We start from the raw sequence: 57,671 nt of genomic DNA, 5'->3' as shown, positions 1-57,671 counted from the left end.
GGCCGCGCGGTTGTCGATACCGGCGTACGCGACCCGGGAACTCGTCGGCAGATCGGTCACGAACGTCACCACCGGGATCCCCCGCCCGGCGAGCTGCCCCACGGCGGCGACCAGCTCCGGCAGGTCCGGCGCTTTCAGGATCACGCCGTGCGAGCCGGTGCGGCGTACCTTGTCGAGCACCGCGAGCAGGTCGGCGGGCGACGCGGTGTCGAGGAAGTGGAAACGGCAGCGCAGCACCGCCGGTCGCAGCGCGGGCAGCTCCGCCTCCAGCGCCGCCCGGACCGCCTCGGTGAACCGCGGTGGCGACTGCACGACCACGTCGACCATGAAGGTACGACCGGAGATCCGCAGCTGGGAGCGTTGCCGGTCGAGGTCCGCGATGGCCTGCTCGACCTCGCGGACGGTGCCGGCCCGCACCCCGCCACGGCGGTGCAGCACGCGGTCGACGGTCGCCTCACTCAGACCCGACTGGGCGGCTATCTCCCTGATGCGATAGGAGTGCTTCACTCGTACACCATGAGGGGTTTTTGAGGGGTTTTCAAGGTTCTTCACCGGTTATGCCCTGAGGTTTTTCGCCGCCTCTCGGGGTGATCTTGAAACCGCGGCGTTATGCTGGGACTCGCGTCGGCATTCCGGCGCAGCCCCGAGCCGAGGGGCGCTGCGACGGATCAGGTCAGCAAAATTCTGGTCCGCCACGCTCGGCACGGCGGTCGACACGGTCAAGGGCGCCTCCTGGAAATGGGGGGTGCCCTCTTTCATGTCTGATCGCCTGCAGAACCTCAACGGCCTCGACTTCGCGGTGGCCGACCTGAACCTCGCCGCGTTCGGCCGCCACCAGATGCGGCTGGCCGAGGTCGAGATGCCCGGCCTGATGTCGGTGCGCGAGGAATTCCGCGCCGCACAGCCACTGCGCGGTGCCCGGATCGCCGGCTCGCTGCACATGACCATCCAGACCGCCGTGCTGATCGAGACGCTGACCGCGCTCGGCGCCGACGTCCGCTGGGTCTCCTGCAACATCTTCTCGACCCAGGACGAGGCCGCCGCGGCGATCGTCGTCGGCCCCGAGGGCACGGTCGAGGCCCCCACCGGTGTCCCGGTCTTCGCCTGGAAGGGCGAGACGCTGGAGGAGTACTGGTGGTGCACCGAGCAGCTGTTCAAGTTCGCTGACGGCCAGGGCCCGAACATGATCCTGGACGACGGCGGCGACGCCACGCTGCTCGTGCACAAGGGTGTGGAGTTCGAGAAGGCCGGCGCGGTCCCCGCGACCACCGCCGAGGACAACCACGAGTACTCCATCATCCTCGACACGCTGCGCCGCAGCCTGGCGACGGACAAGGGCCTGTTCACCAAGGTCGCCGCCGAGATCCGCGGCGTCACCGAGGAGACCACCACCGGCGTGGCCCGCCTGTACAAGTTCGCCAAGACCGGCGACCTGCTCTTCCCGGCGATCAACGTCAACGACTCGGTCACCAAGAGCAAGTTCGACAACAAGTACGGCATCCGCCACTCGCTGGTCGACGGCCTCAACCGCGCCACCGACGTCATGATCGGTGGCAAGCTCGCCATCGTCTGTGGCTACGGCGACGTCGGCAAGGGCTCGGCCGAGACGCTTCGCGGCCAGGGTGCCCGGGTCATCGTCACCGAGGTCGACCCGATCTGCGCACTGCAGGCCGCCATGGACGGCATGCAGGTCGCCCCGATCGAGGACTTCGTGTCCCAGGCGGACCTCTTCATCACCACCACCGGTGGCACCGACATCATCACGCCCGAGCACATGGCCGCGATGAAGCACAACGCCATCGTCGCCAACGTCGGTCACTTCGACGACGAGATCGACATGGCCGGCCTGGCCAAGGTCCCCGGCATCGAAAAGATCGAGGTCAAGCCGCAGGTGCACGAGTGGCGCTTCCCGGACGGCCACGCGGTCATCGTGCTGTCCGAGGGTCGCCTGATGAACCTGGGCAACGCCACCGGCCACCCCAGCTTCGTCATGTCGAACTCGTTCACCAACCAGGTGATCGCCCAGATCGAGCTCTGGACCAAGCCCGACGAGTACGACAACCAGGTCTACGTGCTCCCGAAGCACCTGGACGAGAAGGTCGCCCGCCTGCACCTCGACGCGCTCGGCGTCAAGCTCACCGAGCTCACCAAGAAGCAGGCCGAGTACCTCGGCGTGGCGGTCGAGGGTCCGTACAAGCCGGACCACTACCGCTACTGATCGTCAGCTGAGATGGGCCGCGCCACATGTGGTGCGGCCCATTTTGCTACCCGCCGCAGCACATGCCGCCCGAGCGGATTCCGGTGCGCGGACCCGCCGGTTGCCGGCGCCGCCTCGACGGGGACATCGAGGCGGAGGCCGGCAAGATCGGGAACAGCCGCCGCACCCTCGGGCACGGGGACCACGGTGACGTCCATACCGGAAGGTATCGCTCAGTCCTTCCCAGTGGATTCCTGATACCGCCGGTTGAGACGCTGAGCCTCCTCGAGCTGATCCTCCAGGATGATGATCCGGCAGGCCGCCTCGAGCGCGGTGCCCTCGTCCACCATCTCGCGGGCCCGGGCCGCCAGCCGCAGCTGATACCGCGAGTAGCGCCGGTGCCCTCCACCCGACCGCAACGGGGTGATGAGCTTCGCGTCCCCGAGCCGCCGCAGGAAATCCTGCGAGGTCCCGACGATCTCCGCCGCCCGCCCCATCGTGTAGGCCGGAAAATCCTCATCGCCGAACATGTCCTCGGCTTGAGTCACTGCCACCTCCATCGCGAACCACTGTCATAGGGCCGTCGCCACGAGCACGACGAGGACCCCGGCGCTCACGCGCCGGGGTCCAAGGGTTATGGGTAGAACACCATCAACTGCCGACATTTTCGTCGGCGATTCGTATTCGCACGACCGCCATGGGCGGGTGCGAGGATCGCGTAAGCGTGACCGGAGACCACCTTTCGTTCGATGGAAACTGCGGTGTCCACCTCAGGCCTGACGTTGCGGCCGGCGGCGGGCGATCCAACGGTGTCGGTCCCTCCCTTTCCTCTGCCTACTTTTCCGTGTCGTGCCGAACTGCTACTCCTCGGCGCCGGAGCCCCACGCAAACCTCATGGCCCCGCCGCGTGCGATGAGCACTTCGCAACCGTCTGTGCAGGTGGCTGCGGATCCTGCTGGCACCCGGTGTCTCGGGTGGCTCGTCTACGTCTTTGACGAACTCGTTCTCTGTACTCCAGGAACACTAGCCGGTCTTGTCGAGGAAATCTAGTCCCGATCGGGGAGATTTTCTGATCCCCCAGGTCGGGTGGGCAGAAATCGGGTGTGCGGAATGCCGGTCGGGCCCGATCGTGATCGCGGGACGCGGGCCGGTCCGGGAGAATGTCGGGGTGAGTGTCGAGACGACGTTGCTTTTCATCCTTGCGTGCGTGGCGGTGGTGGTGGCGGTCCGGTGGATCGCCGACCGCTCCGGCCTGCCCGCCGCCGCCCTTCTGACCCTCATCGGCATTTTCTACGCCGTGCTGCCCGGACCGAACATAGAACTCAAACCGGAGGTGGTGCTGACCCTGGTGCTGCCGCCGTTGCTGTACAAAGCGGCCCTGGACTCCTCGCTGCTGGACATCCGCCGCAACCTGCGGACCGTGATCAGCCTCTCCGTGGTGCTGGTGCTGCTGACCGCCCTGCTGATCGGGGTGGGTTTCCACTGGTTCGTCGCCGGCGCCACGATGGCCGTCGGCGTGGCCCTGGGTGCCGCTGTCGCCCCGCCCGACCCGGTCGCCGCGCTGGCGGTCGGCAAGAAGGTGGGCCTGCCCCGCAACATCGTCACGCTGATCCAGGGCGAGGGCCTGCTCAACGACGCCACGGCGCTGACCCTGCTCGGGGTCGCGGTCGCCGCCGCCGCCGGTGGGGAGTTCTCGTTCGGTCACACGGTGCTGGAGTTCTTCGTCTCCGCGGCCGGTGGCGTCATAGCGGGTGTCGTCGTCGCGTACGCGAACCGGGCGTCGCGGCCCATCCAGCGTGACCCGCTGATCGCGAACGCCATCTCGCTGTCGACGCCGTTCCTGGCGTATGTGCTGGCCGAGGAGGTGCACGTCTCCGGTGTGCTGGCGGTGGTCGTCGCGGGCCTGATCGTGGGGCACGACACGCCGCGGCTGAGCTCCGGGGCGAGCCGGCTGCAGGTCACCGCCGTGTGGCGGCTGGTCGACTTCCTGCTCGAGGGCCTGGTCTTCCTGCTGATCGGTCAGCAGCTGCCGTGGGTCATCGACGGGCTGGCCGAGTACAAGACCTCGACGATCATCATCGCGGTGAGCATCTCGGTCGGCGTGGTGCTGCTGCTGCGCCCGTTGTTCCTGCTCGTGACGCAGATGCTGCCCAGTTCGATGCATGCCCGGCTGGGTGGTGACCCCGACTCGGAGAAGAACACCGCCCGCCGGGAGCTCGCCCTGAACGGCAAGGAGATCACGGCGCTGAGCTGGGCCGGCACCCGTGGTGTCATCACGCTGGCGGCCATCTTCACCATCCCGGAGCTGACCGACGCCAAGGAGCCGTTCCCGGACCGGGACCTGCTGCTGTTCTGCGCGTTCGTCGTCGTGCTGGTCACGCTGGTCGGGCAGGGCATCACGTTCGCCCCGCTGGTGCGCGCGCTGGGCCTCCGGGCCGACAAGGCGGACCAGGCGAAGCTGCGCAACGAGGCGCGCAAGGCCTCGGTGCAGGCCGCGCTGGACCGGATCGAGGAGATCGACCAGGATCCGCACGACGACGTCGAGGACCACGCCATCGAGGCGATGCGCAAGCAGATGGGTCACCGGCTGGAGCGGTATCAGCGCCGGCTCGATCTGCTGGACGCGTCGGACTCGGACGAGGTGCCGGTCTCCCCGGCGTACGAGGCCGCGCTGCGCGTACGCCGCTCGGTGATCGACGCCCAGCGCGAGGAACTGATCCGCTGGCGCGATGCCGGCCGGCTGTCGGACGAGGGTCTGCGGGTGCTCGAACGGGAGCTGGACCACGAGGAGAGGCTGCTTCCCGACCGGAAGTAGCGCTCGCCGTTAAGAAGTCATATAGAAGGAACCCGCCGGTGTATGGGGTGCGTTAACGCCCCTGTGCACCGGCGGTTCCGCGAGATGTGCTCGTTGACGTAAGGCATTTCCCCTCGTCAAGGAGTCCTCGTGGCCGACGTCGTGTTCGTCCTTCTCACGGTGGTGCTGTTCGCGGCGCTCACCGTGCTGATCCGGGCGGTCGAACGCTGGTGAGCGCCGTCAACATCGCCGGACTGGTGGTGGCCGTCCTGCTCACCGCCCTCATGGTGGCCGCCCTGCTGTTCCCGGAGAAGTTCTGATGACCGGGCTGCTGTTCGTCGCCACGCTGGCCGTCGCGCTCGCCGCGGTCCACCGCCCGTTCGGCGACTACATGTACCGCGTGGTGACCGGTACCAAGGACGCCCGTGTCGAACGGGTCGTCTACCGACTCATCGGGGTCGACCCGAAGGCCACCCAGACGTGGGGCGTCTACGCCCGCGGCGTGCTCGCCTTCTCCGCGGTCTCGATCCTCTTCCTGTACCTGTTCCTGCGCGTGCAGGACAAGCTGTGGCTGTCGCTCGGGATGCCCGCGGTGACCGACCACATCGCCTGGAACACCGCGGTCAGCTTCGTGACGAACACGAACTGGCAGGCGTACGCGGGTGAGTCGACGCTGGGTCATCTGGTGCAGATGGCCGGGCTCGCCGTGCAGAACTTCGTGTCCGCGAGCGTCGGCATCGCGGTGGCGGTGGCCCTGATCCGCGGGTTCGCCGCCCGCAAGAGCACCACGCTGGGCAACTTCTGGGTCGACCTGACCCGGATCACGCTGCGGATCCTGCTGCCGCTCAGCGTGCTGGCCGCGGTCGTGTTCATCGTCGGCGGCGTGGTGCAGAACCTCTCCGGCGGCAGCGACATCACCACGCTGACCGGCGCCACCCAGCACCTCACCGGGGGCCCGGTCGCGTCCCAGGAGTCGATCAAACTGCTCGGCACGAACGGCGGCGGCTTCTACAACACGAACTCGGCGCACCCGTACGAGAATCCGTCGGCCTGGACCAACTGGCTGCAGATCTTCCTGATCATGCTGATCCCGTTCAGCCTGCCCCGGGTGTTCGGGCGGATGGCCGGGCAGAAGCGCCAGGGGTACGCGATCGTCGCGGTCATGGCCATCCTCGCCGTCGCGAGCATCGCGCTCACGATCGGCTTCGAGACGCACGGCGGCGGCACGGTTCCCCAGGCGGTGGGCGCGGCGATGGAGGGCAAGGACGTCCGGTTCGGCGTCAGCGATTCAGCCACCTTCGCCGCGGCCACCACCCTGACCTCGACCGGCGCGGTGAACTCGTTCCACGACTCGTTCACGCCGTTCGGCGGCATGATGCCGATCGTCAACATGATGCTCGGCGAGGTCGCCCCCGGCGGTGTCGGTTCCGGACTGTACGGCCTGCTCATCCTCGCCGTGATCACCGTTTTCGTGGCCGGGCTGATGGTCGGTCGCACCCCGGAGTACCTGGGCAAGAAGATCGGCGCCCGGGAGATGAAGCTGGCGTCGCTCTACTTCCTGGTCACCCCGGCGATCGTGCTGATCGGCACGGCCACCGCGTTCGCGACCGGCAACAACGGCACGGCGCTCAACACCGGACCACACGGCCTCTCCGAGGTCCTGTACGCGTTCACGAGCGCCGGCAACAACAACGGCTCGGCCTTCGGCGGCATCACGGTGAACACGCCGTGGTGGGACACCGCCCTGGGACTGGCCATGCTCCTCGGCCGTTTCCTGCCGATGATCCTCGTCCTGGCACTGGCCGGTTCCCTGGCCCGCCAGCAGCCCACCCCCGAGTCAGAAGGCACCATGCCCACCCATCAGCCCCTGTTCGTCGGCATGGTCGTCGGCGTCACCGTCGTCCTGGTCGCGCTCACGTTCCTGCCCGCTCTCGCACTCGGTCCGATCGCGGAGGGCCTGTCATGACCGGCATCGCCGCTCAGCTCCCCGCCGCTCTGGCCAAACTCGATCCCCGCGTCATGTGGCGCAACCCGGTCATGCTCATCGTCGAGGCCGGCGCGGTGTTCACCACCGTGCTGTCGATCGCCGACCCGAGCGTGCTGGCCTGGACCATCACGGTCTGGCTCTGGCTCACCGTGATCTTCGCGAACCTGGCCGAGGCGGTGGCCGAGGGCCGCGGCAAGGCGCAGGCGGCGACGCTGCGCCGATCCAAGCAGGACATGATGGCCCGGCGCCTGGTCGACGGCGTCGAACGGCTGACCCCCGGCGCCGACCTGAAGCTCGGCGACGTGGTGGTGGTCGAGGCCGGGGAGACGATCCCCGGGGACGGCGACGTCGTCGAGGGCATCGCCAGCGTGGACGAGTCGGCCATCACCGGCGAGTCCGCCCCGGTGATCCGGGAGTCCGGCGGCGACCGCTCGGCGGTCACCGGCGGCACGAAGGTGCTCTCCGACCGGATCGTCGTACAGATCACCCAGAAGCCCGGCGAGAGCTTCGTGGACCGGATGATCGCGCTGGTCGAGGGCGCCAACCGGCAGAAGACACCGAACGAGATCGCGCTGAACATCCTGCTCTCCGCGCTCACCATCATCTTCCTGCTGTCCGTGGTCACGCTGCAGCCGCTGGCGATCTTCTCCAAGGCGTGGCAGACCGCGGCCCCGGACACCGCGGCCATCGACGGCCACGGGGTCACCGGCATCGTGCTGGTGTCGCTGCTGGTCTGCCTGATCCCCACCACGATCGGCGCGCTGCTGTCGGCCATCGGCATCGCCGGCATGGACCGGCTGGTGCAGCGCAACGTGCTCGCCATGAGCGGCCGGGCGGTCGAGGCGGCCGGTGACGTCAACACGCTGCTGCTCGACAAGACCGGCACGATCACGCTGGGCGACCGGCAGGCCGCGGAGTTCATCGCGGTCAACGGCGTCACCACGGCCACACTCGCGGAAGCGGCCCAGCTGTCCAGCCTGGCCGACGAGACCCCGGAGGGCCGGTCCGTGGTGGCGCTGGCCCGGGCCGAGTTCGGGCTGACGGAACGCGAGCCCGGGCTGATCGCCGACGCGACGTTCGTACCGTTCACCGCGCAGACCCGGATGAGCGGGGTGGACCTGCCGGGCCGCACGATCCGCAAGGGTGCGGCGGCCGCGATGCTGAAGGACCGCGACGACGAGGTCGACGACATCGTCGACAAGATCAGCTCGAGTGGCGGCACCCCGCTGGTGGTGACCGAGAACGACCGGGTCCTGGGCGTCATCCACCTCAAGGACGTGGTGAAGCCGGGGATGCGGGAACGCTTCGCCGAGATGCGCGCGATGGGCATCCGGACCGTCATGATCACCGGCGACAACCCGCGGACCGCCAAGGCGATCGCGGACGAGGCCGGGGTGGACGACTTCCTCGCCGAGGCCACCCCGGAGGACAAACTCGCCTACATCCGCAAGGAGCAGGAGGGCGGCCGGCTGGTCGCGATGACCGGGGACGGCACCAACGACGCCCCGGCTCTCGCCCAGGCGGACGTCGGCGTGGCCATGAACACCGGCACGTCGGCCGCGAAGGAGGCCGGCAACATGGTCGACCTCGACTCCGACCCGACCAAGCTCATCGAGATCGTCGAGATCGGCAAGCAGCTGCTCATCACCCGCGGGGCGCTGACCACGTTCTCCATCACCAACGACATCGCCAAGTACTTCGCGATCATCCCGGCCATGTTCGCGGCGGTGTACCCCGGCCTGGACACCCTCAACGTCATGCGGTTGCACTCGACCGGTTCGGCGATCCTGTCCGCGGTCATCTTCAACGCCCTGGTCATCGTGGCGCTGATCCCGCTCGCCCTGCGCGGCGTGCGGTACCGGCCGTCGAGCGCCGCCGCGCTGCTGCGCCGCAACCTGCTCGTGTACGGACTGGGCGGCGTCGTCGCCCCGTTCCTCGGCATCAAGCTCATCGACCTCCTCCTCCAGTTCATCCCGGGGATCTGACATGCGCCTACCCAGCTGGATCTCACAACACCTCGCCGCGCTCCGGGCGCTGCTCGTCCTGACGGTCATCACCGGGATCGCGTACCCGCTGGCTCTGACCGCCGTTCCCGCATTCGGCGACAACAGCCGGAACATCGGCCAGTCCTTCACCGACGCGGACGGCAACCCCGTCCCGCGCTACTTCCAGAGCCGGCCGGCCGCGGCGGGTGACGGTTACGACCCCACGTCCACCTCGGCCAGCAACCTCGGCCCGGAGGACGTGGTGGACACCGCGGACCGGCAGAGCCTGCTCACCCAGGTCTGCGCGCGCAGCCTGGCGATCGGCACGCTCGAGGGCGTCGACGGCAGCCGGCCCTACTGCACCGCCGACGGCGTCGGTGCGGTCCTGGCCGTGTGGCGCCGCGACGGCCTGACCGGCCCGGTCACCCGGGCCGACTCGGTCAACGGCGCGCCGTTCGTGACCAGCTACGAGGGTGTCACCGTCCAGCAGAGCGACGGCGACCTCACCGGCGCGGTCATCACCCCGATCCGCGGCGACGCGCCGGAAGAGCCGGTCGTCCCGGCCGACGCGGTCACCGCGAGCGCCAGCGGGCTCGATCCGCACATCAGTCCCGCGTACGCCGCCCTGCAGGTCCCGCGGATCGCCCGGGAACGTGGCCTCGACCCGGAAAGGGTGCGAGCCTTGATCCGGGAGCACACCACCGGGCGCGCCCTCGGCTTCATGGGTGACCCGGGCGTGAACGTGCTGGAGCTCAACCTGGCGCTGGACAGAAAGTAACGAATGGCTCGCGGAGAATTGCGGATCTTTCTCGGTGCCGCCCCGGGCGTCGGCAAGACGTACACGATGCTGGAGGAGGCGCACCGGCGCGCCGAGCGCGGCACCGACGTGGTCGTGGCGCTGGTGGAGACGCACGGCCGCCGGCACACCGGAGCGATGGTCGGCGATCTGGAGGTGGTGCCCCGCCGCACAGTGCGGTACAGGGGCGCCGCCTTCACCGAGATGGACCTCGACGCGGTGCTGGCCCGCCGGCCACAGCTGGCCGTGCTGGACGAGCTGGCGCACTCGAACGTGCCGGGCGAGCGGCACGCCAAGCGCTGGCAGGACGTCACCGAACTGCTCGACGCCGGGATCGACGTGCTGACCACGGTCAACGTGCAGCACCTCGAGTCGCTCAACGACGTGGTCGCCCGGATCACCGGCGTCGAGCAGCGCGAGACCGTGCCGGACGCCGTGGTCCGCGCCGCCGAGCAGGTCGAACTCGTCGACATGACCCCGGAGGCGCTGCGCCGGCGGATGGCGCACGGCAACATCTACCAGCCCGAGAAGATCGACGCGGCGCTCGGCAACTACTTCCGCACCGGGAACCTCACCGCGCTGCGCGAGCTGGCCCTGCTCTGGCTCGCCGACAAGGTCGAGGAACAGCTCGACAAATACCGCGCCGACCACCGGATCGACACCACCTGGGAGACCCGGCCCCGGGTCGTGGTCGCGCTGACCGGCGGGCCCGAGGGCGAGACGCTGATCCGCCGGGCCGCGCGCACCAAGGGCGCCAACCTGATGGCCGTACACGTGTCCCGCAACGACGGGCTGGCCGGAGCCGACCCGGCCCGGCTGGCCCGCCAGCGCGTACTGGTCGAGAGCCTCGGCGGCTCGTACCACCAGGTGGTCGGCGCCGACGTGCCCCGCGCGCTGCTCGACTTCGCGCGGGCGGTCAACGCCACCCTCATCGTGCTCGGCGCGTCCAGCCGGGGCCGGCTCGCCCAGATCTTCTCCGCCGGCGTCGGCGCCACCACGACCGCGCTGGCCGGGACCATCGACGTGCATCTGGTGCCGCACGAGCTGGCCGCGGCCGGACGGCGTACCCGGATGCCCGCCGCGCTGTCCCGGGCCCGCCGCCTCGCCGGTTTCGGGGCCGTCGTCGCGGGCCTGCCTGTGCTGACCCTGCTGGTCAAGGTCGGCAACCTGTCGCTCACCAACGACCTGCTGGTCTTCCTCGCCGCGGTCGTCGGCGTGGCGCTGATCGGCGGGCTCTGGCCCGCGCTGCTCGCCGCGGTCTCCGGCTCGCTGCTGCTCAACTGGTTCTTCACACCGCCGTTCGGGCGCTTCACCATCGCCGCGTCGGAGAACCTGCTCGCGCTGGCCATCTTCGTGGTGGTGGCGATCGCGGTGAGCTGGGTCGTCGACACCGCCGCCCGCAAGACCCGGCAGGCCGCGCAGGCCGGTGCGGACGCGCAGACGCTGGCCACCGTCGCCGGCAGCGTCCTGCGCGGCACCCGACCGCTGATCGCGCTGCTGGAACGGCTGCGCGAGACGTTCACGCTGGACTCGGTGACGCTGCGCGAACGCGACACCGTGGTGGCCAGCGTCGGCGAGCCCGCGGGGCCGGCCGACGCCGAGGTCCGGGTGGACGACAACCTGGTCATGGTGCTGCGCGGGCATCCCCTGGAGGCGTCCGACCGGCGCATCGTCGAGGCGTTCGCGGCCCAGGCCGCCGTCGCGCTGCGCCAGGAGCGGCTGACGGCCGAGGCCGCCACCGCGAAACCCCTGGCCGAGGCGGACCGCATGCGCACGGCGTTGCTCGCGGCGGTGAGCCACGATCTGCGTACGCCGTTGGCGTCGGCCAAAGCGTCGGTCGCCAGCCTGCTCAGCGCGGACGTGCACTTCGACGACGACGACCGCGCGGAACTGCTGGCGACCGCCGACGAGTCCCTGGAACGCCTCGACCGGCTGGTGACGAACCTGCTGGACATGAGCCGGCTGCAGGCGGGCGCGCTGGGCGTGACGCTGATCGCGGTGGGGGCCGAGGAGGTGGTCCCCCGGGCGCTGGACGACCTGGGGCCGGACGGGCGTACCGTGCTCGCCCACATCGCGGACGACCTGCCCACGCTGATCGCCGACCCCGGCCTGCTGGAACGCGTGCTGGTGAATCTGATCGCCAACGCGCTGCGATACAGCCCGGCGGAACGGCCCCCCGCGGTCACCGCCAGCGCGCTGGGCGGCACCATCGAGCTGCGAATCATCGACCACGGCCGGGGCATCCCCAAGGACCGGTGGGACGACGTCTTCCTGCCGTTCCAGCGGCTCGGTGACCGCGACAACCACACCGGTGTCGGACTGGGGCTGGCGCTGGCCCGCGGATTGACGGAGGCTATGGGCGGGACACTGGTCCCCGAGGAGACCCCGGGCGGTGGGCTGACGATGGTGCTCTCGCTGCCATCCGGCACGCTTTGACCATGATCGGGTTCCTGCACACCGCCGAAGTCCACGTCGCGACGTTCCGCGACCTCGTCCGCGAACTGGCCCCGGACGTCGAGGACCGGCACCTCGTCGATCCCACCCTGCTCGCCGACGCCGATGCCCCCGACCTGGAGCAACGCCTCCGGGCCCACCTCCAGGAACTCGCGGACGGCGGCGCGCGGGTGATCGTGTGCACGTGCTCGACACTCGGCGAGCTCGCGGAGCGGCTGGACGTCGGCGTGCCCGTGCTGCGGGTCGACCGCCCGATGGCCGAGGCGGCGGTCGCGGCCGGCCGGCGCATCGGCGTCCTGTACGCGGTCAAGTCGACGCTGGCACCCACCCTGTCGCTGCTCACCTCGGTCCGCAGGGACCACACCGAGTTCGTCGAGGCCCCGTGCTTCGACGCCTGGGCCCTGTTCGAGGCCGGCGACCTCGACGGATACGCCCGCCGGATCGCCGCCCACGCCCGCACCCTCGAGGTCGACGTGATCCTGCTGGCCCAGGCCAGCATGGCACCGGCCGAGGAACTGCTCGCCGACCTCAGAAAGCCCGTCTTCAGCTCGCCCCGCACCGCGATCCAGCGCGCCCTCACCCTCTGAACGCGCTCACCCTCATGGATGACTTGGTTCCGGCTCCTACGGACGTACGGTGATCTGCCGCACACAAATAGCGACAGACTCACCACCCGAGAGCAGGCCCCGGCGTGAGCACCATCCAGACCATCGTCTCGACCGCCCTGCTCACCCTCGGCCTCATCGGATCTCTCGCCTATCTCCGGCGACGGTGGCGCGACGTGTCCGGGGAGGTGCTGCGCCGTGTCGTGGAACCCCTGATCTGGTTCTTCCTGCGATTCTTCAAACGATCGATGGCCGAGCGCACGAGCCTGCGAGCATATTGCCGGGTGCAGATCAAAAATCCCGAGACCCGGGTGCTGCACGTCCCCGGGCGCTGGGGAACGAACCTGAACATCAAGACCGTCTACGTTCCGCTGTCGCTGGAAAGCTCGACCAACCGGAGCGTGCATCACCCCGATGACATCTGGTCCGGCGACGCGAGCCGGGTCCGCATCGTCGGAGAGCCCGGATCCGGGAAGTCGACCTTCGTCAAACACCTCTTCCTGCATGCCTGCGAGCAGGCCCGTGAGGCCAAGCACGGCCTGCTGCCCATCATCCTCGAACTGCGGCAGCTCACTCCGCCCCGGCGCATGACGAACCCCGACAAGCTGACGACCTGGCTCCTCGGCGAGCTCCGCGCCAAGGTCGAGATGGTGCACGGCTATCAGATGCGCGAGCTCTTCGAGGCCGCCGTACGAGGTCAGGGCGTGCTGGTTCTGCTCGACGGCCTGGACGAGGTGCCGAGCGACCGGTACCGCGCCGTGTCAGCCGCGATCGTCGGCCTCAGCCGGAAACTCACGAACGACAGCGTCAACAGTCGCCTGCTCCTGACCATGCGCACCCAGTTCCACGACCAGATCCGCGCCGACTTCGATCCGTATTTCGAGTCCACCTACCGGATCAAAAAGTTCAGTTCCGCCGATGCTTACACGTTCCTGACCAAGTGGCCGTTCCCCGGCGACTCCCTGGCCTCGGCGAACCGCATCTACGGCGACCTCACCGACCGCCCGACGCTCCGCGAGATGTGCAGCAATCCGCTCATCCTCGCCATGTACGTGGCCAACGACCAAGGCGGATCGGCCGGCGCGCCCGACACCCGGACCGCGTTCTACAACCACGTCGTCGAAGAACTGCTCGTGGCGAGACGGAGCCGGCAACTCGGCGTCTCCGCCAAGTCGGCCCTCCAGGAACAGCGCGAACAGATACTCGGACCCTTGGCGTACGAGAACCTCACCGACCCCACCCAGCCGGCGAACTCCATCCCGTGGTCGAGAGCGATGGAGCTGGCCACCCGGATGCACGGCTGCACCTCCGACGAGGACGCCGAGCAGGTGCTGCTCAACCTGTGCAAGGAGACCGGAATCATCGCGGTCGAGAAGCCCGGCGAGTCACTGCGCTTCCTCCACCTGACCTTCTGCGAGTTTCTCGCCGCCCGCGAGTGCATCAGAATCCGCCCCGACGGCTGGCGGCTCCTCATGGATCTGCACGTGGGATTCGCCGCTCTCGCGACCACGCGCACGCGGCTGATCGAGCTCATTCCCTTCGCACTCGGCCTGCTTCCGCCGGTGCAGCAGATGGATGCGATGGACGACGTCTGGAAGTCCCGTGACCGGGCACTCGCCGGATATTGCTTTTTGGAGACGCGCCGATACGACCACAGCGCGTGGGAGAGCTACGCGGTCGAGGAGTCGACAAGCCTGATCGAGACCGAGTCCTCGGACTGGGACGAGAGCTTCCTCCGCAGACTGCACCTGTTCAACATCATCCTCGCGGACGAGAACGAGTGGCGAAGGATGTACGGCCAGCCCTGCCCGATCCAGCTGGAAGAAGTATTCCGCAAGCTGGTGCGCGGCGATCAGTCACGGCTGGTGGCGATCTTCAGCTCCTACGCGGCGTTCGATGCCCCGGCGGCCTTCCGGCTGGCTCGCACCTGCTCGGTCGACCTCCTCGAGGAGCATCCGGATCTACTGATCGAGAACGCTGCCCTGCCACCCTTCCTGGCCCTGATCATCCAGGGGATGAACGCCGATCCGGAGCGGTCCGACGTCTGGTCGGCCGTGCTCTGCGAAGCAGCTCTGCGCCAGAGTGCCGTGGCGAGACTCCTCGTCGAGATCGGCACCGAGGACCTGGAGCTCACCGCCAGGGTCAACGCCCTCAAGCGACGCGAACAGTGGTTCTTCCGGCCGGGTAGGCGCATGGCCCCGCAAACCTCGGACTATCGGACCCTGATGCCGAACGCCCTGACATACGTGACCACGATGGCCACCGCGCATGGTCCGCGCGGGGGAGAGAAAACCATTTACGGTTACCTCGAAGAATTTCGACGCATCAAGCCGCTGGGAGCACGAAGAATACCTTCTAAACCTCAGGCAGCAACGGTGCTTCCGTTCACCGGGCTCGTCCTGACCATTTTCGCGGCAAGCATACTAAACTTTCTGGATAACTTTCGCACCACTCGCGAAATAGTGTTTGCAGTGTCGTTGATAATTGCAGTCTCACTGTGTTTGATTCTCATAGCAATTTCCTTGCTGATGCAAATGTATTACACGGCAGCAGTGGAAGAGATTGCTCATGCCATATGCAGTTCAGGCACGACCGGCACGAGAAGGACACTACGGACCGGAATTTTGCACATGACATGCCGGGATGTCATCGACTACCAACGCCGCAGGGCACAGATGGCCGCCGAGGGCCGACCTGAGGGATGACCCGCTACCCAACTGTGTAGTAATCTACACGGGTGAGTAGCCCCGCCGACCTGACCGCTCGCGCCCGGATTCGGGACGCTGCCATCACGTTGTTCGCCGAGCGGGGGATCGCCGGGGCCAGCATTCGGGAGATCGCCCAGGCGGCCGGGGTCTCGTCGGGGCTGTTGCGGCACCACTTCGGGTCCAAGGAGGGGCTGCGCGACGCCTGCGACGACTTCGTGCTGGCCGAGCTGGCGCGGGTCCGGGCGCCGGCCATCGAGAACGGCCAGGCGTTCGCCCACGCGCTGGACGCCGTGCCCCTGCGGCTGCAGGACTACGTGGTCCGCTCGACCATGGACGCCTCGCCGACCGGCACGGCGGTGTTCGAGCGCATGGTCGAGGAGGGTGAGCACTGGCTCGCCAACTCTGCCACGGTCAAGGCGACCGATCCGCGCGCCTTCGCGGCCGTCCTGGTCGCCATGAAGCTCGGCATGCACCTGATGCGGGACCGGATCTCCGGCGTGATCGGCGACGACACCCGTGCGGTCGCCGGCCAGGCCCGGATGTTCAAAGCGGCGATCGAGATCTTCTCCCAGCCGCTGCTCTCCCCCGAGCTCGCCGAGGACGGTCTCGCCGCCCTCGATCGGATGGTCACCACCGAGGAGTGACGATGAGCGATGCCATCAGTGTCACGGGGCTCGAGAAGAGCTTCGGTCGTACCCGCGTCCTGAAGGGTCTCGATCTGCGGGTCGCGACCGGTGAGGTGCACGGTTTCCTGGGCCCGAACGGCGCCGGGAAGTCGACCACGATCCGGATCCTGCTCGGTCTGATGCGCGCCGACGGCGGCGAGGCTCGGCTGCTCGGTGGCGACCCGTGGGCCGACGCGACCGAATTGCACCGGCGCATCGCGTACGTGCCGGGTGACGTGACGCTCTGGCCGGCGCTGTCCGGTGGCGAGGTCATCGACCTGCTCGGCCGGCTGCGCGGCGGGATCGACCGGGACCGCCGCGACGAGCTGCTGGAACGCTTCGATCTCGATCCGCGCAAGAAGGGCCGCGCCTACTCCAAGGGCAACCGGCAGAAGGTCGCGCTGGTCGCCGCGCTGGCCTCGGACGCCGAGCTGCTGATCCTGGACGAGCCGACCTCCGGGCTGGATCCGCTGATGGAGGCGGTGTTCCGCGAGGTCGTCCGCGAGCAGCGGCGGACCGTGCTGCTCTCCAGCCACATCCTCACCGAGGTCGAACAGCTCTGCGACCGGCTCACCATCATCCGTGACGGCCGGGCGGTCGAGACCGGCACGCTGACCGACCTGCGGCACCTCACCCGGACCCGGATCGAGGCCGAGCTGAGCAATCCGGCGCCCGGACTCGCGGACCTGCCCGGCGTGCACGACCTGCGCACCGACGGGTCGCACGTGGTGTTCGATGTGGACACCACCGAGCTGCAACCCGTGCTGCGCGAGCTCGTCGGCGCCGGTGTTCGCGGCCTCACCAGCACGCCGCCGACCCTGGAGGAACTCTTCCTCAAGCAGTACGCGCGATGACCGGCACCGGGGTGCTCGTCCGGCTGATCCTGCGCCGGGACCGCGTACTCATGCCGCTCTGGGTGGTGATCCTCGGGGTTCTCCCGGCCGGTTACGCCGTCTCGTTCGCGGGGCTGTTCCCCACTGCCGCCGACCGGGTCGAATATGCGCGGGTCAGCATGGACAACGCCGGTTTCCTCGCGCTCCTCGGACCGTTGCGGGGCAGCAGCCTCGGCGAGCTGGTCGCGTGGCGGGCCGGCTTCCTGCCCGTGATCATCGGCCTGATCAGCCTGCTCACGGTCATCCGGCACACCCGGGCCGACGAGGAGGCCGGGCGCACCGAACTGATCGGCGCCGGCGTCGTGGACCGGCGGGCCCCGCTCGCGGCCGCGCTGCTCACCACGATCGGCGCCAACCTCGTGCTCGCGCTGGTCACAGCTCTCACGCTGATCGCGCGGGGCCTGCCGGCCCCGGGTTCGACATTGCTGGCCGCGGGATTCGCGCTCTCCGGTTGCGTGCTCGCCGCCGTCGGCGCGGTCGCCGCGCAGCTCACCGGTTCGGCCCGCACCGCGCGGGCGATTGCCCTGCTCACCCTCGGCGCCGGCTACGTGCTGCGCCTCACCGATCTCGCCTGGCTGTCACCCTTCGACTGGGTCCAGCACGTTTTCCCGTACGGGCAGAGCGAACCGTTCTTCCCGCTGCTCACGTTCCTGGCCGCTGTCCTGGTGACCGCGGTCGCCGCCCTGCTCGTGAGCCGGCGCGATCTCGGGGCGGGCCTGCTGCCCGAACGATCCGGCCGGGCCTCGGCGGGTCCGGCGCTGAACGGCCCGTTCGGCCTGGCCTGGCGGCTGCACCGCGGTGTCCTGGCCGGCTGGGTCGCCGGCCTCACCGTGCTCGGGCTGGTCCTCGGTGCGGTCACCGGCAGCGTCGCCGGCCTCGGCGACGTCTTCGAGCGGCTCCACTTCCAGCAGTTCGGTGGCGTCGACCCGGTCGACGGTTTCCTATCCGGCATGGTCGGGATGCTCGGCCTGATCGCGGCGGCCTACGCGGTGCAGGCCACGCTGCGGCTGCGCGACGAGGAGGCCGCCGGCCACGCGGAGCTGGTGCTGGCCACCGGCCGGTTGCGCTGGGCCGCGAGCCACCTGGTGTTCTCGCTGCTCGGCCCGGCCGTCGCACTGCTCGCCGGGGGCGCGGCGTGCGGGCTGGCGGCGGGGCTGGCCACCGGCGACGTGGGCCACGAGGTGCCGGCCGTGCTCGGCGGAGCGGCCGCCCAGCTGCCCGCGGTGTGGGTGCTGGCCGCGCTGACGGTGCTGCTCCTCGGCGTGCTCCCCCGGCAGTCACCCGCGGTCTGGGGCATCCTGGCGGCCTGCTTGCTGATCCTGCTCGCCGGCCCGGTGCTCCGGCTCGACCAGTGGGTCCTGGACCTCTCGCCGTTCACCCACCTGCCACACCTGCCGGGCGGCCCGGTGTCCGCGACCCCGCTCGTCACGCTCACCGCGCTGGCCGTGGTCCTGACGGCGACCGGCCTGGCCGGCCTGCGCCGCCGCGACATCCCGTCAGCGTAGATAGTCCGACGCCCACCACCCGGATCCCCCGGCGTCAGGGCCGGAGGATGACTTTGCCCAGGTTCTCCCGGGCCTCGATGATCCGGTGCGCCTCCGCGGCGTCGGCGAGCGGCAGCTCCGCATGGACGGCGGGCCGCAGCCGCCCGTCACCGACGAGGTCCCACAACTGGCGGTGATGATCGTCGTAACGGTCCCGGTGCGCGGCGGCATAGTGCCGGATCGCCATGCCGGTCACGGTTTTCGCGCCACCCAGCAGGTCAGACGCGGCGAGCGTGCCGCCACCCGAGTTGAAGAAGATCAGCCGCCCGCCGGGCCGGGCCGCGGCCAGCGCCCACGGGAGCAGGTCCCCGCCCGCACCGTCGAGCACGACGTCGACCGGGTCCCCCCACTTCTCCTCGCGGTAGGTGACGACCTCGTCGGCGCCCAGCTCGCGGAGGAAACCGGCCTTGCCGGGATCGCTGACGGCGGCGACCACCCGGGACACCCCGTGCAGCTTGGCCACCTGCACGGCGAGATGCCCGACGCCGCCCGCGGCCGCGGTCACCAGCACGGACTCCCCCGGGGCGATCCGGGCGACGTCGAGCGCGGCCAGAGCGACGTGGCCGCTCCGGACCAGGGCGACGGCCGTCGCATCGTCGCTGCCCGGCGGGATGGGGGTGGTCATGACCGCGGGTGTGACCACGAGTTCGGCGTACGACCCGGTGAACGGCAACGTGACGACCCGGTCCCCGACGGCGAACCCGGTGACCCCGGGTCCCAGCGCGACGACCTCGCCCGCGACCTCCCCGCCGAGCACACCGGGCAGCGGCCCGTTGCCCCGGACCATCCGCACCGAGGGCAACGTGACCCCGATGGCGGTCGCCCGGACCAGCAACTCCCCGTCCCCCGGAACCGGCTCGGGCGCATCCTCCACCCGCAACACGTCCGGACCGCCGTACTCGTAGAAACGCACCCGCCGCATTGCCGCAACCTTAGACAGGACCGCTGCCGCAAACCATCGATTTCCGGGCACGACGGCTATGCGACGGGAGGCGGGAGGCCGTCAGGAGACGAAAGCTTTTAGCGTGTCGTAGACAGTGTTGCCCATCACACCGACGACGATGGCGCCGCTCACTTCGAGCAGCTGGCGTACGGCTCTCCTCAACCCCGACTCGTCGATGTCACCACTGCTGACCGCCTGCTCGAGCACCGGCCTGACGTGCTCGAGCCGATCGGCCCAGGGCAACTCCTCATGCTTGAGGACCAGGGCCAAGGCATCAAGAACCTCCACACCGGTGGGCCGCGAGTAGAAGTTGTTCGTCTGCCCGCTGATATCACCCTCGGCGTAGTTGATGTTTGCCTGGGAGCCCGCCTGATTGACAATCTTGAACGATCTTGGCACCTTGGCCGCCTTTTCACGTTTCGCTCTAGCTTCATCGCTGCACTGGTACCAGATTTCACCAGCATCGGTGATGCGTGCGGAGAACTGGCCGATCCCGAGATCGGGGTGAATCGATCCCACCTCATCACCCATCTCATCTCGAATGATGATCAGACCCCACACATGCGCTGCCCGGATCGCGAATGTCACATGCCGCCGGAGATCCGACCGAACGGCTTCTTCGATTTCTCTGACGGTCAAGACATCTCTGATTTCATGGAGAATCGTGACCGCCACGACAAGCGCTTCGCACGCAGGCTCGCTCACCGACCGATAGACGATCGAATCACTGGACATCGTGAGGGCAGAAGTACCCTTGAGCATGTTCAGGTTCGGTGCAGAGCTGAAGACCTCTCCGTCGGCGAAGGCCATCTTGTGCGCCTGCCCGTTCACTCTGAAGGTTGCCACCACCCTGCGATAGGAAGCAGGAGGGTCAGGCGCGCTGCGGCCGTTCTTCAAGCGGTGATCACGGCGCTGCTGCTCGAAAACAGACTTGTCTGCCACCCAGTCATTCACCGAGATACCACTTGCCTGACACGGCTGGCCAGCAGGTCCGACGAATTCCACATGCTGCTTGTAGAAGTTCTCGAAAGCCTTGATCTGATAGTCCCGGATCAGTCTTGCCCGAGCACGTCGCCAATCACGCGCAACACCAACCGCCGCCACGGGAACGACAACCCACCGCAACGGCGACCACAGCACCCAGCCCGCAGCAAAGAAAATCATGAAACCTGTCAGATACCAGGCACCAAGGGCGGCGAATACCCGTGGTTCGCTCGGCGTGATGCTCACGGGCGTCGAACCAATCATCACCTGAGGACGAAGGCGATCACAATCCTTTGACAACAACACCATCGCCTGCGGTCACCCAATTCGCTTCAAAATGAGCCTTATGGCCGCTCTCCCCGCAGGAGGATAGTGCCCCTCAAGGTTCCATCCGAAGAGCAATTCCGACAGTTAAAAGGATTTGCCAGAAGGGACGAAACGGAAATGGGTCTCAGAATGATCCACAATTGAAATAGATCTTTTCACAGGCAGGCACCGTACATATGTTCAGCACCAGTAGCCGCGACCGCGACCGGATCAGGCTCGGTCAGCCAAGACGCGGCTCAGGAGATCTGTGGCCAGGCGGGTCATGTAGAGGCCGTAGGTAGCGGTCGCGAGCGCTGCGCCGATCGCCACCGCGGCGCTGATCTGAGCGGCTTCAAGGTCTGTCGTGGCCAGCAGGACGATGCCGGTGAGCGCTACCAGGCAGGTCCAGGTCGCCAGATACAGGTCGACCCTGCGGTCGAAGATCCGGGCCATCGGGTAGAAGTGCAGCCCGACGATCAGGGCGATGGCCGGGACGATGTAGTCCTCGTTGCCGGTCGCTCCGAGGATCAGTGCGGCCAGCCAGATGGCCAGACCCTCGGCGCCGAAGACGAGACCGAAGGTACGGCCGGTCGACTTACGGACCTGCTTGTCGTCCGCGGACAGGTCCGTGCGGAAGTGCCGCCTCGCCCGGAACAGGCGTACCCCGGTGGTGATGAACAGGGCGGCCAGCGCGAGGCCGACCCCGAAGGCCGTCCAGGCGGCCGGGAGCGGCCAGGCGGCGAACGTGTTGCCGGTCCAGGCCACCGTGAAGAGGCTCATGAGCAGCAGGCCGAACGCGACGCTCAGGACGGCGATCCGTGGGGGTGTGGTGGTCACGGTGCGGACGGTAACAAAATCACGTGCAGGTTGCGGGGCCCGTGCACGCCCTCGACGCGGTTGAGCTCGATGTCACTGGTCGCGGACGGGCCACTGATCCAGGTCAGCGGGCGGGTGGGGTCGAGACGGGCGAGGGCGTCCGGGACCGAGGCGACGACCTGGTCCTCGCGGACCACGCAGATGTGCAGGTCGGGCAGGAGTGAGAGGCGGCGGCGGCCCTGGTCCGGGGAGCCGTCGAGCACGATCGTGCCGGTCTCGGCCACCGCCACCGTCGCGGCCGTCAGCACCGCTTCCGCGTCGTGTTCGTCGTCGACGAGGATGACGCCGGATGGCAGCCAGGAGCGGTCGATCCCTGGTGGCACGACGAGGCGGCCGGGTTCGAGGGCGGCGACGACCGTGGCGACCGGGGTGTCGCGGTGCACGACCGCTTTGTAGTCGACGAGCCGGTCGACAAGGAGGTCGAGGTCGGGCTGCGCGCCGGTCGCCTGCCGGTAGTCGCGGACGACCGCCGGGACGGGCGTGCCGGCCAGCGCCGCCCGGATCCGGCCGAGGACAAGGTCGCGGCTCATCGCTTGGCCCACCAGTCGCGGAAGGTCTCCTCCGGCGGGTCCGGGAGATCTCGGGAGGCTGTCCAGCCGTTGAGCGGCGGGGGCAGGCGCTTCGCGTGCTTGCTGAGCTTCGCGGCGTGCTGCGCGCGGGTGTACAGCGCCGGATGGTCCATCGTGTACGCCGCCGCGGCCATCGCCGCTTTCTCCGCGCGCGCGTGCGGCACCTCGTTGCGCAGGTGCACCAGCATCGACGGGATGTCGATCTTCACCGGGCAGGCATCGAAACAGGCGCCACAGAGCGATGACGCGTACGGCAATGAGGCGTTGTCCTGCACTCCGGTGAGCTGGGGTGACAGCACCGCCCCGATCGGCCCGGGATAGACCGACCCATAGGCGTGGCCGCCGGTGCGCTCGTAGACCGGGCACACGTTCAGGCACGCCGAGCAGCGGATGCAGTGCAGCGCCGAGCGGCCCGCCTCGTCGGCCAGCACGGCGGTGCGGCCGTTGTCGAGCAGCACCAGGTGGAAATTCTGCGGTCCGTCGCCGGGTGTCACCCCGGTCCACATCGACGTGTACGGGTTCATCCGCTCCCCGGTCGACGCCCGCGGCAGCAGCTGCAGGAAGACCTCCAGGTCCCGCCAGGTCGGCACCAGCTTCTCGATGCCCATGACGGTGATCAGCGTTTCCGGCAGCGTCAGGCACATCCGGCCGTTGCCCTCGGATTCCAGCACCGCCAGCGTGCCGGTCTCGGCGACCGCGAAGTTGGCGCCGGAGACCGCGACCTTGGTGCTGAGGAACGTCTCGCGCAGGTAGCGGCGGGCCGCCCCGGCCAGCTCGATCGGTTCGTCGGTCAGCGCCGGGTCGACGCCGGGCATCTCGCGCAGGAAGATCTCGCGGATCTCGGCGCGGTTGCGGTGGATGGCCGGCACCAGGATGTGGCTGGGCTTGTCGTGGCCGAGCTGCACGATGAGCTCGGCGAGGTCGGTCTCCACCGCCGCGATGCCGGCCGCCTCGAGGGCCTCGTTGAGCCCGATCTCCTGGGTCGCCATCGACTTGACCTTGATGACCCGGTCGTGGCCGGTGGCCCGGACCAGCTCGGTGACGATCGTGTTGGCCTCGTTGGCGTCGGCGGCCCAGTGCACCACGCCGCCGGCCGCGGTGACCTTCTCCTCCAGCTGGAGGAGCAGCTCGGGCAGCCGGGCCATGGTGTTGGCCTTCAGCGCCGAACCGGCCGACCGCAGTTCCTGCCAGTCGGGCAGCTCGCTGATCACCGAGCCGGACTTGCGCCGGATCGTGGTGGTGGCGTGGCCGAGGTTGCGCCGCAGCTGGGTATCCTGCAGCGCCTTGTGGGCGGCGGCCGGGAACGGTTCGTCACCGCGCAGGTTGCCCACTCCGCGCGGCGCGGTGGCCGGCATTCCGAGAAAAGTCATGAATCCTCCGTAGCGGCGAGGATCTCCGCGAGATGGACCGTCCGGACCCCGGCACCGGCCCGGGACAGGCCGCCGCCGATGTGCATGAGACACGACGAGTCGCCGGCCGTGCAGACCTCCGCGCCGGTCTCGAGCACATGACTCGTCTTGTCGGTGAGCATCGCCGTCGAGGTGTCGGCGTTCTTGATCGCGAAGGTGCCGCCGAAACCACAGCACTGATCGGCGCCGGGGAGGTCCACGAGGTCGATGCCGCGTACGTTGCGCAGCAGCCGCAGTGGTTTGTCGCCGACCCGCAGCATCCGCAGCGAGTGGCAGGTCGGGTGGTAGGTCACCCGGTGCGGATAGTAGGCGCCGACGTCCTCGATCCCGAGCACGTCGACGAGCAGCTCGGACAGCTCGTAGGTCTTCGAGCCGACATCCTGCGCCCGGGCCGCGAGCGACGCGTCCCCGGCGCCCCGGGCCACCATCGCGTGCTGGTGGCGCACCGATCCGACACAGGACCCGGACGGCGCGACGATCACGTCGTACGGGGCGAACGTGCGCACGTGGCGGCGTACCAGAGGCAGGGCTTGATCTTGATATCCGGTGTTGACGTGCATCTGCCCGCAGCACGTCTGCCCGGGCGGGAAGACCACCTCGTGGCCCAGGCGTTCGAGCAGCTGGACGGTGGCCTTGGCGGCGGCCGGGAACATGGTGTCGGCCAGGCACGTGACGAACAGGGCGATCCGCACTTCAGGCTCCCCACCGGCGTTCGGCGGCCAGCCAGGCGGCCTCGTCGCCGCGCGGCTCGTAACGCACGATGTGCTGAGTCTGCCGCACCAGCGCCCGCATCGCCCGCAGGCCGCCCTCGATCGCGCCGGCCGCGCGGGCCTGGACGAGCAGGTTGCCGAGCGCGGTGGCCTCGACCGGACCGGCCAGCACGGGCAGCCCGCAGGCGTCCGCGGTGAGCTGGCAGAGCAGTTCGTTGCGGGCACCGCCGCCGACGATGTGCACCGCTGCGACCGTCTTGCCGGACAGCGCCGACGCCTGCCGGACCGCCTTGCGATGGGCGAGCGCGAGGCTGTCCATGATGCACCGCACGATCTCCGGCCTGGTCATGCCGCTGCCGATCCGGCGCTCCATGTCCCCCGGCGGCAGGAAGACCGGATCATCAAGATCGACGTAGTTCTTCGCCGGCAGTGCGGCCGCCTTGGTGAGCAGATCCGAGATGTCGCCGTCTCCCCATTCGCGAAGGCACTCCTGCAGCGGCCACAGGCCCATCACGTTGCGGAGATAGCGGACGGTGCCGTCGACGCCGCCCTCGTTGGTGAAGTTCGCGAGCCGCGACTCCTCGGTCAGCACCGGGGCGTCCAGCTCGACACCGACCAGGGACCAGGTGCCACACGAGATGTACGCGAAACCGTCCGTCGCCGCCGGCACCCCGACCACCGCCGACGCCGTGTCGTGCGACCCGACCGCGATCACGTCCGGCGTCCCGATCCCGAGGCCCGCCAGCACCGGCCCGATCGTCGAACCGGGCTCCCGCAACGGCGGGAACAGCGCCGGATCGATCCCCACCCGGGTCATCAGATCGGTGGCCCACCCGCCGGTGCGCAGATCGACCAGCTGCGTCGTCGACGCGTTGGTGACCTCGGCCCCGACGACCCCGGTGAGCCAGTACGCGAGCAGGTCCGGGATCAGCAACAGCTGCCGTGCGGCGTCGAGCTGTGGGGTGCCGGCCGCCGCCACCAGCTGGTAGATCGTATTGAACGGCAGCTTCTGCAGGCCGGTGCGCGCGTACAGATCGGTCTCGGGGATCAGGCCGGCGACCTTCGCCGCGATCCCGTCGGTCCGGGCGTCCCGGTAGTGCACCGGGTTGCCGAGCAGCGCCCCGCTCGCGTCGAGCAGGCCGTAGTCGACCGCCCACGAGTCGATGCCGATCGCGTCGACCGGCCCGGCCCGGCGCAGCCCCTCGAGCACCCCCCGGAACAGCGCGAGAATGTCCCAGTGCAGCGTGCCGCCGACCGGCACCGGCTCGTTCACGAACCGGTGCGCCTCGGTCAGCGTCAACTCGCCCGGACCCACCCGGCCGACCATGACCCGCCCGCTGGACGCACCGAGGTCGACCGCCGCGAAGGTCGCTGTCACCGCAGGAACGCAGCCGCGACGCCCGCGTCGACCGGGACGTGCAGGCCGGTCGTGTGGGACAGCTCGCCCCCGGTCAGCACGAAGACCGCGTTCGCCACGTGCTCCGGCAGCACCTCGCGCTTGAGCAGCGTGCGCTGGGCGTAGTACTCACCGAGCTTCTCCTCCGGCACGCCGTAGACGGCCGCCCGCTTGGCACCCCAGCCACCGGCGAAGATGCCCGAGCCCCGGACCACGCCGTCGGGGTTGACGCCGTTGACCCGGATGCCGTGGCCACCCAGCTCGGCCGCGAGCAGCCGGACCTGGTGCGCCTGGTCGGCCTTCGCGGCGCCGTACGCGACGTTGTTGGGGCCGGCGAACAGGGAATTCTTGCTGGAGATGTAGACGATGTCGCCGCCCATGCCCTGCGCGATGAGCACCCGGGCGGCGGCCTTCGCGACCAGGAACGAGCCCTTGGCCATCACGTCGTGCTGCAGGTCCCAGTCGGCCTCGGTGGTCTCCAGCAGCGGCTTCGAGACGGACAGCCCGGCGTTGTTGACCACCAGATCCACCCCGCCGAACGCCAGCGACGCGGCTTTGACCGCGGCGACGACCTCGTCCTCGGAGGTCACATCGGCCTGCACAGCCACCGCGGCGTCCGGGCCGCCGATCTCCTCGGCGACGGCGGTGGCGGTCGCCAGATCACGGTCGGCGACGACCACGCAGGCCCCCTCGGCGGCGAGGCGCAACGCGATCGCCTTGCCGATGCCCGAGCCGCCACCGGTCACGAACGCGACCCGGGTGGCGAGCGGCTTCGGTTTCGGCATCCGCTGCAGCTTGGCCTCTTCGAGCGCCCAGTACTCGATGCGGAACTTCTCCGACTCGTCGATCGGCGCGTAGGTGGAGACCGACTCGGCGCCGTGCATCACGTTGATGGCGTTGACATAGAACTCGCCGGCCACCCGCGCGGTCTGCTTGTTGGCGCCGAAACTGAACATGCCCACCCCGGGGACCAGCACGATCGCCGGATCCGCACCGCGCAGCGCCGGGCTCTCCGGCGTCGCGTTGCGCTCGTAGTAGCCGCTGTAGTCCGCGCGGTAGGCCGCGTGCAGCTCCCGGAGCCGGGCCTCGACGTCCTCGAGCGGTGCGCCGGGCGCGGTGTCCACCACCAAAGGCTTGACCTTGGTACGCAGGAAGTGGTCCGGACACGACGTGCCGAGCGCCGCCAGCTCGGGCATCCGCGCCCGGCCCACGAAGTCGAGGACCACGTCACTGTCGGTGTAGTGGCCGACCTGCGCCCGGTCCGTCGACGCCAGCCCCCGCACGATCGGGAAGAGCGCGGCCGCCCGCTCCTTGCGCTCCGCCTCCGGCAGCGCCCCGGTCACCAGCGCGCCGAACGGCTCCGGGCGGCCGTGCTCGGCCAGGTATTCCGTCGCGGTCTTGATGATCTCCAGCGACCGCGCCTCGCACTCCTCGCTGGTGGCGCCCCACGCGGTGATCCCGTGCCCGCCCAGGATCACGCCGATGGCCTGCGGGTTGGCGCGCTGCACCGCGGCGATGTCGAGGCCGAGCTGGAACCCGGGCCGCCGCCACGGCACCCACAGCACCCGGTCCCCGAAGATCTCCTTGGTCAGCGCCGGCCCGTCGGCGGCGGTGGCCAGTGCGATCCCGGCATCCGGGTGCAGGTGGTCGACGTGCGGCGCGTCGACCAGCCCGTGCATCGCCGTGTCGATCGAGGGCGCGGCGCCCCCGCGGCCGTGCAGGCAGTAATCGAACGCGGCGACCATCTCGTCCTCGCGTTCCACCCCGGGATACACCCCGGCCAGCGCCCGCAGCCGATCGAGGCGCAGCACCGCGAGGCCGGACTCCGTCAGGGTGCCCAGGTCGCCGCCGGAGCCCTTCACCCAGAGCAGCTCGGTGGGCTCAGCCGTGACCGGATCCGTCTCCGTCGCCTTGGCCGAGGTGTTGCCACCCGCATAGTTCGTGGTCCGGGGGTCAGCACCGAGCCGATTGCTGCGGCCGAGGAGATCGCTGACTGCGGGGTTCGCCATGAGCATCCTTCGGGGAGCGTGAAACGTTTCAGAGATTGCGAGCAGGTTACGGCGACGGCCGGGGTGGGGTCAATAGCCCGGAACAGAAACGCCCCGAGGCTGAAACGTTCCTAAATTCCCCGCCCCAGCCAGAACGACCGTTCTTTCCGGCGGCGGGTCAGTAGACGCGGGAGCGGGCGACCGTCGAAGCCCGGGCCACCAGCTCGGGGACGAACAGGAGCTGCTGGTGGCGGTGCTCGGGGACGGTGGCCTCGTCCAGGACCAACTGGGCCGCGGCTCGGCCGAGCTCCTGGCGGGGCTGACGGACCGAGGTCAGGGGCACCGCCGCCGCCGAGGCGAATTCGATGTCGTCGAAGCCGACGATCGCCAGTTCTTCCGGGATGCGCAGACCGGCGCCGATGGCCTGTTGCAGCAACCCGAGCGCGAGCAGGTCGTTGGCGCAGAACGCGGCGGTCGGCCGGCGCCGGACCGGGAGCCCGGCCAGTCTTTCGCCGGCCGAGCGGCCCTCGGCGACCGTCAACGCCGCGGTCGGCAGGTAGGTGAGGTCCTCGGCGGGCATACCGAGCTCGGCCCAGACCTGGCGGGCACCTTCGAGGCGGTCGCGGACCTGGCCGAGGGATTCCGGGCCGCCGATCACCGCGACCCGGGTGTGGCCCTGTTCGGCCAGGTGCTCGACCGCGATCCGGCCGCCGAGCACGTCGTCGACCGCGACCGAGCAGAATTCGCCGCCCGCGCCCGCCCGGTCGACTATGACCACCGGGATGCCGCGCTTGGCGATGTCGGCCAGGTGCCGGGCCTCCGGGTCGACCGGGGTGATCAGCACACCCTGCACCCGCTGCTGCATGAGCCGGTCGAGGTGGACCTCTTCGCGGTCGGCGCGGCCGTTGCTGTTGCAGATGAACAGTGAGAGGTCCGCGTCCTCGGCGGCGAACTCGATGCCCTGGGCCACGTCGTGGAAGAACGGGTTGCTGCCGTCGAGCATCACGTAGGCCAGGGTGCGGCTGGTGCCGGCGCGCAGTTGCCGGGCGGACTCGTTGCGGACGAAACCGAGCTCGGCCATCGCGCGTTCGACCCGTTCGCGGGTGGCCGGGCTGACCACTTCGGGGCGGTTCATCACGTTGGAGACGGTGCCGAGCGAGACGCCCGCGGAAGCGGCCACGTCCTTGACCGACGGGCTTCTACCGATGGCCACCGTTCCCCCTTTGAAACGTTGAAGCGACATCGTACGGCACCCAACCCTGGACGCCCGCTTTCTGTTTCGTCAACGTTTCAATCTCGTGCTTGACATGTGTGATCGGGGCCACCTACCTTCGGCACACGGCGGCTGAAACATTTCAACGATCCGCCGCGGGAAGGCTCGGAGGTGGCCGTGAGCGCGTTGCTCCAAGTCCGCGACGTGAGCAAGTCGTTCGGCGCCGTGGCGGCCGTCCAGGGAGTCAGTTTCGCCCTGGAGAGCGGCGAGGCACACGCGCTGGTCGGTGAAAATGGAGCCGGCAAGTCCACCATCGTGAAGATGCTCGCCGGGGTGCACCGCCCCGACACCGGCACGCTGCTGGTGGACGGCGCCGAGGTGACGTTCACCGGTCCCGCCGACGCCAAGGCCGCCGGGATCGCCGTCATCTACCAGGAGCCGACGCTGTTCCCCGATCTGTCGGTCGCGGAGAACATCGCGATGGGCAACCAGCCGCTGACCCGGTTGCGCCAGATCGACCGGAAGACCATGCACGCCAACGCGACGACGTTGTTCGCCCGGCTGGGCGTACAGATTGATCCGGCCCGTCCGGCGAACGGCCTGTCCATCGCCGACCAGCAGTTGGTCGAGATCGCGAAGGCACTCTCCAGCCGGGCGCGCGTACTGATCATGGATGAACCCACCGCCGCGCTGAGCGGTGTCGAGGTCGACCGGCTGTTCGCGGTGACCCGGGCGCTGCGTGACGAGGGCGCCGCGATCATGTTCATCTCGCACCGGTTCGAGGAGATCACCGCGCTCTGCCAGCGCGTCACGATCATGCGGGACGGCAAGCACGTCTGCACCGAGCCGGTCAGCGAGCTCAGCGTCGACGACATGATCCGGCGGATGGTGGGCCGCGACCTCAGCGCGCTGTATCCCAAGCAGGAGACCACGGTCGGCGAGACCGTGCTGGAGGTCGAGGGGCTCGGCCGCGAGGGCGTGTTCCGCGACATCACGTTCCAGGTCAAGGCCGGTGAGATCGTCGCACTGGCCGGCCTGGTCGGCGCCGGGCGCTCCGAGGTCATGCAGGCCGTCTTCGGTGTCGACAGGTACGACCGGGGTTCGGTGACGTTCCTCGGCCGCAAGCTCAAGCCGGGCAACCCCCGCGCGGCGATGGCGGCCGGCATGGGCCTCGTCCCCGAGGACCGTCGCCAGCAGGGCCTGGTCATGGAGCTCTCCATCGAGCGCAACGTGACGCTGCCGCGCTCCCGGGCACTGGCGAAGCTCGGCCTGCTCCTCGGCGGCTCCGAGCGGCGCGAGGCGGCCGACTGGACGAAGCAGCTGCAGACCAAGTTCGGCCGGCTGTCCGACCCGGTGGGCACGCTGTCCGGCGGCAACCAGCAGAAGGTGGTGCTGGCCAAGTGGCTGGCCACCGGCCCCAAGCTGCTGATCGTCGACGAGCCGACCCGCGGCATCGACGTCGGCACCAAGGCCGAGGTGCACCGGCTGCTGTCGTCGCTGGCGGCCCGCGGGCTCGCCGTCGTCATGGTCTCCTCCGAGCTGCCCGAGGTGCTCGGCATGGCGGACCGCGTCATCGTCCTGCGGGAGGGCCACATCGCGGCCCAGCTCACCCGGGAAGAAGCCAACGAGGAGACCGTGATGTACGCGGCAATGGGGCAATCATGACCGCGGTGGCGACGCATTCCCCGAGGCGGGAAGCCGCGCGCAGAGTCTTCGGCGGGCTCATCAGGACGCGTGAGCTGGGCATCATCCTGGCCCTGGCCGCGCTGATCATCTATACCACCGCGAGCCAGCCGCGCTTCCTGTCCGCGCAGAGCCTCCGCGACATCCTGCTCAACACGGCGATCCTCGCGGTCATGGCCGCCGGGCAGGCGGTCGTGGTCATCACCCGCAACATCGACCTGTCGGTCGGCTCGGTGCTCGGCGCCAGCGCGTTCACCGTCGCCACGATGATGAGCGCGAACCCGGACCTGCCGATGATCGTGGCGCTGCTGACCGGCCTCGCCGTCGGTGCGGTCGCCGGACTGCTCAACGGGGTCCTGGTCCGGTTCGGCCGGGTGCCCGCGCTGGTGGTCACGCTCGGCACGATGTACGTCTTCCGCGGCCTCGTCTACTCCTGGGCCGGCGGGCAGCAGGTCAACGCCGACGAGCTGCCCAGGCACTTCCTCCGGTTCGCGAACAGCGGCGTCCTCGGCGTCCCGTGGCTGGTGCTGATCGCGCTGGTCGTGATCGGTGGCGTCACCCTGGTGATGCGCAACTACCGGGTCGGCCGCGAGCTGTACGCGATGGGTTCCAGCCCGGACGCCGCCGAGCTGGCCGGCATCAAGGTGGCCCGCAACCTGGTCGGCGCGTTCGTGGTCAGCGGCGCCCTGGCCGGCCTGGCCGGGGTGCTGTTCGCGGCCCGGTTCGGCACGGTCGACGCCGCGGCCGGCAACGGGATCGAGCTCAACGTCGTCGCCGCGGTCGTGGTCGGCGGAGTGGTCGTCTCCGGTGGCAGCGGCACGGTCTGGGGTGCGGGTCTCGGCGCGCTGCTGCTCACGGTCATCGGCAGCGCCCTGACGGTGCTGAGCATCAACCAGTTCTGGCAGCAGGCCATCGTGGGCGCGCTGATCATCCTGGCGATCTGCGCCGACCGCCTGGTCGCGGTCCGCATCGCCCGCTCGCTGCGGAAGAAGGACAGCCATGTCTAAGGCTCTCAAAGGCAGCTGGGACACGATCATCATCCTGCTCACGGTGCTGGCCATCGTGATCGCGTCGGCCGGCGTGCCCAACTTCGGGACCAGCCGCAACTTCACGTTCCTGATCCTCGACCTGCTGCCGATCGTGCTGATCGCGCTGCCGATGACGCTGATCATCGTGACCGGCGAGATCGACCTGTCGGTGGCCAGCATCCTGGGGCTGACCAGCTCGCTGATGGGCTGGTTCTGGAACAACGGCCTCTCGATCGAGATGATCATCCCGCTGGTCGTCGTGATCGGCGCGATCGCCGGGGTGTTCAACGGCTTCCTGGTCAACAGCCTCGGCCTGCCGTCGCTCGCGGTCACGATCGGCACGCTCGCGCTCTATCGCGGCCTCGCGTTCGTGGTGCTCGGCGACGGCGCGGTGGCCGACTTCCCGTTCGACTACACCGCGTGGGTGACCGGCACGATCGCCGGTGGACCCGTACCCAATGTGTTGATCCTGATCGTGGCGCTGGCGATCGTCTTCGGCGTCGTCCTGCACGCCACGCCGTTCGGCCGCTCACTGTATGCGATCGGCGCCAACGACAAGGCCGCGCACTTCGCCGGCATCCCGGTCGCCAGGACCAAATTCTGGCTGTACGTGGCCAGCGGCGCGGTCGCCGGCCTCGTCGGCATCCTGTGGACGCTGCGGTACTCCAGCGCCCGGGCGGACAACGGCTCGGGTCTGGAACTCGCCGTGGTCGCCGCGGTGCTGCTCGGCGGCGTCTCCATCTTCGGTGGCAAGGGCAGCCTGCCCGGTGTCCTCGCCGGCGTGGTCCTGCTCGCCACGCTGCAGAACGCGCTGCGCCTGCAGGACGTCTCCGGCCAGGCGCTCAACATCGTCACCGGCACCCTGCTCGTGCTCTCGGTCCTGCTGCCGAACCTCGCGTCCTCGATCCGCACCACGTGGCAGCGGCGGCGACGTCGCCAAGCCCCGGCCAGCTGAATTTCCCCCCGTCCATAGGAGTCAGCCATGTTCCGTTCCCACCGACGACTACTGACAGCTTCTATTGCCTCACTTTTTGTCGTGAGCCTCACCGCCTGTGGCGGCGGGACCACCAAGGACAGCGCGTCCAAGGACACCGGCGCGGCCAACACCGGGGCGTCGGCCGACCCGAACGCGAAGGCCAAGGAGGGCCTGAAGATCGCGTACCTGCCCAAGCAGCTCAACAACCCGTACTCGGACGTCGAGACCGGCGGCGGCAAGGTCGCGGTCGGCGAGCTCAAGGGTGAGTACAAGCTGGTCGGCCCGAACGACGCCAGCGCCTCCTCGCAGGTCAGCTACATCAACACGCTGATCCAGCAGCAGCAGGACGTGATCGTGGTGGCGGCCAACGACCCCAACGCGGTCTGCCCGTCGCTCAACCAGGCCCGCCAGGCCGGCATCAAGGTCGTGGCGTTCGACTCCGACGCGTCCAAGGACTGCCGCGACGCGTTCATCAACCAGGCCACCACCCAGGGCATCGGCGAGAGCCTGACGAAGATGGCCAGTGAGCTGGCCGGCGGCGAGGGTGAGATCGCGATCCTCTCGGCCACCCCGAACGCCACGAACCAGAACTCCTGGATCGAGGTCATGAAGACCGAGCTGGCCAAGCCGGAGTACAGCAAGCTGAAGCTGGTCAAGACCGCGTACGGCAACGACGACGACCAGAAGTCGTTCCAGGAGGCCCAGGGACTGCTGCAGTCGTACCCCGATCTGAAGGTGATCGTCTCCCCGACCACCGTGGGCATCGCGGCGGCCTCGCGCTACGTCAGCTCGTCGAGCTACAAGGGCAAGGTCGCGATCACCGGCCTCGGCCTGCCGAACCAGATGCGCGAGTACGTCAAGGACGGCACCGTCAAGAAGTTCGCGCTCTGGAACCCGGCCGACATCGGCTACCTGGCCGCGTTCGCCGGCTCCGCGCTCGCCTCGGGTCAGATCACCGGCAAGGAGGGCGAGAAGTTCACCGCCGGCAAGCTCGGTGAGTACACGGTCGGCGCCGACGGCGAGATCGTGCTCGGCCCGCCCACCGAGTTCACCGCCGAGAACATCGACCAGTTCGACTTCTAGACAGATGCGCTACTGCTTCCAGCTCCAGGTCCGTGAGGACCGCCTGGAGGAGTACGTGGAAGCGCACAAGGCCGTGTGGCCCGAGATGCAGGCAGCACTCCGGGCCACCGGCTGGCGCAACTACTCCCTCTTCCTCCGCCCGGACGGCCTGCTCATCGGTTACGTCGAAGCGGACGACCTGGCCGCCTCCGAGCTCGCCATGGCGGCCACCGACGTGAACACCCGGTGGCAGGCGGAGATGGCGCCGTTCTTCGCGGGCACCACCCCCGAGGACGGCTTCCCCCTGCTGACCGAGGTGTTCCACCTCTCCGACGAAGAAGGCTGACCACCATGACCGACCTGGCCGCCGTCAAGCGCGCGCTCGCCGCCCAGCGGATCGAGACGCCGTCCTGGGCCTTCGGCAACTCCGGCACCCGCTTCAAGGTCTTCGCGCAGCCGGGTGTCCCGCGCACCCCGCACGAGAAGATCGCCGACGCCGCTGTTGTGCACAGGTTCACCGGAGTCGCGCCGACCGTGGCACTGCACATCCCGTGGGACAAGGTGGACGATTACGCCGAGCTCACGGCGTACGCGAAATCTCTGGGTGTGGGTGTCGGGGCGATCAACACGAACGTCTTCCAGGACGACGACTACAAGCTCGGATCGGTCACCAACCCGGACCCGGCGGTGCGGCGCAAGGCCACCGACCACCTGCTCGAAGCCATCGGCATCATGGATCAGACCGGGTCTCGCGACCTCAAACTGTGGTTCTCCGACGGCATCAACTACCCCGGCCAGGACGACCTCACCAACCGGCAGGACCGGCTGGCCGCGGCGCTTCGCGAAACGTACGACCGACTCGGCCCCGACCAGCGCATCCTGCTGGAATACAAACTGTTCGAGCCGGCTTTCTACGCCACCGACATCCCCGACTGGGGTACGTCCTACGCGCACTGCCTCGAACTCGGCGAAAAGGCCACGGTCTGCATCGACACCGGCCACCACGCACCCGGCACCAACATCGAGTTCATCGTGGCGTTCCTGCTGCGGCAGAAGAAGCTCGGCGCGTTCGATTTCAACAGCCGTTTCTACGCCGACGACGACCTGATGGCGGGTGCGGCGGACCCGTTCCAGCTGTTCCGCATCATGTACGAGATCGTCCGGGGCGGCGCGCTCGACCCGGCGTACGGGATCAATTTCATGCTGGACCAGTGTCACAACATCGAGGCGAAGATCCCGGCGATCATCCGCTCGGTCATGAACATTCAGGAAGCGACCGCCAAGGCGCTCCTGGTCGACCGGGACGCTCTCGCCGCCGCCCAGAACAGCGGCGACGTGCTCGACTCGAACGCGGTTCTCATGGACGCGTACAACACCGATGTGCGGCCGTTGCTGGCCGAGGTGCGTACCGATCTGGGCCTCGACCCGGACCCGGTCGCCGCCTACAAGCGCAGCGGTTACCAGGAGCAGATCGTCGCGGACCGCGTCGGCGGCACCCAGGCCGGCTGGGGAGCGTAACCATGACGGCCCAGCTCCCCGGAAAGACTCGCCGGAAAACGCGCATCGGTCTCGTCGCCGGCGGGCTGGGCACGTACTGGCCGCAGTTCCCGGATCTCCTGCCGCAACTCCAGGAATCCGCGCGCTATGTGTCGCAACGCTTCCAGGACATGGACGCCGAGGTCACCGACGCCGGGTTCATCTCCGACGCGCAGGAGGGCGCGGTCGCCGCCGAACAGCTCCGCAAGGCCGACTGCGACCTGATCGTGCTGTTCCTGACCACCTATCTCACCGCGTCGATGGTGCTGCCGATCGCCCAAAGGTCGAACACCCCGATCCTGGTCATCGACCTGCAGCCGACCGAGAAAATGGACCACGCCAATTTCGGCACCGGGGAATGGCTCGCCTACTGCGGGCAGTGCCCGGTGCCGGAGATCGGCAACACGTTCCGCCGGGCCGGTATCCCGTTCCGCTCGGTGTCGGGCTGGCTGCGCCAGGAATCAGCGTGGGAACGGATCGGGCAGTGGATCCGCGCCGCCCACGTCCGCGCCGCGCTCCGGCACGCCCGGCACGGGCTGATGGGCCACCTCTATCCCGGCATGCTCGACGTGTCGACCGACCTGACGCTGCTCCCGGCCACGTTCGGCTCACACGTCGAGGTCCTGGAATTCGACGATCTGCGCGTACGGGTGGAGAAGGTGACCGACACCGAGGTGAGCGACCGGATGCGGTTGGTCCGGGAGATCTTCACCCTGGACGGGACCGTCGACGAGAACGACTTCGCGTGGGGCGCCAAGGTCTCCGTCGGCCTCGACCGCCTCGTCGAGGACTTCGACCTGGACAGCCTCGCCTACTACCACCGCGGCCTCGACGGCGAGCAGCACGAACGCCTCGGCGCCGGCATGATCCTCGGCGCCTCCCTGCTCACGGCCCGGGGCATCCCGGCCAGCGGCGAGTACGAGCTGCGTACCACCGTGGCGCAGCTCGCCACCCAGGTCGTCGGCGCCGGCGGGTCCTTCTGCGAGCTCCAGGCCCTCAACTTCGAGGACGACGTGGTCGAGATGGGTCACGACGGCCCGGCCCACCTCGCGGTCGGTTCCCGCGAGCCGCGTCGACTTCGGCCGCGACCCGGGCGTCTGGGTCGACGCCTGGAGCGCGTCCGGTGTCGGCCACCACTGGTCGCTGTCGCTGGGCCACCGCGCGGCCGACTACCGCGCCGCCGCCGGATTGCTGGAGATCGGTTTCACCCAGGTCTGACCACCCGCGGTTATGGTGATCCTCCATGTACTTTGTGGAGGCTCACCGTGACCGACCGCCGGGGCAGGCCCGACACCGAGCTGGTCGTGACCACCGTCGGCCCGGCCGGCGGTCACGCGCACATCCACTGCGCCGGCGAGATCGACGAGACGACCGCACCGCTGCTGGCCGCCGCGATCGAGGCGGCCGCGCCGGCCAGCACCCGCATCGAGATCAACCTGGCCGAGGTCGAGTTCATCGACTCCTCCGGCATCAGCACCCTGGTCCGCCACTGCTCCGACGACTACGACCTGGCCCTGGTGGACATCCCGGCCCACGTCCTACGTCTCCTGGAGATCACCGGCCTGACCGACCTCTTCGCCCCCTGACCCGACCCTCGCCACCCACCGGCGGAGCGGCCACTGTCCCATATGGCGGATAAGGCCTTACTGCTACGCCCCGAGGATTCCGGCGCCCGGTTCCGGAACCGAAAACCCGTTATCCGCCCTTGCCCAACCCGTCCCGATGTGCTGTGCCCAGGAATGTTTTTCCAGCTCAGAGCCGTGATGGGCAAAACCGTCGCGGGACATTGACCTCGGTGACCGGACGGCCGGGCGGAACCGGTTCCGGCTTTGGTTCGTAACCGGTCCGACGACCCTTTGACACATCGGCGTAACGGAACTTAGCGTCGCCGTGAGCTCCCCCAGCTCGCGATGAGCGCGAAACCCCGACGCGCTCGTACCTCCGTACAAGGAGTGTCGTCATGACCGTCCCCACCATCCCCCGGTCACGTCGCCGGTGGCGCCTCGGCGCTGCCGGCGGCCTGGTCGTCGCGGTCGTCGCCGCTTTCGGCGCGGCCACCGCGATCGGCGCGCAAGCCGCCGAGACCCTGTTGTCGCAGGGCAAGCCCACCACCGCGTCGTCGTCCGAGAACGCGGGTGCGTTCCCCGCCGCGGCCGCGACCGACGGCAACACCGGCACCCGCTGGGCGTCCGCGTTCAGCGACCCGCAGTGGCTGCAGGTCGACCTCGGTGCCAGTTCGGCGATCACCCGCGTCGAGCTGAACTGGGAGGCCGCGTACGCGTCGAGTTTCACGATCCAGACCTCGGCCAACGGCAGCACCTGGACCAACGCCACCTCGACCCTCGCGGGGCAGGCCGGCGTGCAGAGTGTCACGGTCACCGCGACCGCCCGATATGTACGGATGTCCGGAACCGTGCGCGCCACGGCGTACGGATACTCGCTCTGGGAATTCAAGGTCTTCGGTGGCACCACCTCGACCGATCCGACCGTGCCCCCGGGTGGCAGTCTCGGCTCGAACGTCATCGTGTTCGACCCGTCGATGTCGGCGGCGTCGATCCAGAGCCGGGCCGACACGATCTTCCGGCAGCAGGAGTCCAACCAGTTCGGCCTCGAGCGGTACGTGCTCGCGTTCCAGCCGGGCACCTACAACGGCCTGAACATCCAGGTCGGCTTCTACACCTCGGTGCTCGGCCTCGGGCAGAACCCGCAGGACGTCCGGATCAACGGGGACATCACCGTCGACGCGGGCTGGTTCAACGGCAACGCCACCCAGAACTTCTGGCGCTCGGTCGAGAACCTGAGCGTGTACCCGGTCTCCGGGGCGAACCGCTGGGCCGTCTCGCAGGCCGCGCCGTTCCGCCGGATGGACATCCACGGCGACCTCAACCTCGCCCCCGCCGGGTACGGATGGGCGTCCGGCGGTTACATCGCCGACTCCCGGATCAGCGGCTCCGAGCAGCAGTACTCGCAGCAGCAGTGGTTCACCCGCAACAGCACGATCGGTTCGAGCCTGAACGCGGTCTGGAACCAGACGTTCGTCGGCGTGCAGGGCGCTCCCGCGTCGAGCTTCCCGAACCCGCCGTACACCACGATCGGCACCGCCCCGGCCATCCGCGAGAAGCCGTACCTGTTCCAGGCCGGTGGCGCATACCAGGTCTTCGTGCCGAACCTGCAGACCAACGCGTCCGGGGTGACCTGGGCCAACGGCAACACGCCGGGCACCGCGCTGCCACTGACGCAGTTCTACGTGGCCAAGCCCGGTGACAGCGCCGCGACCATCAACCAGGCGCTGGCCCAGGGCCTCAACCTGCTGTTCCAGCCGGGGATCTACCACGTCAACCAGACGATCAACGTGACCCGGGCGAACACCGTGGTGCTCGGCCTCGGCTACGCCACGATCATCCCGGACGGCGGCGTCACCCCGATGCAGGTGGCCGACGTGGACGGGGTGAAGATCGCCGGTCTGCTGTTCGACGCGGGCACCACCAACTCGGCGAACCTGCTGGTCGTCGGGCCTTCCGGGAGCAGCGCCAACCACGCCGCCAACCCGGCCACCGTGCAGGACGTGTTCTTCCGGATCGGCGGCTCGATCGCCGGCAAGGCCACCAACAGCCTGCTGATCAACAGCAACAACACGATCATCGACCACATCTGGGCCTGGCGCGCCGACCACGGCAACGCCGGCACCTACGGCTGGACGATCAACACCGCCGACAGCGGCCTCATCGTCAACGGCCAGAACGTCATCGGGTACGGCCTGTTCGTCGAGCATTACCAGAAGTACGAGGTCGTCTGGAACGGCAACGGCGGCCGCACGTACTTCCTGCAGAACGAGCAGCCGTACGACCCGCCGAACAACGCGACCTGGCGCAGCGGGGCCAACGGGTACGCCGCGTACAAGGTGGCCGACAGCGTGACCAGCCACGAGGCGTGGGCGATGGGGAGCTACTGCTACTTCAACGTCAACCCGCAGGTGCACTCGGACCGGGGCTTCGAGGTGCCGGTGACCGGTGGCGTGAAGCTGCACAACATCTTCACCGTCTCGCTGGGTGGCCAGGGCGTCATCGACCACGTCGTCAACAACACCGGTGGGCCGGCGCAGGGCACGGACACCGTGCCGGTGACCGTCGTCAACTTCCCGTAGGTAGTACCTCTCCGGAGCCGCGGATGATCAGCTCGGTGGGAAGGCTGATCACCCGCGGCTCCTTCGTACCCCCGTCCATCCGCTCGAAAAGAGCCCGCGCCGCGGCCCGGCCGATCGCGGCCGGATCCCGTGCCACCACGGTGATCGCGGGTTCCAGCAGGTCGGCCCGCGCGACGTCGTCCAGCCCGACCAGCGCGATCCGCCGGCTCACGCCGAGCTCCCGCAACGCCCGCACGGTGGCGATGGTGACCCGCTCACCGGCGGTGAGCAGCGCGGTGGGTGGCCCGGGCAACCCGAGCACGGCGGCGACGAGTCCGCCGTCCGCCTCGCAGGTCGGCAGGCCGGCCTCCCGCATCGCGTCGCGGTAACCCCGTCGCCGGTCGGCGCCGGACGTCCGCTCGCGCAGATAAGCGATCCGCCGGTGCCCGTGCGCGACGAGATGCCACACGGCGGCGGCCGCACCCGACCGATCGGCCGTGACCACCGTGTCCCCCGGGTGCCCGTGCCCCGGCCGGCCCACAAAGACCACCGGCGTGTCCTCCCGGGCCAGGTGGCCCTGATTCGGTGCCACCGGGGCGAGGACGAGGCCGTCCACGTGCCGCCTCGCGTACGCCGCCGCGAGGTCCCGCTCCCGGGCCGGGTCACCGCCGACGCTGCCGCTGAGCAGCACCACCCCGCGCTGCCTGCCCTCGTCCTCGATCGCCCGGTGCACCGCCGCCGTGAACGGGTCGCCCAGGTCGTCGAGCAGGACGCCGATGGTCCCGGTCCGCCGGTCGTGGCGGCGCAGCAGGCTGGCACCGAGATGCGGCCGGTAGCCCAGCGCGGCGATCGCGGCCCGGACCCGCGCTGCCAGTGCGGGATCCACCGTGGTCTCGCCGTTCACCACCCGGGAGACGGTCTTGAGGCTGACGCCCGCGCTGCGCGCGACGTCGTTCATCGTGGGCCGGCCCATCCTGCCCCTCAAATGATCACTGTCGGCAACGTACTCGAAACTTATTGTTGACAGTCGATCCCTTGAGACGTCTACTGCAAGACAACGTTGTCTCTCGATTTCTGCTAAATCGGTTTGGAGGAGACATGCGGCGATCAATGCTGATCAGGGGCGGGCGCCTCGGCCCCGCTCTGGCCGCTGTGACGCTCGTACTGGCCGGCACCGCGGCGTGCCGAGGCGGCGGCGAGGGTGATGTCGTCGGGCTGATCACCAAGACCGACACGAACCCGTTCTTCGTCACCATGAAGAAGGGCGCCCAGCAGGCCGCGGCCCAGCAGGGCGTGGACCTGCAGACGTTCGCCGGCAAACAGGACGGCGACAACGAGGCCCAGGTCCAGGCGATCGAGAACCTCATGTCGTTCGGCGCCAAGGGATTCCTCATCACCCCCAACGACTCCAAGGCGATCGTCCCGTCCATCGACAAAGCGCGGGAACAGGGCATGCTCGTCATCGCGCTGGACACCCCCACCGACCCGCCGGACGCGGCCGACGCCACGTTCGCCACCGACAACTACCAGGCCGGCCGGCTCATCGGGCAGTGGGCGAAGGCCAAGTTCGACAGGACCGGCACCGCGGCGAAGATCGCCATGCTCGACCTCAACGCCAACCAGGTCTCCGTGGACGTCCAGCGCGACCAGGGCTTCCTCGAGGGATTCGGCGTCGCGGTCGGCGACCCCGCCACGATCGGCGACGAGAACGACCCCCGGATCGTGGGGCACGACGTCACCGACGGCGCCGAGGACGGCGGGCGGACCGCGATGGAGAACCTGCTGCAGAAGGACCCGGCGATCAACCTGGTCTACACCATCAACGAACCCGCGGCGGCCGGCGCCTACCAGGCGCTGAAGACGGCCGGCCGGGACAAGGACGTCACCATCGTCTCGGTCGACGGCGGCTGCCCCGGCGTCGACAACGTCAAGAACGGTGTCATCGGCGCCACCTCGATGCAGTTCCCGCTGAAGATGGCGGCCCTGGGCATCGAGGCGATCGCCGCGTTCGCCAAGGACGGCACCAAGCCGCAGGTGAGCGCCGGCAAGACCTTCGTCGACACCGGAGTCCAGCTCATCACCGACGACCCGCAGGCCGGCGTGGAAGCCAAGGATTCCACGTGGGGCACGCAGAACTGCTGGGGCTGACACATGGCAACCGCCACCGATTTCGAGGTGCGCAAGGACGAGTCCTTCGCCCTGCGCCTGCAACACATCCTGCACGGCAACCCGGTCCTCGGGCCGCTGGCCGTCCTCATCGTGGCGATCATCGCGTTCTCGATCGTCAACGTCCGCTTCTTCTCCGCCACCAACCTCTCCCTCGTGCTCGCCCAGGTCACGGTCATCGCGGTGCTGGCGCTCGGCCAGACGCTGGTGATCCTCACCGCCGGCATCGACCTGTCGGCCGGCGCGGTCGCGGTCTTCTCGTCGATCCTGATGGCGGAGTTCTGCTTCCGGATGGACCTGCCGGGCATCGTCGCGCTGCTGCTCGGGCTCGCGGCCGGCACGGCGATGGGCGCGCTCAACGGCTTCCTGGTCACCCGGATCAAGCTGCCCCCGTTCATCGTCACACTGGGCACGCTGACCATCTTCTTCTCGCTGAACTCGGTGGTCTCCGACAGCGAGACGGTCCGCGGCGCCGACATGCCCGCGATCATGACCTGGGCGGGCGACTCGATCCCGATCGGTGGCTTCCGGCTCACCTACGGTTCGATCATCATGCTGGCCCTGTTCGCGTACTTCTTCTACGCGCTGCGCTCGACCGCCTGGGGCAAGCACGTCTACGCGACCGGCGACGACATCGAGGCGGCCCGGCTCGCCGGCATCCGTACCAGCCGGGTGTTGTTCTCGGTCTACACCATCGCCGGTCTGCTGTTCGCGGCCGGCGGCTGGATCCTCATCGGCCGGCTCGCGTCGGCCAGCCCGAACGTCGGCACCGACTACAACCTCGACTCCATCACCGCCGTCGTGCTCGGCGGGACCAGCCTGTTCGGCGGCCGGGGCAGCGTCCTGGGCACCCTGATCGGCGCCCTCATCGTCGGCGTGTTCCGCAACGGCCTGCAGCTCGGCGGCGTCGAAGTCGTCTGGCAGGGCTTCGCGATCGGCCTGCTGGTGCTGGTCGCCGTCTCCCTCGACCAGTGGATCAGGAAGGTCAAGTCATGACCGCCTGCACCGAACCACACCTGCCGGCGGCGGCCGGCGGCCGCGAGGGTGAGGGCCAGAAGGGCATGACAAAGGAGGTACAGCCGTGACGACGACCCCGGTTCTGCAAGCCAAGGGCATCACCAAACGGTACGGACGGGTCGTCGCGATCGACGGCAGCGACCTGGAGTTGTACCCGGGTGAGATCCTCGCGGTCATCGGCGACAACGGCGCCGGCAAATCCAGCCTGATCAAGGCGCTCTCCGGCGCGATCGTCCCGGACAGCGGCGAGATCTTCCTGGACGGCAAGCAGGTCCAGTTCCGCAACCCGATGGAAGCCCGTGAGGCCGGCATCGAGACCGTCTACCAGACCCTCGCGGTCGCCCCCGGTCTCGACATCGCCGACAACCTGTTCCTCGGCCGCGAGCAACGCAAACCCGGCCCGCTGGGCAGCGTCTTCCGCATGCTCGACCGGGGTCACATGCGCTCGGAGGCCCGCCGGCACATGTCCGAGCTCGGCATCGGCACCCTGCAGAACATCGGCCAGGCCGTCGAATCCCTGTCCGGCGGCCAGCGTCAGGCGGTGGCGGTGGCCCGCTCGGCCGCGTTCGGCAGCAAGGTCGTCATCCTCGACGAGCCCACGGCCGCCCTCGGCGTCAAAGAGGGCAACCGGGTCCTGCAACTGATCCGCGACGTCCGGGACCGCGGCCTCCCGGTCATCCTGATCAGCCACAACATGCCGCACGTCTTCGAGGTGGCCGACCGCATCCACATCCAGCGCCTCGGCCGCCGGGCCACGGTCATCACCCCGCGGTCGCACTCCATGTCCGAGGCGGTGGCCATCATGACCGGCGCCGCCGACCCGCCCCCACCTGCATAGCGGTTGCCGGCCGTCGTGGCACAGTGGCCGGTATGCGGCTGGTGCTCACGACCGACACCCACGTCCCCAAACGCGCCCGCGACCTCCCGGCGGCGCTGTGGGCGGCGATCGACGAGGCGGACGTCGTCGTGCACGCCGGTGACTGGGTGGACGTGCCGATGCTGGACGCACTGGAGGCACGCTCACGCCGGTTGGTCGCCTGTCACGGCAACAACGACGGGCCGGCGCTGCGGTCCCGGCTCCCGGAGATCGCGCGGGTCACCCTGGACGGGTTGCGGCTGGCGGTGATCCACGAGACCGGGGACGCGAAGGGCCGGGAACAGCGCTGCGAAGCCCTGTTCCCGGACACCGACGTGCTGGTCTTCGGTCACTCGCACATCCCGTGGGACACCACGACCGCGTCCGGGTTACGGCTGCTCAACCCGGGGAGCCCGACCGATCGCCGCCGTCAGCCGCATGCGACGTACATGACGGCGGCGATCCGGTCGGGTGCGCTCGCCGACGTGGTGGTGCACCCGGTCAGCCGACCGGCTGCCACGTCGACCGGTCGTTGACGTTCTCGAAGCTCAGCCCGCTCAGGATCTGCTTGATCCGGGCCTCGGGGAGGCCGCCCTCGCGGCTCTGGAACTCGGCGAAGTAATTGTCGTCGCCGAAGAGCCGGACGCAATGGGTGAGCTGCGAGTCGCAACGGACCCCGGTCTTCGTGGCCGGCCGGGTGCTGTCCGTCGGGGTGCCCTGCCAGATCCGCAGGAGACCGCCGGACACCTCGTCCATCGGGTCGACCAGATCGTCACCCTTCAGCGGGCCGCGGTGGATCGACACGATCGACACGATCTCGTCCGTCTCCGGGGTGACCTGGAGCGCCCCCACGACCTGGTAACCGTCGGGGAGATACCCGATGCGGTACGGCACGCGGATCGGGCGCGGCTGTGCCGGCGTCAGCCCCGCGACCATGGCCAGGGTGTCGGCCTCGGACATCGGGGCGAGGCTCTGGCCCGGCGCGAAAACGGCCCAGGCGTCGTCCGCGTACTCCCAGGCGACCGCCGTACGGGTGTACTCCGGGCCACCCTCCTCCTCCGGGAACATGCCCTCGGTGGGGTTGTCGTACCAGTTGTTGAACTGGCGCATCGTCGGGACCTCGTACGTCAGCTCCCGCTTCATCCCGGGCCGCCCGGCCACGGTGATCGCGGTCGACCGGCCGTACCTGCCGCGGTAGACCTGCTCGGCGCCGAACGACCTAGGGTCGTACACCCCGGGCCGGTAGACCCGGATCACCGCGTCCGCGTTCAGGTATTCCTTGTCGCCGACCCGCGTCGTGTCGCCGTCCCGGTAGACCGGCAACGTCTGGTAGCCCTGCGTCACCGCGTCCACCGGCCCGATCGTGTATCGACCGACCCGGTACTCCCCGAGCGTCGCCGCGAAGCCGTCGGGCTGGGTGAAGACCCGTTCCGTGACGGTCGGGGCCGCCGGGGTGACCGGCGGGCTCGTCTTCTGCGGCGTGCCGGTCAGCCCGGCCACCAGCACGGCCACGGTGAGGACGGCTCCGCCGGCCGCCGTGCCCGCGGCCCAGCGCCGCCGGGACCGGATCCGGCGCGCCCCGGCGATGATGTCGTCCGTGCTGGTACGCGGCGCGGGTGCACCCTGCTGGACGGCCTCAAGCACGTCCTCGATCCGATAGGACACGGTCGGCTCCCTTCCGGGTCTCTTCGCTGTTCTCCAGGGCCAGGACCGCGCGCAGCGTGTCCAGACCACGGCTCGACTGGCTCTTCACGGTCCCGGCGGAGCAGCCCATCGCCTCGGCGGTCTCCTCGACGCTCAGGCCCTCCATGAACCGCAGCACCAGCACCGCCCGCTGCCGGGGCGCGATCTGGCGCAACGCGGCCCGCAACCGCAGCCGCTCGTCGACGTCCCCGGACGGGTCCGGGCCCGCCACGTCCGGGAACGCGTCCCCGGCCGAGCGCTCCCGGCGCCACGGCCGCCGCTTCTCCCCGATCGCCGCGCGCACCACCATCGTGCGGGCGTAGCTGTCCGGCGACGCGACCTTGTGCCAGCGCAGGTACAGCCGTTGCAGCGAGCTGGTGACCGCGTCCTCGGCGGTCTGCCAGTCACCGCACGTCACGTACGCCAGCGCGCGCAACGGCTGGAACCTGGCGTTCACGAATTCCCGGAAGCCCTCATCGGCATCGGCGTTCACGCGATCGCGCTCCTCTCGTCGAGTCCTAGAGGGAACGGACCGCCCCGGAGGTTGCATCGGGCCCGGCACGAATTGGGGATTCGGCGATCATCCAAGGATTTCTATCCTCGGCTACGTTCCCCCCGCTCCCGGCCCCAAGGAAACAGCAATGGACCTGACACTCGCGATCCTGCTCGCCGGCGCCACCGTGTACGCCGGTGGCGTCGCCTATGTCCGGTCCGCTCAGGCCCGGGGAGCCTGCGGGGCACTGACCGTCGCGGCCGGTGCGGCCCTCGGCGTCGGCACCAGCCTGGTGCTCATGGTCGCCCTGGCCCAGGTCTCCACGCTCGCGGGCCTGGCCGCGGTCGCGCTGTTCGCCGCCGCGGGCATCTATCTCACGTTCGCCCGCGACCTCGGCCGCCGGCAGGCCGCCTGGTCCGCCGCCGCGGCCGCCGTGGTGATCACCATCTGCTTCCTGCTGGTGTCCTACCTCGCGGTGCTGTCCCTCATCGGCGCCACCGGTGTCTACCTCGTGTTACGCGGGCGGCTCCGGGTCGGCCAGGCACTGCTCGCGATGGGCACCACGTTCGGCGGCCTGATCGCGGCGGCCGCGGCCGTCTTCTTCATCAGCCTGACTTTCATGTAGACGCCCGTCAGGACAGGGCGAGCGACGCGCCCCGCCCCGTCCTGACGAACGTCAGACGCCCAGGTCGACGCTGGGGTACAGCGGGAACGCGCCGAGGAGTTCGTTGGCCTGCTTGCTGACCCGGTCGGCGACGGCCGGGTCCAGGGTGAACTTGGCCTTGCTGGCGCCGGCGGTGGTGCTGCTCAGCACGGTGTGCATGAGCTCCGCGATCTGGTCCATCTCCGCCGTGCCGAGGCCGCGGGTGGTCAGCGCGGGGGTGCCGACCCGGATGCCGGAGGTGTACCAGGCGCCGTTCGGGTCCTGCGGGATCGCGTTGCGGTTGGTCACGATGCCGGAGTCGAGCAGCGCCTGCTCGGCCTGGCGACCGGTCAGGCCGTACTTGTCGACGTCGACCAGGACGAGGTGGTTGTCGGTGCCGCCGCTGACCAGGGTGGCGCCGCGCTCGATCAGGCCGGCGGCGAGGGCCTGGCTGTTGTCGACGATGCGCTGGGCGTAACCGGCGAACTCGGGGCGGCGGGCCTCGGCGAACGCGACGGCCTTGGCCGCCATGACGTGCGGCAGCGGGCCGCCGAGCACCATCGGGCAGCCGCGGTCGACCTGGGCGGAGAGCTCGGGCTGGCAGAACACCGCGCCACCGCGCGGGCCGCGCAGACTCTTGTGCGTCGTGGTGGTGACGATGTGTGCGTGCGGGATCGGGTTGTAGTCACCGGTGAATACCTTGCCCGCGACGAGACCGGCGAAGTGCGCCATGTCGACCATGAAGGTGGCACCGACCTCGTCGGCGATCTCGCGCATCTTCGCGAAGTTCACCTTCCGGGGGTACGCGGAGTAGCCGCCGACGATGACCGCCGGCTTGAACTCCTTGGCGGTCTCCCGCAGCGCGGCGTAGTCGATCTGACCCGTGGCCTGGTCGACACCGTACGACCGCTGGTCGAACATCTTGCCGGAGATGTTGGGCCGGAAACCGTGCGTGAGGTGGCCGCCGGCGTCGAGGGACATGCCGAGCAGGCGCTGGTTGCCGAACGCCTGACGCAGTTCGGCCCACTCGGCGTCGGTCAGGTCGTTGATCTGGCGTTTGCCGAACTTCTCGAGGTAGGGCACCTCGACCCGGTCGGCCAGGATCGCCCAGTAGGCGACAAGGTTGGCGTCGATGCCGGAGTGCGGCTGGACATACGCGTACGGGGCGTCGAACAGCGCCTTGGCGTGCTCGACAGCGATGGACTCGACGGTGTCGACGTTCTGGCAGCCGGCGTAGAAACGGCGGCCGATGGTGCCCTCGGCGTACTTGTCGGAGAGCCAGTTGCCCATCGCGAGCAGCACGGCGGGCGACGCGTAGTTCTCGGACGCGATCAGCTTGAGCGACTCGCGCTGGTCGTGCAGCTCCTTGGCGATCGCGTCGGCGATCCGGGGCTCGACGGCGCGTACGGCGTCCAGTGCGGCGCGAAAGGCGGTGGATTCGGCGTTGAGCTCAGACATAGGGCCTCCCTATCACAGGTGAAGAGGCCCAGGCGCACGGCAATCACCCTCGACATGGGTGGAGCCGCTCCCCGATGGTCATCCATCCGAACGCGCCAGTCACGGCCCACGGCCATTGTAATCACTACTCTGGCGCCCGTGAACGGCGTCCAGATCTTGCTCATCGTCGGCGCGGGTATCGCCATCTCGGCCCTCGCCCACCGCGCGCGATCATCAACCTGGGCGTGCTGCTGGTGCTGCTCACCGCGGGAGCGCTCGGCCTGCTCTCGTCGTGGCTGTTGCCCTCGATCGGGCTGGCGGCGGCGTTCGTGCTCGGCTCGGTACTCGCCCCGCCGGACACCATCACCACCGTGTCGCACGGAACGGAGCTGGGCCTGCCCCGCCGGGTCACCACGATCCTGACCGGCGAGAGCCTGGTCAACGACGCGACGGCGCTGACGCTGTTCACCATCGCGGTGGAAGCGGTCGGCGGCGAGCACGCCAGCTGGGGTTCCGGCATCCGCGCGTTCCTCTACAACGCCGGGGTCGGCCTGGCCATCGGCGCGGGCCTGGCGGTGGCCACGCTCTGGCTGCGCAAACGCCTGCACAACCCGACCCTCGAGACGACGTTGTCGCTGCTGGTGCCGTTCACCGCCTTCCTGCTCGCCGAGCAGGTGCACGCCTCCGGCATCCTCGCGGTGGTCATGGCGGCGTTCTCGATCAGTACCAACACGTCGCTCGACCCCCGCCACCAGTACCCGGGCGCGTTCCGGACCCGCCTGCAGGAAGACGCGTTCTGGCCGGTCATGGACTTCCTGCTGGAGACCTTCGTGTTCGCGTACATCGGGCTGCAGTTGCGCTTCGTGGTCGAGGAACTCCGCGAGTCCGAGGACCCGGGCCTCACCCGTACCCTCGTCGCCGCGGGCGTCCTGCTCCTCGCGGCCATCGTCCTGCGCCTGGCCGGCGTGTACGCCCTGTTCGGCCGCTGGCACCTCAACGACCTCCTCAACAAGCGCCGCCTGGCCGCCGACCCGGCCCTCGCCCGCCGCTTCGAGGAGCATCGCAAGCGCCACAACCGCCTGGACACCCCGCTCGGCGCACCCAACTCCCGCGAAACCCTCATCGTGGGCTGGACCGGCATGCGAGGCATCCTGACGCTGGCCGCGGCGGCGGCCATCCCGGAGACGACCGCCTCGGGGGCACCCTTCCCCGGCCGCAACGCCATCCAGGCGATCGCCCTGATCGTCACCCTCGGCACCCTGCTGCTGCAGGGCACCACCATCCGCCGCTTGATCACTCTGCTGCGGATCGACACCAAGCCGGAACGCGACCGGGAAGCCCAGATGCGCCACCGGGCCGAGAACCTGGTCGCCACCGCCGCGACCGGCACCAGCGACGAGGACTTCGACGCCCAGCGCACCGCCCTGAGCACGGCCATGATGAAAGGCCAGGTCGACGAGGACACCGCCAAGGACCTGATCGCCAAGATCGACCTCCGCCAGGCCGCCCGCCACACCCTCCCCTGACCGCGCCCAACGCCGTGGGTGCGTCAGGAGGCGGTGTCGGGGCGGGTCAGGAGGGATTGGTACCAGGCGGCGTCGGGGGTGTTGGTGGCCGGGTAGGTGGCCAGGGGGTCGGTGGCCTGGGTGGCTGAGTCGAAGTCCCAGGCTCGGGTGGCGGCTCCGGCCTGGCGGCCGGAGATGATGAAGGTCTTGTTGGAGGCGGTCGCCGCCCAGAAGCGGGCGCCGTCCTTGAGTTCGGCGCTCTCGTTCGGCTGGAACTCGACGAAGGCCAGCTGGGGGAAGCGGATCCGGGCCGATGGGGCCTGGTCGGTGGCGGCGGTGAGGGTGCCCGCGGCGACGGTCACCGTACGGCCGGCCGCGGTTGCCCGGGTGGTCGGGAAGCGGGCGTCCGGGGTGGTGGCGTGCGCTCCCCAGGTGATGGTGGCCGGGCCGGCCGTACCCTTCCAGTCCCAGTTCTGGGTGTTGCTCTGGCTCTGGTGGATCTCGCGGATCTCGGTGCCGGCCGGGTCGGTGAAGGCGACCGTGGGCAGAATGCCGGTGTCGTATTTCGCCGCGGCGGACCAGGTGATCTCGCCCGCGTTGTCGAGCCGGCCGACCCGGGACCAGAGGTTGGCGCCGGTCGGGGCCTGGTGGACCTCGACGAGGGTGCCGTCGTTGTTGAGGGCGACCGCGGGGTTCCTGCCGGTGTCGTATCTTCCGTGCCGGAGCCAGGTCACCCGGCCGTCCGGGCCGTAGGTGCCGGTCCAGTACCAGAGCACGCCCGCGCCGCTGTCGTGCACCTCGACGACTTGACCGTTCGCGTTGAGGGCGACCGCCGGGGTGGTGCCGGTGTCGCGTTTGTAACCGGTGCGGGCCGTGCCGTTGCCGGACAGGACGGTCACCACGCGGCCGCGCAGTGAGGCGATCGTGGGCAGCGCCGCCGGGGTGTCGAGCGCGCGGACCAGGCGGGGACCGAAGACGTCGGTGAGTTCCTGGTTGAGGGCGCCGAGGTTGCCGTTCGCGTACGTGGTCCGGGTGGTCAGGTCGTCCTTGAGGTCCAGCAGCACGGTGACCGGGGCGGCCGACGGGTGCGCCACCGACCAGGTGTTCACGACCGTGAGCCAGTCGCGGAGCCGGTCGCCGGCCGGGTTGCCGCCGGTGTGGTCGACCTGGTCGCCAGCGGAGCCGTGACCGAGCCGGTAGTCGCCGACGGTGGCGTGCTCACCGCTCCAGATGTCGTACTCGACGAATCGGATCCCGGCGTCGAGCTGGTGGGTGATCGACCCGCGGGCGCCGCCCGAGTAGGAGTTGTGCGTCGCGCGGAAGATCGCCGACGCGAACGGTAGGTCGTCGGCGGGAGCGGCCACGGCGGCCTGCGGGACCGCGGTCAGCACGGCACTGAACAGTGTCGCGGTGAACAACGCGGCCCCGAGGGCACGGAGATCGGTCATGCGGTCGACCCTAGGAGCAATCGCCGGATGTCGATAGAAGGCGCAGGGAACGGAGCGTGAACAGATCAGACCCGGAAGCGGTTCGCCACCGTACGCAGTTCGTCCGCGACCCGATTCAGCTGACCGACCGCGTCGTCCGCCTCGACCAGCGTGCTGCTGGTGAGCTCGGCCGACTGGGCGACGCCGTTGATGTTGGCGGCGATGGTCGAGCTGCCGCCGGCGGCCTCGCCGATGCTGCGGCTCATCTCCTGGGTGGTGGCCGTCTGTTCCTCGACGGCCGAGGCGATGGTGACCTGGTAGTCGTTGATCCGCTGGATGATCTGGGAGATCTCACCGATCGCCGCGACCGCGCTGGACGTGTCCGCCTGGATCGTCTCGACCCGGCGGGAGATGTCCTCGGTCGCCTTGGCGGTCTCCTGGGCGAGGTCCTTGACCTCGGAGGCCACCACGGCGAAGCCCTTGCCGGCCTCGCCGGCGCGGGCCGCCTCGATGGTCGCGTTCAGGGCGAGCAGGTTGGTCTGCTCGGCGATCGCGGTGATCACCTTGACCACGTCGCCGATCTCGGCCGACGAGGTGCCGAGCTTGGCGACCGTCTCGTTGGTGGTCTGGGCGACGCCGACCGCGCTGGACGCGACCTGGGCCGCGTCGTTGGCGTTCTGGGCGATCTCGCGGATCGAGGCGCCCATCTCGTCGCTGCCGGCCGCGACCGACTGGACCGAGGCGGAGACGTCGCCGGCCGCGCCCGCGACCAGGCCGGCCTGGGCCGCCGCCTCGCGGGCGCTCTCGCCGATCCGGATGGTGACGCCGGTGAGCGCCTGGGTGCTGGTGCCGAGGTCCTGGGCGCCGCCGGTGAGCTGGGCGACGGTGGAGCGCAGGCCCTCGCGGGCCCGGTTGACGGCGGCCGCCATCCGGCCGAGTTCGTCGCGGGAGCGCACCTCGGCGGCGACGGTCAGGTCGTTCTCGGCGACCGCGCCGAGCGCCTGGGCGACGGTGGCGAGCTGCCGCTTGATGACCCCGACCACGAACGTGGTGAGGGCGGCGGCGAGCAGGATGCCGGCGACCAGGGCGACGATGATGATCCAGCGCGAGGAGTTCGCGGCGTCGGCGGCCTTCGTGGCCAGCGCGTCAGCCTCGGTGTCCTCGGCCTTCTGCAGGTCGGAGATCGACGTGTTGACCGATTCCTCGGCCGCCGAGAGCGCGGCGAGCTGCTTGTCCGCGGCCGGGAGCGAGAAACCGGACGGGGCGGCCTCACCGAACAGGAGCACATTGCGCAGGACCCCGTAGGTCCGCGCGGCGTCGGCGAAATCGTCCAGGGTCTTGAGCCGGCCGGGCGACGCCGCGGCGATGACCCGGTACCGGTCCACCGCCGCGGTGACCTTCACGTCCGCGTCGGTGACGGCGTCGCGGCCCAGCTTCTTACCGGCCGCGTCCGCTCCGAGCTGCCAGAGGAGCATGCCGCGGAACATGTCGGAGATGCCGCCGCGGATCTCGGCGACCTGCTGGAGGCTGTCGACGTGGTCGGCCTTCATGGTCGACAGGTCGGACTTCAGCTCGCTCACCCTGTACAGGGCGAGGATGCCGACCAGGAGCGCGACCACGCCCATGGCCACCGCGGGCAGCGCGGTCTTCATCGCCATCCTGCGGTCGGCGAGCCAGCCCACAGCCGGGCTGCGTTTGACAGTGACCTGAACGCGGTCGTTCACGATTCCTCCACTTGACGGTCCGTGATTAAGAATCGCGTCCGGGTGGGAGGAACTTAGGCAAAACGCGAAAGAAGGTCAGATGACGGCGAACTCCACCACTTCCGCATCTCCCGGCTGCCAACCATCGATGACGAGGGCGACATAACGGACCTCGGCGCCCAACGGGACGTATTCCAGGCCGTCGGTGGACGCCTCGACCCGGTGCGGTCGCCGGCGTCCGGCCGCCGACCAGGTCAGCCGGACGTCCCGGACGGCGTGCGGCGCGCCGAGGTCCACCACCATCCGCCCCGCCGGGCCGGGACGCCACGCGGTGCGGGGGTCGCCGTCGACCGCGTGCTCCGGTGAACTCATGCCCTCGGGCAGCGGCGCCACCGGGAACGTGGTCCGGCCGCGGGACAGATCGGCGGCCGGGGTGATCGGCACGTCCGGCACGGTCACCGTCCGCGATTTGCCCGCCATCACCCGTACGGTGGCAGTCCAGACGCCACAACGCAGGGTGACCACCGTCCGGCGACCCTGGGGCGCCGTCACGGTGACCCGGTGTGAATCCCGAACGGTGCAGACGGTGCCGATCGCGGGTTCGCCGGTGAGGATGAAGCGGGGCGGCTCGACCAGGGCGGTGCCCCGCTCCAGGCTGACCCGCCACTCGAGGCCCTGCTCGGTGACGACCTGCTCGCCGACGTACAGCCGGCGCCGGGAGGGCAGCCGCACCGGCACGTCGACCGCCGGTTCCGAGGTGAGGTTGAAGACGCTCAGATGCTCCTCGGCGTCGCTCACCAGCAGACCGGGGGCGCTCGGCAGCCGGCGTGCCGCGAGCCGGGCCAGATCCCGGCCGGTGCCCGGGTAACCCTCGACGATCGGTGCCGGGGCACGCACCTCGGTGGCGGTGACCGTGATGCGGCCCTTGCCACCGTGGGTGACGAGGCCCGCGCGGCCGTCGATGCCCACCCACCGCGACGCCGTCCGGGTCTGCGGCACCACGGCCACATCGGTCCAGGTCAGCGCGTCGGTCGAGGTCTGGATGACAAACTTCTTCGCGTACGACGCCTCCCACGCGATCCGCACGCCGGCCACCGTCACGGCGGATCCCAGGTCGACCGCGAGCCAGCTGTCCGCCCGGCCCTGCTCCTGCGGGGACACCGCCCAGCGCGTCTCCGGGTTGCCGTCCGTGGCGTGCCGGGCCGGGTTCCAGCCGTCCTCGGACGACACGATCGGCATCGCGCCCTGGGCGAGATCGGCGCCGTGGACGTCGAGCACGCCGAACGAGAACAGCGAGTAGCCGTTCTCCGTGGCGGGTTCCCGGCCCAGCATCCGGACGTACCGCGCCGGCCGTGGGGCGAAGTCGATGTCCCCGGTGATCTGGTCGGCCAGCTCCACCCTGCCGCCGGAATGCGTGAACGTGCGGGCCCCGTCGAGGCCGGGCACCCCGGGCATCGTGAGCGCGAAGAGCGTGAGGCCACCCTCGCCGGGCAACCCGGTGCTCGCGTAGACGACGGTGCCGGTCGGCAGCGTGGTGAACCCCGCGTAACCGTCACCGGACCCGAGCACCGTCGCGGTCGCGTCCACCCCGTCCCGGTTCTTCTGCCACGCCCGGGTCCAGCTCCACGACGGGGTGAGGCCGGCCGGCAGGAACGCGGACGCCCGGGTGTCGACGAGCCAGTTGTCGTGACCCGGCTGCCAGAGGAACCGGACGAAGCCCGGCCGGGTGACGGCCGCCGCGAACGCCGCCGGGCTCTGGTGCACGGTCAGGCCGGCGTCCGCACCGAAATCCCGGGTGCCCCGGGCGTCGGCGAAGAACCGCTGCCTGCTGACCGGGCGCACCGGCTCCGCGCGCAGCCGGTGGAACAGGTAGGCGATGGCGAGTTCGGCGCGGGCCTGCGGCTCGTCGCTCTCCGCGCCGCCGAACTTCAGCAGCCGGTTCGCCGGCTCGTGACGCTGGTAGGGCAGGAGCCGCTCGGCGAGATCCGCCTCGGCCCGGGCCGCGTGCCGGTCGCCGTGGACCTGCGCGAGGAAGGCGAGCGGCAGCACGTCCCGGCCGTACGCGTGATAGTGGTCGGCGGCCATCGGCATGACCGGCTCGCCCGCGTCGCCGGCCAGCAACCGCAGCGTGCGCCAGAGCTCGTCACCGTTGGGCCGGCGGGTCAGCACCGGCGGCAGCGGCTGCCCGGCGACCAGGAAGTGGATGGCCGAGCGGCCCGCGGTGCGCCACAACTCGCTCTGGTGGAACGGATTCACCAGCTCGTCACGGCGTACGGCAAAGGTGTCGTCCAGGTTGTGGGCGGTCACCAGCTGGTCGATGCGGTCGCCGTCGATCAGCGCCGGATTGGCCCGGTCGGCGGCGGGCAGACCGCTCGCGTTGGCCGTCCACAGCAGGAACCGCTCCCGCCACTCCGCCGCCGGGTCGCCGGCCCCGGCCCAGGCGATGCCCGGGGCCAGCGCCTGGGCGTAGGCACCCATCTCCACGAGCTTGGAGTCGCCGGGCCGGCCACCCGCGGTGCCGTTCGTCGTCGATCCGGTGCTCAGCGGGTCGTCGCCGGCGCCCAGTTCGTACGCGTAAGCCGCCTGGCCGGTGGCAATTTTCGTGACGGCGGCCCGGGTCGCGTCGTCCAGATCGGCCCAGAGCAACCGGGCGGCCAGCAGGAAATAGAGCTCGAACGTGGAGTCCCAGAACAGCCGCCGCCCCCACCCGGTGCCGCCGGCCAGCCGGTTGGTGGCCGCGAACCGCCGGATCGTGGCGATCGTCCGGGCCCGCAACACCGGCGCGGCGACACCGGTGAGCCGCGGGTCGTAGTCGTCGAGGCCGAGCAGCACGGCATTGCCCAGCACCGCCGTGAACCGGAAGTCAGCGGCGGCGTATGCCCCGATCGTGTCGTCCCACTGCTCCTGCACCCACCGGGTATGCAGGTGCAGCGCCTCGCGGTAGACAGCCGCGACCGGATTGTCCGCCGCCCGCGCCGCGGTCGCCGTCGCGCTGGTCAGGCCGGTGAGACCGGTCAAGCCGGCCAGCATGAGCAGCCGGCGGCGGGACAACGGGAGCAAGGGGACCTCCATGACGAATCAGGACGGTCTCCAAGCCTTCGCCCACACGCCAAAGGCTGTCAAATCTGCGCATCTCTGTCCTTTATAAATCCTGGTGCCGCGTGCATATCCTCTTTCGTGGCGGGCACCCCCATGGTCATGCGAGCACTGACGTGGCAGGGCCAGGCGAAGGTATCCGTGGAAGACGTGCCGGACCCGAAGATCGAAGAACCTACGGACGCGATCATCCGGGTCACCTCGACGGCGATCTGCGGGTCGGACCTGCACCTGTACGACGTCCTCGGGATGTACCTCGACAAGGGGGACGTACTCGGGCACGAGCCGATGGGCATCGTCGAGGAGGTCGGCTCGGCGGTCACCCACATCAAGCCCGGTGACCGGGTGGTCGTGCCGTTCAACATCTCCTGCGGACGGTGCTGGATGTGCAGCCGGGGCTTCTTCGCCCAGTGCGAGACCACCCAGGTGAAGGAGCACGGCAAGGGCGCGTCGCTGTTCGGGTACACCAAGCTGTACGGCCAGGTGCCCGGCGGCCAGGCGCAGTACCTACGCGTGCCGCAGGCGCACTTCGGGCCGATCAAGGTGCCGGACGGCCACCCGGACGAGCGCTACCTGTTCCTCTCCGACGTTCTCACCACGTCGTGGCAGGCGGCCAAGTGGGCGGACATCGTGCCCGGGGGCAGCGTCTTCGTGACCGGCCTCGGCCCGATCGGGCAGATGAGCGCCCGGATCGCCCGGCACCTCGGCGCCGAGCGGGTCATCGCGACCGACAACGTGCCGGCCCGGATCGAGATGGCCCGGCGCAACGGGATCGAGGTGCTGAACTTCGACGAGGTCGAGGACGTGCCCGGTGCCGTGCTGGAGATGACCAACGGTCGCGGCGCGGACAGCGTGATCGAGGCGGTCGGCATGGAAGCGCACGGCACGCCGTTCCAGGAGTTCGCGCAGAAGGCCGCGGGGTTGCTGCCCGACGCTGTCGCGCGCAAGGCGATCGACACGGCCGGCGTGGACCGGATGGGCGCGCTGCGGACGGCGTTCGCCGCGGTCCGGCGGGCCGGGACGGTGTCGATCATCGGGGTGTACGGCGGACAGGCCGACCCGATGCCCATGTTCGACCTGTTCGACAAGGGCGTGACCATGCGGATGGGTCAGGCCCACGTGAAGCAGTGGGCCGACGACATCCTGCCGCTGCTCACCGGTGACGACGATCCGCTGGGCGTGGACGACCTGGTCACCCACCGGCTGCCGCTCGAGGACGCGCCCCGGGCGTACGACATGTTCAAGAAGAAGGACGACGGCTGCGTCAAGGTCGTACTCAAGCCCTGATCTGTTCTTCTCGAGCCACGGCGGGACACTGGATCCATGTATGTAATCAGGGAGAAGTTCTTCTCGATCGGTGACGACTTCGACGTGCTGGACGAGCACGGCACGAAGCTCTACCGGGTCGACGGCAAGGTGCTCAGCGTCCGCAACAAGGTCGTCATCGAGGACCCGTCCGGCGCCGAGGTGGCCAGCGTGCACCGGCACCTCGTCGCGCTCCGGCCGACGTACGAGATCCAGATCGGTGGCGAGAAGGCCGCCGAGGTCAAGAAGAAGCTCTTCACGCCGTTCCGGGACAAGTTCACCATCGACGTCCCCGGGCCCGACGATCTGACCATGAAGGGCGACCTGCTCGACCACGAGTACGTGATCGAGCTCGGCGGCGAGGAGGTGGCCGCGGTCTCGAAGCGCTGGCTGACCATCCGCGACACGTACGCGGTCCAGGTCTCCGCAGGTCAGAACCCGCTGCTGATCATCGGCGCGGTGCTGGCGCTGGACCTGGCCCTGGAACGCGAGGAGAAGAAGAAGGAGGAGGCGAAAGAGGACTGACCACTGTATTCAAACAGTCACTAAACGTGACTCATACTTTCGGCTAGTCATTGCTCGACCTCTCGGCTAAGGTCTTGGTAACCGAACGGCCAAGCACGCGTCGGTGGCGGCGGTCTCATCGATCACCGTCGACCGGCGAACCGATAGTGGCACCAGATACGGTCCGGCTCTCCCCGGGACCGGTGCCGAGGAGGACGACGGACATGACTGTCACGCAGACGAGCCCCACCACGACGCCCGCGTCGAAGCGCGCGAAGATCAGCGAGGCATCCGCTGACAGCGCCGCCGACCTCCTGAACGCCATGGCCGCCATGCCGGTCGGCCACCCCTCCCGCGCACGCCTGCGGGACCGGGCGATCGAGGCCTGGATCCCGCTCGCCCGGCA

Annotated in this window: 46 protein-coding genes, 1 pseudogene and 2 riboswitches (1 of these 49 running past the window's edge); of the genes and pseudogenes, 29 read left to right on the top strand and 18 right to left on the bottom strand. The window is 69.5% G+C overall.

Translation table 11 applies throughout. The features are described 5' to 3' along the window. Positions 1–507, bottom strand: the 5' portion of a protein-coding gene (locus ACIA6A_RS40095) for a LacI family DNA-binding transcriptional regulator (RefSeq protein ID WP_396103390.1). 582 nt of this gene lie to the left of the window's left edge; 507 of the gene's 1,089 nt are visible here — the first part of the coding sequence; it begins with the start codon at positions 505–507; its stop codon lies beyond the left edge, outside the window. 137 nt (positions 508–644) lie between these two features. After that, positions 645–738, top strand: a riboswitch (S-adenosyl-L-homocysteine riboswitch). Between the two features lie 19 nt (positions 739–757). Here ACIA6A_RS40095 and ahcY point away from each other — a divergent pair. Further along, a complete protein-coding gene (ahcY, locus tag ACIA6A_RS40090) occupies positions 758–2,218 on the top strand; it encodes an adenosylhomocysteinase (protein WP_396103389.1) in 1,461 nt (486 codons plus the stop codon). A 212-nt stretch (positions 2,219–2,430) separates the two neighbouring features. Here the strand turns inward: ahcY and ACIA6A_RS40085 are convergent, their stop codons facing one another. Continuing rightward, positions 2,431–2,727 (bottom strand): MerR family transcriptional regulator, encoded by a 297-nt coding sequence (locus ACIA6A_RS40085; RefSeq protein ID WP_396103407.1) that lies wholly within the window; start codon positions 2,725–2,727, stop codon positions 2,431–2,433. Positions 2,728–3,365: 638 nt separating this feature from the next. Between ACIA6A_RS40085 and ACIA6A_RS40080 the strand changes: the two genes are divergently transcribed. The 11 genes from ACIA6A_RS40080 to ACIA6A_RS40030 all read left to right on the top strand — a co-directional run bounded on the left by ACIA6A_RS40080 (position 3,366) and on the right by ACIA6A_RS40030 (position 18,589). Next, positions 3,366–5,012, top strand: coding sequence for a Na+/H+ antiporter (locus ACIA6A_RS40080; RefSeq protein ID WP_396103388.1), 1,647 nt, complete (start codon positions 3,366–3,368; stop codon positions 5,010–5,012). A gap of 209 nt (positions 5,013–5,221) precedes the next feature. After that, positions 5,222–5,311 carry a K(+)-transporting ATPase subunit F gene (locus ACIA6A_RS40075; protein ID WP_396103387.1) on the top strand — a complete coding sequence of 30 codons (90 nt, stop codon included), beginning with the start codon at positions 5,222–5,224 and terminating at the stop codon, positions 5,309–5,311. Further along, complete coding sequence (gene kdpA, locus ACIA6A_RS40070) at positions 5,311–6,957, top strand: potassium-transporting ATPase subunit KdpA (protein ID WP_396103386.1); 1,647 nt, start codon at positions 5,311–5,313, stop codon at positions 6,955–6,957. The genes ACIA6A_RS40075 and kdpA overlap by 1 nt, the downstream gene beginning before the upstream one ends. Further along, complete coding sequence (gene kdpB, locus ACIA6A_RS40065; protein WP_396103385.1) at positions 6,954–8,963, top strand: potassium-transporting ATPase subunit KdpB; 2,010 nt, start codon at positions 6,954–6,956, stop codon at positions 8,961–8,963. Before kdpA ends, kdpB begins: the two co-directional genes overlap by 4 nt. A 1-nt stretch (position 8,964) precedes the next feature. Further along, on the top strand, positions 8,965–9,741 hold the full coding sequence (locus ACIA6A_RS40060; protein WP_396103384.1) for a potassium-transporting ATPase subunit C: 777 nt from the start codon (positions 8,965–8,967) through the stop codon (positions 9,739–9,741). Positions 9,742–9,744: 3 nt separating this feature from the next. Next, complete coding sequence (locus tag ACIA6A_RS40055; RefSeq protein WP_396103383.1) at positions 9,745–12,195, top strand: DUF4118 domain-containing protein; 2,451 nt, start codon at positions 9,745–9,747, stop codon at positions 12,193–12,195. A 2-nt stretch (positions 12,196–12,197) separates the two neighbouring features. After that, positions 12,198–12,800: a hypothetical protein gene (locus tag ACIA6A_RS40050; RefSeq protein ID WP_396103382.1), complete on the top strand. Its 603-nt coding sequence runs from the start codon at positions 12,198–12,200 to the stop codon at positions 12,798–12,800. Positions 12,801–12,904: 104 nt separating this feature from the next. Further along, positions 12,905–15,523 (top strand): NACHT domain-containing protein, encoded by a 2,619-nt coding sequence (locus tag ACIA6A_RS40045; protein ID WP_396103381.1) that lies wholly within the window; start codon positions 12,905–12,907, stop codon positions 15,521–15,523. A gap of 32 nt (positions 15,524–15,555) precedes the next feature. Beyond that, a complete protein-coding gene (locus tag ACIA6A_RS40040; RefSeq protein ID WP_396103380.1) occupies positions 15,556–16,170 on the top strand; it encodes a TetR/AcrR family transcriptional regulator in 615 nt (204 codons plus the stop codon). A gap of 2 nt (positions 16,171–16,172) precedes the next feature. Beyond that, entirely contained in the window at positions 16,173–17,045 is an 873-nt protein-coding gene (locus tag ACIA6A_RS40035) for an ATP-binding cassette domain-containing protein (RefSeq protein ID WP_396103379.1), read from the top strand. Further along, positions 17,042–18,589, top strand: a complete 1,548-nt coding sequence (locus ACIA6A_RS40030) for an ABC transporter permease (RefSeq protein WP_396103378.1) — start codon at positions 17,042–17,044, stop codon at positions 18,587–18,589. The genes ACIA6A_RS40035 and ACIA6A_RS40030 overlap by 4 nt, the downstream gene beginning before the upstream one ends. A gap of 34 nt (positions 18,590–18,623) precedes the next feature. Here ACIA6A_RS40030 and ACIA6A_RS40025 read toward each other — a convergent pair whose 3' ends face one another. From ACIA6A_RS40025 to ACIA6A_RS39985, 9 genes are all read right to left on the bottom strand, one after another. Further along, positions 18,624–19,550, bottom strand: a complete 927-nt coding sequence (locus ACIA6A_RS40025) for a zinc-binding alcohol dehydrogenase family protein (RefSeq protein ID WP_396103377.1) — start codon at positions 19,548–19,550, stop codon at positions 18,624–18,626. Positions 19,551–19,631: 81 nt separating this feature from the next. Next, positions 19,632–20,801: a hypothetical protein gene (locus ACIA6A_RS40020; protein WP_396103376.1), complete on the bottom strand. Its 1,170-nt coding sequence runs from the start codon at positions 20,799–20,801 to the stop codon at positions 19,632–19,634. Positions 20,802–21,092: 291 nt separating this feature from the next. Continuing rightward, on the bottom strand, positions 21,093–21,698 hold the full coding sequence (locus tag ACIA6A_RS40015; RefSeq protein ID WP_396103375.1) for a hypothetical protein: 606 nt from the start codon (positions 21,696–21,698) through the stop codon (positions 21,093–21,095). Beyond that, complete coding sequence (locus tag ACIA6A_RS40010; RefSeq protein WP_396103374.1) at positions 21,695–22,267, bottom strand: lactate utilization protein C; 573 nt, start codon at positions 22,265–22,267, stop codon at positions 21,695–21,697. Before ACIA6A_RS40010 ends, ACIA6A_RS40015 begins: the two co-directional genes overlap by 4 nt. Continuing rightward, a complete protein-coding gene (locus tag ACIA6A_RS40005) occupies positions 22,264–23,676 on the bottom strand; it encodes a LutB/LldF family L-lactate oxidation iron-sulfur protein (protein WP_396103373.1) in 1,413 nt (470 codons plus the stop codon). Before ACIA6A_RS40005 ends, ACIA6A_RS40010 begins: the two co-directional genes overlap by 4 nt. Further along, positions 23,673–24,407 (bottom strand): (Fe-S)-binding protein, encoded by a 735-nt coding sequence (locus ACIA6A_RS40000; RefSeq protein WP_396103372.1) that lies wholly within the window; start codon positions 24,405–24,407, stop codon positions 23,673–23,675. The genes ACIA6A_RS40005 and ACIA6A_RS40000 overlap by 4 nt, the downstream gene beginning before the upstream one ends. Position 24,408: 1 nt before the next feature. Further along, positions 24,409–25,803, bottom strand: coding sequence for a rhamnulokinase family protein (locus tag ACIA6A_RS39995; RefSeq protein ID WP_396103371.1), 1,395 nt, complete (start codon positions 25,801–25,803; stop codon positions 24,409–24,411). Further along, positions 25,800–27,830, bottom strand: coding sequence for a bifunctional aldolase/short-chain dehydrogenase (locus ACIA6A_RS39990; RefSeq protein WP_396103370.1), 2,031 nt, complete (start codon positions 27,828–27,830; stop codon positions 25,800–25,802). The genes ACIA6A_RS39995 and ACIA6A_RS39990 overlap by 4 nt, the downstream gene beginning before the upstream one ends. Before the next feature lie 157 nt (positions 27,831–27,987). Beyond that, positions 27,988–29,022: a LacI family DNA-binding transcriptional regulator gene (locus tag ACIA6A_RS39985; RefSeq protein ID WP_396103369.1), complete on the bottom strand. Its 1,035-nt coding sequence runs from the start codon at positions 29,020–29,022 to the stop codon at positions 27,988–27,990. Between the two features lie 177 nt (positions 29,023–29,199). Between ACIA6A_RS39985 and ACIA6A_RS39980 the strand changes: the two genes are divergently transcribed. The 8 genes from ACIA6A_RS39980 (at position 29,200) to ACIA6A_RS39945 (ending at position 39,451) form a co-directional block, all read left to right on the top strand. Further along, the gene (locus ACIA6A_RS39980; RefSeq protein ID WP_396103368.1) at positions 29,200–30,687 is read left to right on the top strand and encodes a sugar ABC transporter ATP-binding protein; all 1,488 of its coding nucleotides are present in this window, start codon (positions 29,200–29,202) and stop codon (positions 30,685–30,687) included. 5 nt (positions 30,688–30,692) lie between these two features. Then, entirely contained in the window at positions 30,693–31,712 is a 1,020-nt protein-coding gene (locus ACIA6A_RS39975) for an ABC transporter permease (protein WP_396103367.1), read from the top strand. Then, positions 31,705–32,688 carry an ABC transporter permease gene (locus ACIA6A_RS39970; RefSeq protein ID WP_396103366.1) on the top strand — a complete coding sequence of 328 codons (984 nt, stop codon included), beginning with the start codon at positions 31,705–31,707 and terminating at the stop codon, positions 32,686–32,688. Before ACIA6A_RS39975 ends, ACIA6A_RS39970 begins: the two co-directional genes overlap by 8 nt. 81 nt (positions 32,689–32,769) lie before the next feature. Beyond that, on the top strand, positions 32,770–33,792 hold the full coding sequence (rhaS, locus tag ACIA6A_RS39965; protein ID WP_396103365.1) for a rhamnose ABC transporter substrate-binding protein: 1,023 nt from the start codon (positions 32,770–32,772) through the stop codon (positions 33,790–33,792). A 4-nt stretch (positions 33,793–33,796) separates the two neighbouring features. After that, the gene (locus ACIA6A_RS39960; protein ID WP_396103364.1) at positions 33,797–34,117 is read left to right on the top strand and encodes an L-rhamnose mutarotase; all 321 of its coding nucleotides are present in this window, start codon (positions 33,797–33,799) and stop codon (positions 34,115–34,117) included. 5 nt (positions 34,118–34,122) lie between these two features. Continuing rightward, complete coding sequence (rhaI, locus tag ACIA6A_RS39955) at positions 34,123–35,289, top strand: L-rhamnose isomerase (protein WP_396103363.1); 1,167 nt, start codon at positions 34,123–34,125, stop codon at positions 35,287–35,289. 2 nt (positions 35,290–35,291) lie between these two features. Further along, the gene (locus ACIA6A_RS39950) at positions 35,292–36,893 is read left to right on the top strand and encodes an STAS domain-containing protein (RefSeq protein ID WP_396103362.1); all 1,602 of its coding nucleotides are present in this window, start codon (positions 35,292–35,294) and stop codon (positions 36,891–36,893) included. Between the two features lie 374 nt (positions 36,894–37,267). Beyond that, entirely contained in the window at positions 37,268–39,451 is a 2,184-nt protein-coding gene (locus tag ACIA6A_RS39945) for a discoidin domain-containing protein (RefSeq protein ID WP_396103361.1), read from the top strand. Here the strand turns inward: ACIA6A_RS39945 and ACIA6A_RS39940 are convergent. Continuing rightward, complete coding sequence (locus tag ACIA6A_RS39940) at positions 39,438–40,388, bottom strand: LacI family DNA-binding transcriptional regulator (RefSeq protein WP_396103360.1); 951 nt, start codon at positions 40,386–40,388, stop codon at positions 39,438–39,440. The two genes, ACIA6A_RS39945 and ACIA6A_RS39940, sit on opposite strands and share 14 nt — an antisense overlap. Before the next feature lie 140 nt (positions 40,389–40,528). Between ACIA6A_RS39940 and ACIA6A_RS39935 the strand changes: the two genes are divergently transcribed. The 4 genes from ACIA6A_RS39935 to ACIA6A_RS39920 all read left to right on the top strand — a co-directional run bounded on the left by ACIA6A_RS39935 (position 40,529) and on the right by ACIA6A_RS39920 (position 44,005). Continuing rightward, positions 40,529–41,578, top strand: a complete 1,050-nt coding sequence (locus ACIA6A_RS39935) for a sugar ABC transporter substrate-binding protein (RefSeq protein WP_396103359.1) — start codon at positions 40,529–40,531, stop codon at positions 41,576–41,578. Positions 41,579–41,581: 3 nt separating this feature from the next. Beyond that, complete coding sequence (locus tag ACIA6A_RS39930; RefSeq protein WP_396103358.1) at positions 41,582–42,592, top strand: ABC transporter permease; 1,011 nt, start codon at positions 41,582–41,584, stop codon at positions 42,590–42,592. Between the two features lie 85 nt (positions 42,593–42,677). After that, the gene (locus ACIA6A_RS39925; protein WP_396103357.1) at positions 42,678–43,451 is read left to right on the top strand and encodes an ATP-binding cassette domain-containing protein; all 774 of its coding nucleotides are present in this window, start codon (positions 42,678–42,680) and stop codon (positions 43,449–43,451) included. A gap of 32 nt (positions 43,452–43,483) precedes the next feature. Continuing rightward, entirely contained in the window at positions 43,484–44,005 is a 522-nt protein-coding gene (locus tag ACIA6A_RS39920; protein ID WP_396103356.1) for a metallophosphoesterase family protein, read from the top strand. Here the strand turns inward: ACIA6A_RS39920 and ACIA6A_RS39915 are convergent. After that, complete coding sequence (locus ACIA6A_RS39915; protein WP_396103355.1) at positions 43,971–45,134, bottom strand: hypothetical protein; 1,164 nt, start codon at positions 45,132–45,134, stop codon at positions 43,971–43,973. The two genes, ACIA6A_RS39920 and ACIA6A_RS39915, sit on opposite strands and share 35 nt — an antisense overlap. Next, on the bottom strand, positions 45,106–45,645 hold the full coding sequence (locus tag ACIA6A_RS39910) for a SigE family RNA polymerase sigma factor (protein WP_396103354.1): 540 nt from the start codon (positions 45,643–45,645) through the stop codon (positions 45,106–45,108). Before ACIA6A_RS39910 ends, ACIA6A_RS39915 begins: the two co-directional genes overlap by 29 nt. A 148-nt stretch (positions 45,646–45,793) precedes the next feature. Here ACIA6A_RS39910 and ACIA6A_RS39905 point away from each other — a divergent pair, with 148 nt between their 5' ends. Further along, positions 45,794–46,270, top strand: coding sequence for a hypothetical protein (locus ACIA6A_RS39905; RefSeq protein ID WP_396103353.1), 477 nt, complete (start codon positions 45,794–45,796; stop codon positions 46,268–46,270). Positions 46,271–46,321: 51 nt separating this feature from the next. On the opposite strand, the gene ACIA6A_RS39900 is transcribed toward ACIA6A_RS39905, so the two are convergent. Beyond that, positions 46,322–47,746 (bottom strand): glycine hydroxymethyltransferase, encoded by a 1,425-nt coding sequence (locus tag ACIA6A_RS39900; RefSeq protein WP_396103352.1) that lies wholly within the window; start codon positions 47,744–47,746, stop codon positions 46,322–46,324. 19 nt (positions 47,747–47,765) lie between these two features. Next, positions 47,766–47,859, bottom strand: a riboswitch (ZMP/ZTP riboswitch). On the opposite strand from ACIA6A_RS39900, the gene ACIA6A_RS39895 reads away from it, so the two are divergent. Continuing rightward, positions 47,821–49,251 carry a cation:proton antiporter gene (locus tag ACIA6A_RS39895; protein WP_396103351.1) on the top strand — a complete coding sequence of 477 codons (1,431 nt, stop codon included), beginning with the start codon at positions 47,821–47,823 and terminating at the stop codon, positions 49,249–49,251. Its footprint overlaps the riboswitch before it by 39 nt. Before the next feature lie 23 nt (positions 49,252–49,274). Here the strand turns inward: ACIA6A_RS39895 and ACIA6A_RS39890 are convergent, their stop codons facing one another. The 3 genes from ACIA6A_RS39890 to ACIA6A_RS39880 form a co-directional block, all read right to left on the bottom strand. Then, a complete protein-coding gene (locus ACIA6A_RS39890) occupies positions 49,275–50,678 on the bottom strand; it encodes a hypothetical protein (protein WP_396103350.1) in 1,404 nt (467 codons plus the stop codon). A gap of 65 nt (positions 50,679–50,743) precedes the next feature. Continuing rightward, positions 50,744–52,381, bottom strand: a complete 1,638-nt coding sequence (locus ACIA6A_RS39885) for a methyl-accepting chemotaxis protein (RefSeq protein ID WP_396103349.1) — start codon at positions 52,379–52,381, stop codon at positions 50,744–50,746. A gap of 75 nt (positions 52,382–52,456) precedes the next feature. Continuing rightward, entirely contained in the window at positions 52,457–55,420 is a 2,964-nt protein-coding gene (locus ACIA6A_RS39880) for a discoidin domain-containing protein (RefSeq protein ID WP_396103348.1), read from the bottom strand. Positions 55,421–55,558: 138 nt separating this feature from the next. Between ACIA6A_RS39880 and ACIA6A_RS39875 the strand changes: the two genes are divergently transcribed. The 3 genes and pseudogenes from ACIA6A_RS39875 to ACIA6A_RS39865 form a co-directional block, all read left to right on the top strand. After that, positions 55,559–56,743: a zinc-dependent alcohol dehydrogenase gene (locus ACIA6A_RS39875; RefSeq protein ID WP_396103347.1), complete on the top strand. Its 1,185-nt coding sequence runs from the start codon at positions 55,559–55,561 to the stop codon at positions 56,741–56,743. Positions 56,744–56,779: 36 nt separating this feature from the next. Then, entirely contained in the window at positions 56,780–57,286 is a 507-nt protein-coding gene (locus ACIA6A_RS39870) for an LURP-one-related/scramblase family protein (RefSeq protein WP_396103346.1), read from the top strand. 203 nt (positions 57,287–57,489) lie between these two features. Further along, a pseudogene (locus tag ACIA6A_RS39865) lies at positions 57,490–57,671 on the top strand (RNA polymerase sigma factor SigF); the annotation flags it as partial.

Source organism: Actinoplanes sp. NPDC051494 (assembly GCF_044454705.1).
Taxonomy (GTDB): domain Bacteria; phylum Actinomycetota; class Actinomycetes; order Mycobacteriales; family Micromonosporaceae; genus Actinoplanes.
Note: the sequence above shows the minus strand (reverse complement) of the source record. Positions and strands in the feature narration are given on the sequence as shown.

Excerpts from the sequence above, each read along its gene's own strand:
- ahcY (WP_396103389.1), top strand. The coding sequence starts at position 758 with ATGTCTGATCGCCTGCAGAACCTCAACGGCCTCGACTTCGCGGTGGCC.
- ACIA6A_RS40085 (WP_396103407.1), bottom strand. The coding sequence starts at position 2,727 with ATGTTCGGCGATGAGGATTTTCCGGCCTACACGATGGGGCGGGCGGCG.
- kdpA (WP_396103386.1), top strand. The coding sequence starts at position 5,311 with ATGACCGGGCTGCTGTTCGTCGCCACGCTGGCCGTCGCGCTCGCCGCG.
- kdpB (WP_396103385.1), top strand. The coding sequence starts at position 6,954 with ATGACCGGCATCGCCGCTCAGCTCCCCGCCGCTCTGGCCAAACTCGAT.
- ACIA6A_RS40060 (WP_396103384.1), top strand. The coding sequence starts at position 8,965 with ATGCGCCTACCCAGCTGGATCTCACAACACCTCGCCGCGCTCCGGGCG.
- ACIA6A_RS40055 (WP_396103383.1), top strand. The coding sequence starts at position 9,745 with ATGGCTCGCGGAGAATTGCGGATCTTTCTCGGTGCCGCCCCGGGCGTC.
- ACIA6A_RS40050 (WP_396103382.1), top strand. The coding sequence starts at position 12,198 with ATGATCGGGTTCCTGCACACCGCCGAAGTCCACGTCGCGACGTTCCGC.
- ACIA6A_RS40035 (WP_396103379.1), top strand. The coding sequence starts at position 16,173 with ATGAGCGATGCCATCAGTGTCACGGGGCTCGAGAAGAGCTTCGGTCGT.
- ACIA6A_RS40030 (WP_396103378.1), top strand. The coding sequence starts at position 17,042 with ATGACCGGCACCGGGGTGCTCGTCCGGCTGATCCTGCGCCGGGACCGC.
- ACIA6A_RS40025 (WP_396103377.1), bottom strand. The coding sequence starts at position 19,550 with ATGCGGCGGGTGCGTTTCTACGAGTACGGCGGTCCGGACGTGTTGCGG.
- ACIA6A_RS40010 (WP_396103374.1), bottom strand. The coding sequence starts at position 22,267 with ATGAGCCGCGACCTTGTCCTCGGCCGGATCCGGGCGGCGCTGGCCGGC.
- ACIA6A_RS40005 (WP_396103373.1), bottom strand. The coding sequence starts at position 23,676 with ATGACTTTTCTCGGAATGCCGGCCACCGCGCCGCGCGGAGTGGGCAAC.
- ACIA6A_RS39990 (WP_396103370.1), bottom strand. The coding sequence starts at position 27,830 with ATGGCGAACCCCGCAGTCAGCGATCTCCTCGGCCGCAGCAATCGGCTC.
- ACIA6A_RS39970 (WP_396103366.1), top strand. The coding sequence starts at position 31,705 with ATGTCTAAGGCTCTCAAAGGCAGCTGGGACACGATCATCATCCTGCTC.
- ACIA6A_RS39960 (WP_396103364.1), top strand. The coding sequence starts at position 33,797 with ATGCGCTACTGCTTCCAGCTCCAGGTCCGTGAGGACCGCCTGGAGGAG.
- rhaI (WP_396103363.1), top strand. The coding sequence starts at position 34,123 with ATGACCGACCTGGCCGCCGTCAAGCGCGCGCTCGCCGCCCAGCGGATC.
- ACIA6A_RS39950 (WP_396103362.1), top strand. The coding sequence starts at position 35,292 with ATGACGGCCCAGCTCCCCGGAAAGACTCGCCGGAAAACGCGCATCGGT.
- ACIA6A_RS39945 (WP_396103361.1), top strand. The coding sequence starts at position 37,268 with ATGACCGTCCCCACCATCCCCCGGTCACGTCGCCGGTGGCGCCTCGGC.
- ACIA6A_RS39940 (WP_396103360.1), bottom strand. The coding sequence starts at position 40,388 with ATGAACGACGTCGCGCGCAGCGCGGGCGTCAGCCTCAAGACCGTCTCC.
- ACIA6A_RS39935 (WP_396103359.1), top strand. The coding sequence starts at position 40,529 with ATGCGGCGATCAATGCTGATCAGGGGCGGGCGCCTCGGCCCCGCTCTG.
- ACIA6A_RS39930 (WP_396103358.1), top strand. The coding sequence starts at position 41,582 with ATGGCAACCGCCACCGATTTCGAGGTGCGCAAGGACGAGTCCTTCGCC.
- ACIA6A_RS39920 (WP_396103356.1), top strand. The coding sequence starts at position 43,484 with ATGCGGCTGGTGCTCACGACCGACACCCACGTCCCCAAACGCGCCCGC.
- ACIA6A_RS39905 (WP_396103353.1), top strand. The coding sequence starts at position 45,794 with ATGGACCTGACACTCGCGATCCTGCTCGCCGGCGCCACCGTGTACGCC.
- ACIA6A_RS39900 (WP_396103352.1), bottom strand. The coding sequence starts at position 47,746 with ATGTCTGAGCTCAACGCCGAATCCACCGCCTTTCGCGCCGCACTGGAC.
- ACIA6A_RS39895 (WP_396103351.1), top strand. The coding sequence starts at position 47,821 with ATGGTCATCCATCCGAACGCGCCAGTCACGGCCCACGGCCATTGTAAT.
- ACIA6A_RS39890 (WP_396103350.1), bottom strand. The coding sequence starts at position 50,678 with ATGACCGATCTCCGTGCCCTCGGGGCCGCGTTGTTCACCGCGACACTG.
- ACIA6A_RS39875 (WP_396103347.1), top strand. The coding sequence starts at position 55,559 with ATGCGAGCACTGACGTGGCAGGGCCAGGCGAAGGTATCCGTGGAAGAC.
- ACIA6A_RS39870 (WP_396103346.1), top strand. The coding sequence starts at position 56,780 with ATGTATGTAATCAGGGAGAAGTTCTTCTCGATCGGTGACGACTTCGAC.